At 46.0% G+C, this 57,671-nt stretch carries 55 protein-coding genes, 1 tRNA gene and 2 pseudogenes (1 of these 58 only partly in view); 29 read left to right on the top strand and 29 right to left on the bottom strand.

The window, feature by feature from the left end:
• The first annotated feature begins 7 nt into the window (after positions 1-7).
• Positions 8-466: a divergent PAP2 family protein gene (locus QUA25_RS04935; protein WP_333036048.1), complete on the top strand. Its 459-nt coding sequence runs from the start codon at positions 8-10 to the stop codon at positions 464-466.
• Positions 467-519: 53 nt separating this feature from the next.
• Here the strand turns inward: QUA25_RS04935 and QUA25_RS04940 are convergent, their stop codons facing one another.
• The 4 genes from QUA25_RS04940 to QUA25_RS04955 form a co-directional block, all read right to left on the bottom strand.
• A complete protein-coding gene (locus tag QUA25_RS04940; RefSeq protein ID WP_333036050.1) occupies positions 520-1,023 on the bottom strand; it encodes a YbjN domain-containing protein in 504 nt (167 codons plus the stop codon).
• Positions 1,024-1,199: 176 nt separating this feature from the next.
• Positions 1,200-2,105 (bottom strand): ferritin-like domain-containing protein, encoded by a 906-nt coding sequence (locus QUA25_RS04945; RefSeq protein ID WP_333036051.1) that lies wholly within the window; start codon positions 2,103-2,105, stop codon positions 1,200-1,202.
• 303 nt (positions 2,106-2,408) lie between these two features.
• Positions 2,409-2,642 carry a hypothetical protein gene (locus QUA25_RS04950; protein ID WP_333036053.1) on the bottom strand — a complete coding sequence of 78 codons (234 nt, stop codon included), beginning with the start codon at positions 2,640-2,642 and terminating at the stop codon, positions 2,409-2,411.
• Positions 2,639-2,920 carry a hypothetical protein gene (locus tag QUA25_RS04955; RefSeq protein ID WP_333036055.1) on the bottom strand — a complete coding sequence of 94 codons (282 nt, stop codon included), beginning with the start codon at positions 2,918-2,920 and terminating at the stop codon, positions 2,639-2,641. Before QUA25_RS04955 ends, QUA25_RS04950 begins: the two co-directional genes overlap by 4 nt.
• A 106-nt stretch (positions 2,921-3,026) precedes the next feature.
• Between QUA25_RS04955 and QUA25_RS04960 the strand changes: the two genes are divergently transcribed.
• Entirely contained in the window at positions 3,027-3,482 is a 456-nt protein-coding gene (locus QUA25_RS04960) for a hypothetical protein (RefSeq protein ID WP_333036057.1), read from the top strand.
• Positions 3,483-3,591: 109 nt separating this feature from the next.
• On the opposite strand, the gene glnA is transcribed toward QUA25_RS04960, so the two are convergent.
• On the bottom strand, positions 3,592-5,013 hold the full coding sequence (gene glnA, locus QUA25_RS04965; protein ID WP_333036059.1) for a type I glutamate--ammonia ligase: 1,422 nt from the start codon (positions 5,011-5,013) through the stop codon (positions 3,592-3,594).
• A 340-nt stretch (positions 5,014-5,353) separates the two neighbouring features.
• Here glnA and apcB point away from each other — a divergent pair, with 340 nt between their 5' ends.
• Complete coding sequence (gene apcB / locus QUA25_RS04970) at positions 5,354-5,863, top strand: allophycocyanin subunit beta (RefSeq protein ID WP_333036060.1); 510 nt, start codon at positions 5,354-5,356, stop codon at positions 5,861-5,863.
• 374 nt (positions 5,864-6,237) lie between these two features.
• Here the strand turns inward: apcB and QUA25_RS04975 are convergent, their stop codons facing one another.
• A complete protein-coding gene (locus QUA25_RS04975; protein ID WP_333036061.1) occupies positions 6,238-6,435 on the bottom strand; it encodes a hypothetical protein in 198 nt (65 codons plus the stop codon).
• A gap of 263 nt (positions 6,436-6,698) precedes the next feature.
• Between QUA25_RS04975 and QUA25_RS04980 the strand changes: the two genes are divergently transcribed.
• The gene (locus QUA25_RS04980; protein WP_333036063.1) at positions 6,699-7,541 is read left to right on the top strand and encodes a TlyA family RNA methyltransferase; all 843 of its coding nucleotides are present in this window, start codon (positions 6,699-6,701) and stop codon (positions 7,539-7,541) included.
• A gap of 121 nt (positions 7,542-7,662) precedes the next feature.
• Complete coding sequence (locus tag QUA25_RS04985; protein WP_333036064.1) at positions 7,663-8,352, top strand: hypothetical protein; 690 nt, start codon at positions 7,663-7,665, stop codon at positions 8,350-8,352.
• A gap of 192 nt (positions 8,353-8,544) precedes the next feature.
• Here QUA25_RS04985 and QUA25_RS04990 read toward each other — a convergent pair whose 3' ends face one another.
• The 7 genes from QUA25_RS04990 to QUA25_RS05020 all read right to left on the bottom strand — a co-directional run bounded on the left by QUA25_RS04990 (position 8,545) and on the right by QUA25_RS05020 (position 15,031).
• Positions 8,545-10,035, bottom strand: a complete 1,491-nt coding sequence (locus tag QUA25_RS04990; RefSeq protein WP_333036066.1) for a DUF697 domain-containing protein — start codon at positions 10,033-10,035, stop codon at positions 8,545-8,547.
• 198 nt (positions 10,036-10,233) lie between these two features.
• On the bottom strand, positions 10,234-10,842 hold the full coding sequence (locus QUA25_RS04995; RefSeq protein WP_333036067.1) for a Uma2 family endonuclease: 609 nt from the start codon (positions 10,840-10,842) through the stop codon (positions 10,234-10,236).
• Positions 10,843-10,997: 155 nt separating this feature from the next.
• Entirely contained in the window at positions 10,998-12,446 is a 1,449-nt protein-coding gene (locus tag QUA25_RS05000; RefSeq protein ID WP_333036068.1) for a slr1306 family protein, read from the bottom strand.
• 31 nt (positions 12,447-12,477) lie between these two features.
• Positions 12,478-12,675 (bottom strand): hypothetical protein, encoded by a 198-nt coding sequence (locus QUA25_RS05005; protein ID WP_333036069.1) that lies wholly within the window; start codon positions 12,673-12,675, stop codon positions 12,478-12,480.
• A 21-nt stretch (positions 12,676-12,696) separates the two neighbouring features.
• Positions 12,697-13,119, bottom strand: a complete 423-nt coding sequence (locus QUA25_RS05010) for a thioesterase family protein (RefSeq protein WP_332953014.1) — start codon at positions 13,117-13,119, stop codon at positions 12,697-12,699.
• Positions 13,120-13,392: 273 nt separating this feature from the next.
• A complete protein-coding gene (locus tag QUA25_RS05015) occupies positions 13,393-14,475 on the bottom strand; it encodes an ATP-dependent 6-phosphofructokinase (RefSeq protein WP_333036070.1) in 1,083 nt (360 codons plus the stop codon).
• Between the two features lie 313 nt (positions 14,476-14,788).
• Positions 14,789-15,031, bottom strand: coding sequence for a hypothetical protein (locus QUA25_RS05020; RefSeq protein ID WP_333036071.1), 243 nt, complete (start codon positions 15,029-15,031; stop codon positions 14,789-14,791).
• Positions 15,032-15,168: 137 nt separating this feature from the next.
• Between QUA25_RS05020 and QUA25_RS05025 the strand changes: the two genes are divergently transcribed.
• Positions 15,169-15,675 carry a hypothetical protein gene (locus QUA25_RS05025; RefSeq protein ID WP_333036072.1) on the top strand — a complete coding sequence of 169 codons (507 nt, stop codon included), beginning with the start codon at positions 15,169-15,171 and terminating at the stop codon, positions 15,673-15,675.
• Between the two features lie 286 nt (positions 15,676-15,961).
• A complete protein-coding gene (locus QUA25_RS05030) occupies positions 15,962-16,780 on the top strand; it encodes an FkbM family methyltransferase (RefSeq protein ID WP_333036074.1) in 819 nt (272 codons plus the stop codon).
• A gap of 926 nt (positions 16,781-17,706) precedes the next feature.
• Here QUA25_RS05030 and xylB read toward each other — a convergent pair.
• From xylB to QUA25_RS05055, 6 genes and pseudogenes are all read right to left on the bottom strand, one after another.
• Positions 17,707-19,149: a xylulokinase gene (xylB, locus tag QUA25_RS05035; protein ID WP_333036075.1), complete on the bottom strand. Its 1,443-nt coding sequence runs from the start codon at positions 19,147-19,149 to the stop codon at positions 17,707-17,709.
• Between the two features lie 21 nt (positions 19,150-19,170).
• Entirely contained in the window at positions 19,171-24,327 is a 5,157-nt protein-coding gene (locus QUA25_RS05040; protein ID WP_445305258.1) for a PAS domain S-box protein, read from the bottom strand.
• Between the two features lie 235 nt (positions 24,328-24,562).
• Positions 24,563-24,967, bottom strand: a pseudogene (locus QUA25_RS29415) (mannitol dehydrogenase family protein); the annotation flags it as partial.
• A 263-nt stretch (positions 24,968-25,230) separates the two neighbouring features.
• On the bottom strand, positions 25,231-26,280 hold the full coding sequence (ygfZ, locus tag QUA25_RS05045) for a CAF17-like 4Fe-4S cluster assembly/insertion protein YgfZ (RefSeq protein ID WP_333036205.1): 1,050 nt from the start codon (positions 26,278-26,280) through the stop codon (positions 25,231-25,233).
• Between the two features lie 101 nt (positions 26,281-26,381).
• Positions 26,382-26,765 carry a hypothetical protein gene (locus tag QUA25_RS05050; protein ID WP_333036076.1) on the bottom strand — a complete coding sequence of 128 codons (384 nt, stop codon included), beginning with the start codon at positions 26,763-26,765 and terminating at the stop codon, positions 26,382-26,384.
• Between the two features lie 192 nt (positions 26,766-26,957).
• Positions 26,958-27,029 (bottom strand) — tRNA-Val (locus QUA25_RS05055).
• Positions 27,030-27,101: 72 nt separating this feature from the next.
• Here QUA25_RS05055 and QUA25_RS05060 point away from each other — a divergent pair.
• Together QUA25_RS05060 and mazG are read left to right on the top strand one after the other, a co-directional pair.
• Entirely contained in the window at positions 27,102-27,692 is a 591-nt protein-coding gene (locus QUA25_RS05060) for a metal-binding protein (protein ID WP_333036078.1), read from the top strand.
• 6 nt (positions 27,693-27,698) lie between these two features.
• On the top strand, positions 27,699-28,526 hold the full coding sequence (gene mazG, locus QUA25_RS05065; protein WP_333036080.1) for a nucleoside triphosphate pyrophosphohydrolase: 828 nt from the start codon (positions 27,699-27,701) through the stop codon (positions 28,524-28,526).
• Between the two features lie 127 nt (positions 28,527-28,653).
• Here mazG and QUA25_RS05070 read toward each other — a convergent pair whose 3' ends face one another.
• Entirely contained in the window at positions 28,654-29,055 is a 402-nt protein-coding gene (locus QUA25_RS05070; protein ID WP_006634106.1) for a helix-turn-helix transcriptional regulator, read from the bottom strand.
• Between the two features lie 188 nt (positions 29,056-29,243).
• Between QUA25_RS05070 and QUA25_RS05075 the strand changes: the two genes are divergently transcribed.
• Complete coding sequence (locus QUA25_RS05075; protein ID WP_333036081.1) at positions 29,244-29,627, top strand: hypothetical protein; 384 nt, start codon at positions 29,244-29,246, stop codon at positions 29,625-29,627.
• A gap of 127 nt (positions 29,628-29,754) precedes the next feature.
• Here QUA25_RS05075 and QUA25_RS05080 read toward each other — a convergent pair whose 3' ends face one another.
• Positions 29,755-30,240 carry an allophycocyanin subunit alpha-B gene (locus QUA25_RS05080; protein WP_190746013.1) on the bottom strand — a complete coding sequence of 162 codons (486 nt, stop codon included), beginning with the start codon at positions 30,238-30,240 and terminating at the stop codon, positions 29,755-29,757.
• A 205-nt stretch (positions 30,241-30,445) separates the two neighbouring features.
• Between QUA25_RS05080 and QUA25_RS05085 the strand changes: the two genes are divergently transcribed.
• From QUA25_RS05085 to QUA25_RS05110, 6 genes are all read left to right on the top strand, one after another.
• The gene (locus QUA25_RS05085) at positions 30,446-30,571 is read left to right on the top strand and encodes a hypothetical protein (protein WP_333036082.1); all 126 of its coding nucleotides are present in this window, start codon (positions 30,446-30,448) and stop codon (positions 30,569-30,571) included.
• Between the two features lie 138 nt (positions 30,572-30,709).
• A complete protein-coding gene (gene rlmD, locus QUA25_RS05090) occupies positions 30,710-32,122 on the top strand; it encodes a 23S rRNA (uracil(1939)-C(5))-methyltransferase RlmD (protein WP_333036084.1) in 1,413 nt (470 codons plus the stop codon).
• Positions 32,123-32,254: 132 nt separating this feature from the next.
• Complete coding sequence (locus QUA25_RS05095) at positions 32,255-32,980, top strand: DUF6884 domain-containing protein (protein WP_333036086.1); 726 nt, start codon at positions 32,255-32,257, stop codon at positions 32,978-32,980.
• A 32-nt stretch (positions 32,981-33,012) separates the two neighbouring features.
• Positions 33,013-34,533 carry a helicase HerA domain-containing protein gene (locus QUA25_RS05100; RefSeq protein WP_333036088.1) on the top strand — a complete coding sequence of 507 codons (1,521 nt, stop codon included), beginning with the start codon at positions 33,013-33,015 and terminating at the stop codon, positions 34,531-34,533.
• Positions 34,534-34,550: 17 nt separating this feature from the next.
• Positions 34,551-36,179 (top strand): hypothetical protein, encoded by a 1,629-nt coding sequence (locus tag QUA25_RS05105; RefSeq protein WP_333036091.1) that lies wholly within the window; start codon positions 34,551-34,553, stop codon positions 36,177-36,179.
• Positions 36,180-36,326: 147 nt separating this feature from the next.
• Positions 36,327-37,235 carry a hypothetical protein gene (locus QUA25_RS05110; protein WP_333036092.1) on the top strand — a complete coding sequence of 303 codons (909 nt, stop codon included), beginning with the start codon at positions 36,327-36,329 and terminating at the stop codon, positions 37,233-37,235.
• A gap of 423 nt (positions 37,236-37,658) precedes the next feature.
• Here the strand turns inward: QUA25_RS05110 and QUA25_RS05115 are convergent, their stop codons facing one another.
• Positions 37,659-38,012, bottom strand: coding sequence for a DUF433 domain-containing protein (locus QUA25_RS05115; RefSeq protein ID WP_333036093.1), 354 nt, complete (start codon positions 38,010-38,012; stop codon positions 37,659-37,661).
• 318 nt (positions 38,013-38,330) lie between these two features.
• Here QUA25_RS05115 and QUA25_RS05120 point away from each other — a divergent pair, with 318 nt between their 5' ends.
• The 4 genes from QUA25_RS05120 to QUA25_RS05135 all read left to right on the top strand — a co-directional run bounded on the left by QUA25_RS05120 (position 38,331) and on the right by QUA25_RS05135 (position 42,157).
• Entirely contained in the window at positions 38,331-39,446 is a 1,116-nt protein-coding gene (locus QUA25_RS05120) for an SPFH domain-containing protein (RefSeq protein WP_333036094.1), read from the top strand.
• Between the two features lie 248 nt (positions 39,447-39,694).
• Positions 39,695-40,012, top strand: a complete 318-nt coding sequence (locus QUA25_RS05125) for a YkvA family protein (protein WP_333036095.1) — start codon at positions 39,695-39,697, stop codon at positions 40,010-40,012.
• A gap of 143 nt (positions 40,013-40,155) precedes the next feature.
• A complete protein-coding gene (gene lpxD / locus QUA25_RS05130; protein WP_333036097.1) occupies positions 40,156-41,196 on the top strand; it encodes a UDP-3-O-(3-hydroxymyristoyl)glucosamine N-acyltransferase in 1,041 nt (346 codons plus the stop codon).
• Between the two features lie 94 nt (positions 41,197-41,290).
• Positions 41,291-42,157: a type II CAAX endopeptidase family protein gene (locus tag QUA25_RS05135; RefSeq protein ID WP_333036100.1), complete on the top strand. Its 867-nt coding sequence runs from the start codon at positions 41,291-41,293 to the stop codon at positions 42,155-42,157.
• Positions 42,158-42,331: 174 nt separating this feature from the next.
• Here QUA25_RS05135 and cbiE read toward each other — a convergent pair whose 3' ends face one another.
• From cbiE to QUA25_RS05150, 3 genes are read right to left on the bottom strand one after another with little or no spacing between them, the layout of a single operon-like run.
• Positions 42,332-43,636, bottom strand: coding sequence for a precorrin-6y C5,15-methyltransferase (decarboxylating) subunit CbiE (gene cbiE, locus QUA25_RS05140; protein ID WP_333036102.1), 1,305 nt, complete (start codon positions 43,634-43,636; stop codon positions 42,332-42,334).
• Entirely contained in the window at positions 43,633-43,941 is a 309-nt protein-coding gene (locus tag QUA25_RS05145; RefSeq protein WP_333036103.1) for a hypothetical protein, read from the bottom strand. The genes cbiE and QUA25_RS05145 overlap by 4 nt, the downstream gene beginning before the upstream one ends.
• Positions 43,931-44,671 carry a DUF1868 domain-containing protein gene (locus QUA25_RS05150; RefSeq protein WP_333036207.1) on the bottom strand — a complete coding sequence of 247 codons (741 nt, stop codon included), beginning with the start codon at positions 44,669-44,671 and terminating at the stop codon, positions 43,931-43,933. The genes QUA25_RS05145 and QUA25_RS05150 overlap by 11 nt, the downstream gene beginning before the upstream one ends.
• Positions 44,672-44,847: 176 nt before the next feature.
• Between QUA25_RS05150 and holA the strand changes: the two genes are divergently transcribed.
• The 3 genes and pseudogenes from holA to QUA25_RS05165 all read left to right on the top strand — a co-directional run.
• Positions 44,848-45,825, top strand: coding sequence for a DNA polymerase III subunit delta (holA, locus tag QUA25_RS05155; protein ID WP_333036104.1), 978 nt, complete (start codon positions 44,848-44,850; stop codon positions 45,823-45,825).
• Positions 45,826-46,054: 229 nt separating this feature from the next.
• Positions 46,055-47,044, top strand: a complete 990-nt coding sequence (locus tag QUA25_RS05160) for a hypothetical protein (protein ID WP_333036105.1) — start codon at positions 46,055-46,057, stop codon at positions 47,042-47,044.
• A 787-nt stretch (positions 47,045-47,831) separates the two neighbouring features.
• Positions 47,832-48,188, top strand: a pseudogene (locus QUA25_RS05165) (IS701-like element ISPlag1 family transposase); the annotation flags it as partial.
• A 229-nt stretch (positions 48,189-48,417) separates the two neighbouring features.
• On the opposite strand, the gene QUA25_RS05170 reads toward QUA25_RS05165, so the two are convergent.
• Positions 48,418-49,002, bottom strand: a complete 585-nt coding sequence (locus QUA25_RS05170; protein ID WP_333036106.1) for an endonuclease dU — start codon at positions 49,000-49,002, stop codon at positions 48,418-48,420.
• 98 nt (positions 49,003-49,100) lie between these two features.
• Here QUA25_RS05170 and glpK point away from each other — a divergent pair, with 98 nt between their 5' ends.
• From glpK to QUA25_RS05190, 4 genes are all read left to right on the top strand, one after another.
• Positions 49,101-50,588: a glycerol kinase GlpK gene (gene glpK, locus QUA25_RS05175; protein ID WP_333036107.1), complete on the top strand. Its 1,488-nt coding sequence runs from the start codon at positions 49,101-49,103 to the stop codon at positions 50,586-50,588.
• Between the two features lie 74 nt (positions 50,589-50,662).
• Complete coding sequence (locus tag QUA25_RS05180) at positions 50,663-51,034, top strand: c-type cytochrome (protein WP_333036108.1); 372 nt, start codon at positions 50,663-50,665, stop codon at positions 51,032-51,034.
• A gap of 181 nt (positions 51,035-51,215) precedes the next feature.
• The gene (locus QUA25_RS05185) at positions 51,216-51,716 is read left to right on the top strand and encodes a DUF3122 domain-containing protein (RefSeq protein ID WP_333036109.1); all 501 of its coding nucleotides are present in this window, start codon (positions 51,216-51,218) and stop codon (positions 51,714-51,716) included.
• A 473-nt stretch (positions 51,717-52,189) separates the two neighbouring features.
• A complete protein-coding gene (locus tag QUA25_RS05190) occupies positions 52,190-52,405 on the top strand; it encodes a hypothetical protein (protein WP_015176895.1) in 216 nt (71 codons plus the stop codon).
• Positions 52,406-52,575: 170 nt separating this feature from the next.
• Here QUA25_RS05190 and QUA25_RS05195 read toward each other — a convergent pair whose 3' ends face one another.
• On the bottom strand, positions 52,576-55,671 hold the full coding sequence (locus QUA25_RS05195) for a pentapeptide repeat-containing protein (protein WP_333036110.1): 3,096 nt from the start codon (positions 55,669-55,671) through the stop codon (positions 52,576-52,578).
• 297 nt (positions 55,672-55,968) lie between these two features.
• On the opposite strand from QUA25_RS05195, the gene rplU reads away from it, so the two are divergent.
• Together rplU and rpmA are read left to right on the top strand one after the other, a co-directional pair.
• The gene (rplU, locus tag QUA25_RS05200) at positions 55,969-56,361 is read left to right on the top strand and encodes a 50S ribosomal protein L21 (RefSeq protein ID WP_333036112.1); all 393 of its coding nucleotides are present in this window, start codon (positions 55,969-55,971) and stop codon (positions 56,359-56,361) included.
• Positions 56,362-56,388: 27 nt separating this feature from the next.
• A complete protein-coding gene (gene rpmA, locus QUA25_RS05205; RefSeq protein ID WP_190738131.1) occupies positions 56,389-56,688 on the top strand; it encodes a 50S ribosomal protein L27 in 300 nt (99 codons plus the stop codon).
• 301 nt (positions 56,689-56,989) lie between these two features.
• Here the strand turns inward: rpmA and thiS are convergent, their stop codons facing one another.
• The gene (thiS, locus tag QUA25_RS05210; protein WP_190738130.1) at positions 56,990-57,202 is read right to left on the bottom strand and encodes a sulfur carrier protein ThiS; all 213 of its coding nucleotides are present in this window, start codon (positions 57,200-57,202) and stop codon (positions 56,990-56,992) included.
• A gap of 97 nt (positions 57,203-57,299) precedes the next feature.
• On the bottom strand, positions 57,300-57,671 hold the 3' end of the coding sequence (locus QUA25_RS05215; RefSeq protein ID WP_333036114.1) for a thiamine phosphate synthase. It continues 711 nt past the right edge of the window; 372 of the gene's 1,083 nt are visible here — the last part of the coding sequence; its start codon lies off the right edge, out of view; it ends in the stop codon at positions 57,300-57,302.

Here is a 57,671-nt window from a genome sequence, read left to right on the forward strand (position 1 = left end):
AAACACTATGCAGGAAATTTGCAGCGGCATATTAAACAATCATGTACTCGTGGTTGCTTTGCTCGCTTGTCTGGCGGCTCAGATCCTGAAGCTGCCGATCGAGTTGGTCAAAAATCGCAAGTTTAATCTTCGGTATTTGGTAACAACGGGGGGAATGCCCAGCGCTCACTCGTCTTTTGTGGGCGCTTTGGCTGCTGGAGTGGGACAAACGATGGGATGGGAAAGTCCGGATTTTGCGATCGCTGCGATCTTTGCAATTATTGTGATGTACGACGCAGCAGGCGTCCGCCAAGCAGCAGGCAAGCAAGCTCGCATCCTCAACCAAATTATTGACGAGTTTTTTGAGGAAGATCACAACCTTAATGAGGCTCGCCTGAAAGAGTTGCTGGGACACACTCCTTTTCAAGTGCTTGTCGGTTTGGGGCTGGGAATCACTATTGCTTGGATCGCAGGGCCTGCATATTAGTTAACTGTTAACTGTTAACTGTTAGTTGTTGACTGTTAACTGTTAACTAATGACTACTGACCGAATTCTGCTTGCAGCAGGTCGTCGTTGTCATCGGCGATCGTGGCGACAATAGTAATAACCCGAGAAATTTCCCCGGTCGAGATTTCCGCCATCGTCCGAGTCGATACTACGGCAACTTGATTGTCAACAATGGCAAAATGAGATTCTAAAGTAGACAGCCAATTCATTTCTAGAATTTTCCGCATTAATTGAGCTTCATTCTTCGCTGGCAACTGCAGTACAAAAGCCCAAACAGTCAAAGTATCATCTTCGGTTTCGCCGGTGAGTTGCACGAACACTTCAACACTGCCGTACTTAAACTTCCAAAGATGTCCGCCAGCTTCACTTTGACCGACCATCACTTTTTGGTCTACAGCCATGCTGGCGATGACAGTTTCAATTTCTTCTGCATAGGTGACGGCTGTGGCTTTTTCGACCTGCTCGGAGGCGATCGCACTTTCACTTGAGAGGCTTTCTGCGGAAGCTGTTTGTATGTTCGGCTCGCTGGTAGTCATAATTATATTTAGATGGAAAACTATTCCAATAATCAGTTTACTTGCTAAAGCTTAAAATTATGATTTTAAATAACTGGTTCCGAGGCTATGCCAAGGAACCAGTATATCTCGCTTGTTTGCGGAGGCAGACGCAAGTTTGACTTGCAAAGCGGTTTCAACCAGGTTCGCGATCGTTTTTAAGCCTTGGGCTTAGCCGTCGCCGGCTTCTTCTCAATGGTATTCAAGCCGTTGAGGAACATGGGAACCAATTTCTCCACAAATGCCTGCGGGTCGCGGTTCCAGGCCCGCTGAGCTACATCGACTCTAGTCATTTGCAGATCCGGGGCCAGCAGGGTTCTGGGTAAGCGTTCCATCAGGTATTGCGGGCGTTCCCACATCGGCATGGTGTTGGCAATATCCACGAGGCGGGTGACGCGGCGGAGTTCTGCCCCCAGCATGATATCCATTCCTGATTCAAAAGCTGCTTGTTCGATCGCCATATACTTGCGCTTTGCCTGTTCCACCTTTTGGCGGTGTTCCGGGCTTTTGTCGGCGATTTGGGCCAGCCAGCGATTGCCCCAGCGGACGTGACCAGCTTCTTCTGGAAAAATCTTTTCGATTGTTTCGCGGATTTTGATGTTTTCTGCGGTTTGGGGAGCCTGTTTGAGGGCGTGGATGTGCGCGCCGAAATACTCGCATCCTCGCTTCTCGGTGACGTTAATCGCGGCGAGGGAAGAAATTACAAAGTCTTCGCGGTTTTTGGTAGGGTCTTGTTGTTCGCTGTCATACAACCTTTCAAATTCGTCAATGTAGGAGACTCCTGGCGGCGTTCCCACATTTTGGCCGAGGTCTACCAGCAAGTCGGTGAGCCACATGGCGTGCCGCGCTTCGTCGGAAATGTGCCGAGAAAGGTCGCGCACGAGTTCGGCTGGTTCCCCGTTTAGCTGTTCGATCACGTCGGTGAGGTCTTTGCAACTGCGCTGTTCGCTAAATCGGTAGCGGTTGAGGGTGATCAGGTGAATTTCGCGATCGCGCACTACATTAGCTAAAATTTCGCGCGCTCCCATTGCGTTGCGAAGCTTGCGGGGATAGGCAACAGTCATGCTTTTGTGTTGTTTTGTAAAGATACTTATATAAGTGTAACGCACTTTTTTCGACAACCAATTACCTCGCAAGGCAGAAAGTTATTGTTTAGCACGGAGATTCAATTTTATACAGATAATTTTTTTACTAGCTCAACAAATGACAATAGTTTTGAGTTGCGAGCCATACCATTTTAGATTTTAGATTTTAGATTAAAAATGACTGATGACTATCAGGGTTTGGAGCTTTTCTACAGTTACGTTATTTTTTTAAACTGCTATAACGCAAGGCTTGCGGGGCTCACAGACAGCAACCTCATACACTCAAAACTTTTCAGTTTCCGTCGAGTCTGAAGCCTCAACACTAGCAGACTCTTGTTGATATTTTCGCGCCTCTTCTACTTCTAACCTAGCCAGAGTTGTCGCCACATCGGCTAACTGTAAAGCCAGATTCATCCGACAAACCGGGTTTTTTTCCCTCCAGAGGTCTTTTGCCAAGAAATGTACTCGATAGCGAAACATTTTAATTGAATTTGGCGGAGTAACTTTCACAGTCATAGTCTTTCTTCGGTTGAAGTTTGAATGCGGAGCAGCACCCGTTCTAGCTCCAAGTAAACAAATGTCAGCATAATTACTTTATCTTCATGGGTGATTGTAACACTACAGGTTGCCGATCGAGGTTCAACGCCTTCGTGCCTGACAACTACAGTATATTTTCCCTGCTTCAGGTTATCAAAATTCACATCTGCCTCAAACAGGTCAACTGTCTCCTCAGCCAGCAGTCGTCCTTCTTGAGTCAGTAATGTGACAAAGGCAATGCCGTTAACTGAAGTCATAGCATTATTACTCTGATTGCGGATCATCACAAAAATATCGGACATCGTTTAGTCATTGTTAATTGCTAATTGCTAATTTAGAATGAGTGCAGCACCTCACAAAAAAATGAGCATAAATACAGTGAATCATTTCAAGCTTTTGCTAATTTTGACGGCTTTTGCAGCGGTTCTCGGTTTGGAAAGAAGTGGGGCGCTAGCTGCTGTCTCAAATATCTCTGAGACTGACCCTGGTTTGCAGCTTCACGGCGTGCGGGTTGCTCAAAGGGACGATCGCAATTTAAGCAACTCAAAAGGTACATTAAAAGAAGGCAGTGCCATCTCTATCGATCCTGATGAAGTTACGGGCATACCAAAAGCTGAGGCGCGACAGCGTTTCATTTTGAATAAGATATATCGGGTTCAGGAAGGCACTACCTCTGACGATTTGTTTATTGTTGATGAGAAAGCAACTAAATGGGCTGTAGAGGATGTCTCTGAGGCTACAATGGGTGCTACTACTAACAGCGTTGCCCAGATAGTGTCGGGTAACGGGAGAGTGTGGGCGTTGATCCAGAAGTTCTAAACTCGAAAAAAACGCCGCTTTTAAGGGCGGCGTTCTTATTAATTAAAAATCACAGGTTAAAAATGGTATAATTACCAGTTTTAACTTTTAATTTTTAATTATTAATTTTCTAACAGTCGTAGTAGAGAGCAAACTCGTAGGGGTGAGGACGCAACCGCATCGGGTTGACTTCATTGTCGAGTTTGTAGGAAATCCAGGTTTGGATGAAGTCTTCGGTAAATACGCCGGTTTCAGTTAAGAAACTGTGGTCTTTTTCTAAAGCTTCTAAAGCGCCTTCCAAGGAACCGGGAGTCGAAGGAATCTTGCTCAATTCTTCAGGGGAAAGGTCGTAGATATCTACGTCCAAAGGTTCGCCCGGATCGATTTGATTCTTGATGCCGTCAATGCCGGCGCACAGCATGGCTGCAAATGCTAAATAGGGGTTGGATGTGGCATCGGGACAGCGGAATTCTAACCGCTTAGCTTTGGGGTTGGTTCCGGACAACGGAATCCGCACTGATGCCGATCGATTCCCTTGAGAGTAAGCTAAGTTTACAGGCGCTTCAAAGCCCGGAACTAAACGCTTGTAGGAATTGGTCGTGGGGTTGGTGATTGCCAAAAGTGCCGGTGCGTGCTTGAGAATGCCGCCGATGTAATGCAGTCCCATTTGACTGAAACCAGCATATTGATCGCCTGCAAATAGAGGTTGGCCGTCTTTCCAAATCGACTGGTGAACGTGCATCCCGGAACCGTTGTCGTTAAACAGCGGTTTGGGCATGAAGGTGATCGTTTTGCCGTATTTTTTGCCGACGTTTTTGATGACGTATTTGTAAGTCAGCAAGTAGTCGGCGGCTTGTACTAAAGTGGCAAAGCGGAAACCGAGTTCGCATTGACCGCCGGTGGCGACTTCGTGGTGGTGTTTTTCGATGGGTACGCCGCATTTTGCCATTGTCAGCAGCATTTCCGTTCTCATGTCTTGAGAGGTATCGGTTGGTGCTACTGGGAAATAACCTTCTTTGTAACGCGGTTTGTAACCGAGGTTGCCGCCTGCTTCTTCTTTGCCGGAATTCCAGCGACCTTCGATCGAATCTACGTAATAGTAGCCGGAATTTTGGGTTTGGTCGAAGCGAACGTCATCAAAAATAAAGAATTCTGCTTCCGGGCCAAAGAATGCTGTATCGCCGAGACCGGTCGAAAGCAAGTAGTCTATGGCTTTTTGGGCAATGGTGCGCGGACAGCGACTGTACGGTTCGCCGGTTCGAGGTTCTTTGATGCTGCAAATGAAGCTGATGGTCGGTTCTGCCATGAACGGGTCCATCCAAGCGGTGGTCGGATCGATGACCATCGTCATGTCTGATTCGTTGATGGCTTTCCAGCCCCGAATGCTGGAACCGTCGAAGGGTACGCCGTCTGTGAATGCGGTTTCGTCGATTTGGTCGTGGTACAGGGAAAGGTGTTGCCAGATCCCCGGCATATCGATGAACTTTAGGTCAACGATCTGGATTTGATTTTCTTTTATGTAGTTTAAGGCTTCTTGGGGTGTCTGGAACATGACTTACTCCTGATATTGGTTGTGTCTTGGCGATCGGCCGATTTCAGACTGTTTGGGCGATCGTAGGCCTTCAGTATCCACTATTTTGTATCTATGGCTACAAAATTTTGAAATAGCGGCCCACTGCGGTCGGGCAGTTTGAGATTCTTGCCCTGTGGATTATTTTTCGGCTGAAGATACCAGGCAAACGGCTAAATTTTACGACAGTTTGCCACGGATAGACTACCCTTCGTGAAAATCCTATCTCAAATCTTAATCAAACGCCGATTTGTAGTAGTCTACAATAGGCGGTCTGTCTCAGATAGCAAAGTATTGATAAAGATTTTTGGGAGAGAAACTTATGCGCGATGCAGTGACTAGCCTGATTGAAAACTATGATGTTGCTGGTAGGTATTTAGACCGAGATGGTATCGATCGGTTGAAATCTTATTTTGCAACCGGCACGGCACGGGTACAGGCGGCGGCTGCGATTAACAGCAATGCTGCGGCAATTGTCAAGCAAGCTGGTATCCAGCTATTTGCTGAACAGCCGGAACTGATCCGTCCGGGCGGAAATGCCTACACGACTCGCCGTTACGCGGCTTGTCTGCGGGATATGGACTACTACTTGCGCTATGCTACTTACGCCCTGGTGGCGGGAAGTACCGACGTGCTCGATGAGCGCGTGCTGCAAGGTTTGCGAGAAACTTACAATTCTCTAAGCGTTCCCATTGGCCCGACGGTGATGGGGATTAGCATTATGAAGGAGATGGTTAAGGCTCAGGTGCAAGCTGCTGGCTTGTCTGTGGGGCCTTTTTTGGATCAGCCTTTTGATTACATGATTCGCGAATTGAGCGAACAAGATATTTAAGTCAATTTGCTAGTTCTTTTAGCAGCAAATTGCATTTGTGGCTGGCACTTAGCAGCAGTTAGATCGATCGCTTTTTTTGGCATCACAGCCTCCAAGCGATCTTTTTTTATGGGTTATATAGCAGTTGACAGTTGACAGTTGACAGTTGACAGTTGACAGTTACATACTACGAGCATCAAACCGTTTATGCTAAAGGGTCATAGGATCTATTCATGACATTATTTATGTCCTAACCTGTGTGGCGGTTGCTATACAATTTTAGATTAAAGATTTCAGATTAAAAATAAGAGATTAAAAATTTGAATAATTGGGAATGACTTATGAATTAAGGGTTTGGAGCTTCCCTATAATTGCATTCTTGTTTGAAACTGGTACTAAAAATCGTCAACCCATCCCCAGACGAGGCATTTGTTCAGGGGATTTTTGGTTTGGCGCAGAGCGATTTGTGCGACGGTTGTTGCTTCTACTTCGCCATTGGGGTAAAGAATGTGGATGATATCACCGCTGACGAAGGCGAGGGGATTTTCTTGACAATTGCCAGGATTTCTGATAGGAAAGTTAATTGTTTTCATAGTCGATCGCCCTGATGGTATTTGTAGCGCTTTTAGCTGCATATAAATCATCCGCTAGTCACAAAAATTATTGTGTGATTCTATGAATGTTTATCTGTGATAAAACTACACACTCACAGCGATCTCAGTCACATCATGTGAGCTGGGGCGATCGCCCCGTGATGATCTCAAAACCAAAATAATCGGCAAAAATTAGCAGTGGGGCTTGTGCGTAAGTGCTAATCTGGTACTGTTCTTAACCCTATCCGTACAGATTAAAAACCTTGGCTAAACAGCGACTAGACACATTATTGGTCAGCCTAGATTTGTGCAGTTCCAGACAGCAAGCTCAGGCCTTGATTCGCACTGGGAAAGTCTCCATCAACCAACAGGTAGTTGACAAACCGGGCACTGAGGTCGATATTGCAGCAAAAATTCAGATTAAAGAGCGATCGCGCTATGTTTCCAGAGGCGGCGACAAATTAGCCAAAGCTTTAGAAGTTTTTGCGATTCCCGTTGCAGGCAGAATTTGTCTCGACGGCGGCATCTCCACAGGCGGTTTTACCGACTGTCTGCTGCAAGCCGGCGCCGCCCTAGTGTATGGCGTAGACGTTGGCTACGGTCAAGCAGATTGGGGCTTGCGTAACGATCCGAGAGTAATTTTGAAAGAACGCACCAATTTGCGGTACATGACTGCTGCTGAGCTTTACGGCGACTCTGAGCGAGCAGATTTGGCGGTAGTAGATGTGTCGTTTATTTCCCTGGATAAGATTTTACCGGCGCTGTGGGAATTGTTGGTACCACCGCGAGAAGCGGTGTTGCTGGTAAAGCCGCAGTTTGAGGTAGGGCGCGAGAGAGTCGGGAAAAAAGGCGTAGTGCGAGACTCAGCAACTCAAGCTGATGCGATTTTTCAAGTGTGGAAGGCAGCCACAGCTTTAGGATGGCAGGAACGTGGCTTAACGTGGTCGCCTTTACTTGGCCCGGCAGGTAATATCGAGTATCTTTTATGGTTGGGGATCGATCACGAACAAGAAACCGACCAGAGGGCGATCGAAGAGGATGTTGTGAAGGAACGAATTGCACAAGTCACCAAAGCGGCGGCGCGGGAACTTGTCGATCGATTGTAGATTGATTTCAAGATGTCAAGCTAATCTATTTTAAAAATCAAATTTGGAACTCCAGATTGCTCTAAATTTTAAAAAATTTTGTCAATCAGACTCCTAAACTTTCACAAGAGTGAATAATTCCATGCAATCATTCAAACAAGCCGGTTCGATTTTCCTGTACGTTCTAGGTGCCATCGGGTATGTGGCGATTGTAGCTACTATTGTAGGCGTTTCTATTCTCATCAAGTGGGCCGCTCTGCTACTAGCCGACAAATTATTATATACCATCCTGATTATCGGCGATTTGTTGAGGGGTATCGAAATTATTGAACTGTTAAATATATTGATATTTGCATTTATCGGTATGGGAGTGGGTGTGGCGACAAGACTTCTACACCCTCAATACGGTCGCAAAATTAGTGCGGCTTTGTTGATAGTTATAGTGCCCTTAGTTTTCATGATTACGCCAGCCATTCGATATAATGCTTGGCTGGAAAAAGTGGAAGAATCGGATAAATTATCGCCTTCGCAAACTGCAACCTTAACTAACTCATTTTTGAATAGAAAAGTTGGATTACCAGGTTTTATCGGTTATTACGTATATACTGGTCAGTTTCCGGTTATTCCGACGAAACAATCGGAGATGAAAGACCTTGACAGTTTTGAAAAAAGAGTTAATTCCAGATTTGTACAGTTCACAGGTATTGCTCCGACTATTGTTTCTTGGTCAATGCGGGTTTGTTTTTGGTTGATTAGAATATTTTACTTTTCTATAGCGGTAATTGCGACAATCGCCCACTTTAGGGAAGGTGTTAGAATTGCCAGACGGTAATACGATTTTCGATTTTCGATTAAAGAATTGGAAATTACTTATGAAGATGGTGGTGTGGAGCTTAGCTACAGTTGCATTCTTTTTTGACAATTGTATAAGAATAAAAGCAGTAGGGTGCGTCAGATCCTAGCTCTTCGATTATTCGCAAATAACCATCTGCTGACGTACCTTACTCAACTACTAGGGCAATTTTTAATTGCCAATTTTAAACTCTTGCTGCAAGCGATCGATAATTGTATTACGCTCGATGGTGGCGAGAATGTCTTGAATTACCGTATCTTGCCCCAGGGGGCCCCAGGTGCAGCCTTTTTCTAAATAAACTTGGGCGGCGCGACCGACAGCGTAGGTTCCATAAGCTGCTAAACTAGCTTGAGTGACAGCAACTCCGGCAAAAGTAGAAAAGCCGATGTGCGGGGCCGCAGCCGCCGCACTTTTGCCAAATCCCAACAGAAAACTGCTACCCAATTCTCCCAAAAGTACGCCGCCAGCACTGGAGAAAATCGTCTGCCAAAGTTTCCCGGCCTCGTAACCAGTCATAGGTAAGCCGTAAAGTCTGGATAAAGAGCGAATTAAGGCTAAATCTGCGACACTTGCTCCCATTACATCCAAGAATGCCACTGGATTTAAACCGACAGCCAAAGCTTTATATTTTGCAAATTGCCAGATTAAATCTTCGGCTTCTGTTTGTCGCAATTTGAGAACGTGACGGGCAATGTGTGCTTCGGCATCTCTAGCTTCAACTAAAGCATTTAGAGCCAGGAGCGATCGACCTTCTCTGTTAAGAATGGTGAGAATTTTATTTTTTAGTTCGTCTATCTGCGCGGGCGGCGACTCCCATTCGTAAGTGACTCTTCCGTCGGACCATTCCACCCGCACTTGCACCGGCGCTGGTTCCGCAGCTACCATAACTATTTCTAAAGATTTGGAAGTTTTAGCGGGTGATTTTGCAGTAGATTTATCTGAGGAGTTGTTTGGGGGTTCGGACAAATTTTCGCTATCTGTTTCCTCTGTTACCGCAGCGGCTGCTAACTGTTCAGAATTTCCCAGCGCTTGCAAACTTTGGTAAATAGCTTTTCTGTCTAATTCTGGATAAAGGTCAATTTTATTAAAAACTAAAATTACCGGTTTTTGAGCTGTTTGCAATTCGCACAGTGCTTGATATTCAGTTCGGGTGATATCGCCTGCAACGACAAACAGAATTAAGTCAGCTTGGCGAGTTACTTGTTTCGCCATTTCGCCGCGCACTTCGCCGCCAACTTCATCAAGTCCGGGAGTATCAATTAATTCAACTTGCACCCCTCCTTTCCCCCCCTTGCCAAGGGGGGGTTGGGGGGATTCGTCGTTGTCAAGGAAGGATAGAGGCACACTCCAGCGCACGGAACGCGGCCACTGAGTCACGCCGTTGAGAGGGCCTGTTTGCAGAATTTTGTGACCTAAAAGCGCGTTTAATACGGCTGACTTGCCGCGGCTGACTAGGCCGAAAGTAGCAATGCGGATTATGTTGTGGTCTAGTTTTTCTGAGGTGGAAGTTAAGATATCTAACTGATATTGCAGCGCCGCTTCTAATTCTGTATTATTCGAGTTTTTTTTCCCTTGGCGCAGGTGGGAATAGCGCGCCAGGGCTTCGCGCAAACTGGCACGGGCAAGAGATAAGCGATTTTCTTGAAGGGAATTGTCAGCCATTGGCGATCGGCTTTGTTAAGCAGGTATAATTGATCGTCGAATTATAAATCCTATTTCTTATTTTAATACAATTTTTCATAAATTTATAATTTTTTTGTTGTGAGTTTTCCAAAAAATATTGAACGGGATATCCCGCCCGTTCCACAATAACAAAAAATTTTTGTTGGACAGGTATCTTGCCTGTTCTTTTCCCTAACACTAGGCGCCGCCTCGGAAAATTTGATCGACGTTCAGCTCCATATTGGGAAATGTAGGTGAAATAATGCGATCGCTCCCTCTGAACTGTGTAATTCTATACTCTCCGTCCACAAGCTGGCAAACCGAAAGCGTGGGTTCTTTGGGGTCGCCAATATGACGTATTCCGCCGAATGCAGCATAATCCGCAATCCAATATTCGAGGATGCCCATCATTTCGTAATCTGCCAACTTTTTGAGATAATCGTCGCGCCAGTTGGTACTGACAACTTCAACAAGTAGCGGGATAGATGTTCCTTGGGTGATTGTTGCTGACTTCAACCATAAGGGTTCCGACGCTAAAGCCTGACGGTTTAATAGCAAAACATCAGGAATATATCCTGTATCTTTAGCTGGGGGCTTAACTAGCGCTTTCGAGGGAATGCGGTATGGAAGTTGCAGTTGGGTGTAGAGCAGCGTAAATTCTTGAACAAGGTATGCTGTGATATCTTCGTGTTCTCCTGTTGGCTGCATTTCAACCATTACCCCGTCGTGGAGTTCGTAGCATCTGTTCTCGGCTTTGTCTTCTAGAAATTCTTCAAAGCTTAGTATTTTTGGTTGAGTTTGTATCATCGTGCAAACTTTATTTGATTGTATAACAGAAGGCAGAAGGAAAAAGGAAAATATTAACTGGTTGCCTGGTTCTGCCGGGGAACAAGCAAGATGCCTGTCCCACAACAGAAAAACTGTCTTGTGGAACAGGCATCTTGCCTGTTCCTTTATTTTACTTAATTGGCCGCCGACTTAACGGTTTCGGGCCCAGATACCTGAGATGAAAGGCGACTCGCCACTTGGTTGACGAAAGATTGCAAGAAGGAAACTTGCTGATTTTGCGTAAATACTGCTTGCAAAGTTTTAGTCAACTGGTCGAGATTGAAAATGCCTTTGGGAGCATTTTCCAGTTCTTGACTTTGGAAATATTCAATTAAACTCAGTCCTGCTATTCTGGTAAAATATGCTGCACTAATTCCCTGCACCGCGCCTCCTGCTACATAGGTGACGGCATTGCTTTTCAGCAGTCCAGTAATAGTTTGGGTAGACAGTTCTACTAATCCCAATTTGAACATTTGATTAGCTAAAGTACCCGCTACTGTCTTAGCTTGGTCTAAGGAAAACTGTTGCTGGTAGATGGCACCGAGGTCGATGACGAGTTGGGTGCTGATGGCGGTTGTTGCTAGCAAGTCTAAAGCCGGAACCGGGTTAGTAAAGACGGCGGCGGCGGCGATGTACTGATATTGTTCGATAATGGGAATTGCCCGATCGCGCCTGACTGCATTTAATAAGGTTTTTGCCTCTAACTTGATACTTGCAGCCTCGCGCACTGCACTCGCCCAGACCAACTGTTGCCGTTCTTCAGTTAAGATTTTAGTCAATCTTTCCGTCAGCGGGTCAAGTTGAGATACTTGCTTTTCGATGCGTTCTTGAACTGTGCCGTCCGCTTGGTGTCGGCGCACTTTAATAGAATTGGGAGAAGCTGCGATCGCAATTATATCTTCGGTTCCCAATATTCCTTGCATTTTCTGCTGCAAAGAGTGCAAAACCTGCGACTGCTGTTCTGGCAAATATTGGTCTAGTTTGTTCCACACTAGCAGCACGCGCTGACCTGCTGCTGCTAGCTGAGATAATGTTTGAAATTCGGAATCTGTGATGTCGCCCGCTGTCACAAACAGCGCTAAATCACCATTGATTTTGGCATCTGCATTTGTATTAGCAAACAGCGGTGCCGTTTCTTGTAAACTAAGCTTTTGCGGATGTTGAGATGCCCAATTAGAATTTAAAACTTGAATTAAGGCTGTTTTGCCGACAGCTTTACCGCCAGTTACGGTAATCCGCAAATCTTGTCTGTCTAATTCGCTTCTGAGCCGATCGAGCTTTGCTGTTAGATTAGCAGGATCGGCGGAGTTTTGAGCTTCTGAAGCCAGCAATTTAATGGCTGCTTCGGAGGTTGCGATCGCTTTTTCGGCTGCTTCCCGGTTCGCCAGGGGTTCCGGGAGTGCGAGTTCCAGTTTGGGGGATTGTTGCTTCCACCACCAATACCCCGCACCGGCAGCAGCCAAGCCGATGAGTGCCGTTTCGCCCATTTCTGAACCCGAATGCTGTAGAGTTTCCAGCAGCCACAGCGCTGCTGAAAGTCCTATTCCGCCTATTAAAATCGGTCGCCGCAAGTTAAGTGTCATTTTTTCCTTCCTGTGGGTATTGTCACCAAGCTTAACCTTCGCGGGCTTGGCCTCCCTCCCTATATTCCATCGTACCTCTGTGACATCCAAACTGGCAGGCGGGCAATCCGACTTTTTGCCATCGGGATTTGCGGCCCGCTGCACAATCAACTTTTTGCACTTCTACAAACGGGAAATAGAGGACGGAAGTCCTCTCTACAAACCAAGAGATTTTTACAGGATTTTGCAAATATAATAGTTGATTTTTTCTCTATGTTGGTAATGCTTGAGATTGTGATTCAAAAATATCAATTATTTGTTTGGGAATTGCTCGCGGTCGCATGGTGGTAACTTCAACCCAAACCCAAAGCGCCTCGGCTTTTAACAATATTTCGTCACTTCCAAGTAAGCGAATTTCGTAGCGGCGGACGGCGCGCGGGCCGCGCAGTTGTTCGATCCAAGTTGATATCTCCAGTCGATCGCCCGCAGCGGCAGATCGCAAATAGTCAATCTCTATCCGCCGCATTACAAAGACGCCCCCCAGTTCCCGGTAGCGATCGAGTGTAAATCCCAAGTGTTCTAAATGTTCGATCGCAGCGTGTTCTAAATAATGCTGGTAGACAGCATTATTGACATGACCGAGGGCGTCCATTTCGTAATGGCGCACTCTAATTTGTGCAGTAAATGGTGTCAATTTCTCACCTTTCTACTTGTTGCGGTATTTTGTAGTTCCGAGCGCGATCGCGCTCGATGTCGATACTCGCTCGGAACTAATTGCAAGGTACACTAATCATAGTTGAAACGCCACTACTTCCAGGTTAATATTAGTCGTGGAAGCACCGCCGGTGAGCACCTTGGTTTTTTAAGCACAATACACTGGCTTAAAACCCTCAGTCTCGGTTAACCCAGTTTCGTGGTTCTGAGTGCGTCCCCGACTTAAACTTTGAGAAATCGGACGGGTAATTGTTTAGTCTCCCAGACAAATCCCTAAACCGCGGGCCGTTTTAACCAGAGTACCATTGAACTCTACAGGTCTGTATTTGGCGATCGCATCTTCCAGAGGAACGCTCACAACTTCCCGCTTTTGCCAAGATACCATGCAGTCGTATTTCTCTTCGGCAACTAAATCAACTGCTGCCACGCCAAAAGCAGAAGCAATTAATCTTTCTAGCGGTGAAGGAGTTCCCCCGCGTTGAGTATGTCCCAAAACAGTGACGCGAGTTTCTGCACCGCTACAGTCAGAAATTGTATCAGCTAAATACTGACCAATTCCGCCTAATCGACTTTGACCTAAGCGATTTGTGTGCATTACTAACTCGCCTGCTTCTGTGCGAACTGCCTCCGCTACTATAATTAAACAGTAGTTTTTTCCCCGGTCTTGGCGATCTTGAATTTGGGCACAGATTTGGGAAATTTTGTAAGGGATTTCCGGAATCAGAATTATATCAGCTCCCCCAGAAATTCCGGCACTGATCGCAATATGTCCGGCATCGCGTCCCATGACTTCAACAATCATAACGCGACTGTGACTGGCTGCAGTAAAATGCAAGCGATCTAGTGCTTCAGTAGCAATATTGACAGCCGTATCAAAACCGATGGAACGCTCGGTAATTCCGACATCATTATCAATAGTTTTAGGAATAGCAACTAAATTCAAATTACCTTGTTGAGCAATCTTCCTGAGAATGGCAAGACTGCCATCGCCACCAATGCCAATTAAGGCATCCAAACCTAATTGATGATAGCCTTCGATAATATCCTCAGCACGATCGCGTAGACTTCCATCAGACATCGGGAAGGCAAAAGGATTGCCCTCATTAGTCGTGCCTAGCATCGTACCGCCAATGGTGAGCCACGAGTCTACTTTCTCAATATCCAAGGGAATTGCTTGAGGGGGACGACTCATCAATCCCTTGGTGGCTTGACGAATGCCCATCACTTTCCAATTGTAAGTTCCCGTTGCGCGGTGGACAACGGCTCGGATAACTGCGTTTAAGCCTGCACAGTCACCCCCGCTAGTGAGGATACCGATACATTTTTGTTCTCCCATAATTAATGCCCGACTTTTGTTACTCAGAACATGACTTGATTTTTTTAGATCCCGATCGCCCAATCCTGATTTTCGACGTAAATAGGTAAGCAAAAATAAACTTTACTCTGTAACAGAATGTAAAGCTATCATAACTTTTGTGATTGCTTTCATAAGATATCGCTCATTCAGGGAGCTTTTCACTCACTTTTGACTACTTATGTATTTTCAAGCTTCATCGACCTAATGGAGTGCCTCATCTCTGACGCATCCCACAAGTTCGATCGCCAACTAAGTAGCATCGCCAATCACCGTCTCCAACAAAACATCAATTTTACTTGGGATTGAGGCGTTTAGAAACTTGGTTAATTATACCGCTGAGAATAGCACCGCCCATAAGAATTCCTAGGGCGGGATTAAATACGGGCTGCCAGAGACTGTACCACAAATCAAAACCGAGATTCACCCCAGTCGATCGACCTGCTACTGCGATCACAAACCACCCAAAAATGGCAAAGACGAAAAACACATCAGCTACTAAAATCAAGTTAAGCAAGTTAAGAAATTTATCTTTCATTGTCGAGGGTTCCTTTTGAGTGTATATGTGTCCAGTTTTGGCAAGCGGTTGGTAATGGAGCAGATTGATAGCTGCAACTGGCGATCGAATAAAGATAAAATATCATTCAATTGTTTTCGCGCACAGGCTGTCAAAATATGGTTCGCTATACACTTCCTCAAAGCCCCGAAATTATTTTAACTGTCAAGGGGAAAGATTCAGCCAAAGCCCGGGAAGAAGCGATGGATCGGCTGATGGATCTCATGGATGAGGGCAAGCTGCCTACGGAACTCGTGGAGGGATTTGGGCCCAAGCAGTTTGTTGAAGTTAAGGATATCGAAGATGCTGCGTCTGACGGCGAGGACGCGATTACTGAAGCAGTCCAGATTTTGAGCAATTTGGCAAGTCTCAAATTGAAAGTCATGGAATCCCGGGAAGAAGCACTCAAAATCCGGGCGGCGATCGACATTTTATTTACAGATGAGGCTGTGACGGCCGAGGAAATTGGTCGTTTGAAAGATGGTTTCAAGGTTCTCAAAAATTTTGCTCAAGCTAACGTCCGCTATCGAGAAGCTAGAAGTAAAGCCGAAGAAGCGCGGGCTATTCTCGACGAAGCTTTGCAATCTGTCGAACCGGAAAACAAGGCGCAGAAATCCCCAAAATAGTAGGAGGTTGCATTGAAACTCACATCTTGCACCATTCTCAAAAACAGGCATCTTGCCTGTTCCACAATAAAATTTAATGTATATTGCGGAACAGGCATTTTGCCTGTTCATAAAAAGCTTATTGACAATGGTGCAACATCTGAGTTTAAACCTATTTCTGTCATTGCGAGCCGAAACGAAGCAATCGCCGAGGTTTGCGATTGCTTCGTTTCTTTATTCGGACATACAATAACTCTGCTGCAAGACATAATATTAAGTTTGTCCACATTGAAATCAGGAAAAAATTGTGAGCCAACAACAAACAGGAATTCTCAGAAACTCGATGTCAGGCAGCTTGCTGCTGGCTAAACAGTTAGGTTTTGAACCCAAAACTGTGATTGATGTCGGCGCGGCATTGGGAACTTTTAACCTTTACGAAACTTTTCCCAATTCGCGACATTTGCTAATTGAGCCGATCGCCGAAAATGAACCTTACCTCGCCAAAATTTGCCGCAAGCTCAAAAGTGCAGAATACATTATTGCAGCCGCGAGCAAAGAATCGGGAGTTTTCACCCTCAACGTCAGTCCCGGTATGGTGCATTCTTCACTTTCTGAAAATCGCGTTACTGACAGCAGCGATCCTTATTTGAGAAAAATACCAGCAATTACCCTGGATGGAATATGCAGGGAAAGAAACTTGTCAGGCCCGTATTTAATTAAAGTTGATGTAGACGGACAGGAATTAGATGTTTTAGCAGGCGCAACTGAGATTTTGCAGCAGACTGAATATGTAATTGTAGAAGTTACTTTGTTCGGTCAGATGTATGATGTAATGAGTTTTATGAAGTCCCAAGGATTCGCAGCTTACGATATTGTTGATTTGTCATATCGCCCGATTGATAAGGCTCTGTGGCAAGTTGACATGGCTTTTGTTAAGGAATCCGGTCACTTCAGAAGAGAGAGGGGTTTCGCAACAGGAGAGCAGGATATCGAAGCACTTAACTCGCATCTCAAAGCTTATCGGGAAAGTTTCATGAAATACATTGACACTCATTACAGCGACCCAGTAGAGCCGGAACCGCAGGTTAATCAAGCTATTTTGGGCGAAGATTATGTTATTATTTAACTCAACTTTCTTCCATCTGATAAGTAGGTAAGCAGGAGTAAACAGAGCTATTTGACAGTATATAAACCGCCGTAAATTAGACAAATTTATGGTCTTTGGATACTTGATAATTGTTTAATAATTGTTTTTGCATCGCCTCCAAACTTACTAAATTCTGGTCGCACTTCGCACTTAATTTAATTAACCCTCAATATCTAAGAAATTGGTTTTCTAAATGCTGATATTGCGGTTTATAAGCTTGCAATCTGCTGTAAGTTGGCTTTCATTAGATATTAAAAAGTGGTAATGCCCTAATGTCTGCCTCACCAGGATAGAAACATCAATGCAGCTAAAAACATTACAGATCAAGGTTTACGAATTTGAGACGTAGGGCATACCTCCGTAGCTTCTGGAGCTAGAGTAAGACTAAGTAAAGGCACTGCTTTTACTTGGCATCAAGCTGTGAAGGAAGAATTCCCCGTCAAGCTACGCTGTGACGGGGGAGCGTCAACTACCCCAATTAATTCCAAGGCGTTTTTGTTGTGAATCGTTGAGTTGCTGGCGGTCGAAGCTGTCAGCCCTCAACCTATGGACGCTTTCAATGGTAGTTCTTGATTGCAAGGTATTGCTGCCAAAATATAGTAGATGTCATATTCTTTGAAGCACTTTTATATTCTCTACTTACGGATGACTATTCAATACTACTTTCAGCAGCAAATTTAAACCATCGAGTCAAAAGGTTAATACCAGCTAATCTGTCTTATAGATCATTTTAATTATTATAATTTTTAGTAAAGTTTAAACGGTTTAATTCCCCGACTTAGAGGTGATAGTTTTTAAGAAAATTTTAGTTTTTTATCTAGGCTTACAAAGTTTTGGCAACCCTTTCTACTTGATGAGAATTAAATTTTGATAAAGACTCAATTATTACTTTTATAAAATGCTGATCAGATATTTTTAAGTCGTGGATAAAGGGATTGATATCGCATCCAAGCCTCTTCTAGGGTTGGATCAACTGATTGCGGACTTGCAGCAAGCGTTGGTGCGGCTACCATTTTGATGGTGTCATTAGCATCTGCGTATACACCAATTCCGATACCCGCCAGTAGAGCAGCACCACGCGCGGAAGCAGCAGCAACTGTAGTTGTATAGAGGGGTATTCTCAATACATCAGTCAGTAATTGTTGCCAAGGCATTTCTGCCGTTCCACCGCCTGCTAAACGCACTTCTGTGGCTTTAAAACCTGTTGCCTCAAGTGCCTCAAAACCTTGTCGCAAGGCAAAAGCAACTCCCTCTAAAGCTGCCCGCATCAAGTGCCCCTGTGTGTGATGAAGTCCCAGCTCCACCCATGCGCCGCGTATATAAGGGTCAAGGTGTGGAGTTCGCTCACCCGTGAGGTATGGCAAAAATGTCAATCCTTCACATCCTGGGGAAACAGAAAACGCTTTAGTATAAACTTGCTGCCAGCTCAAGCCGAGGATACCTCGCACCCACTCAAGCGCTAACCCCGCATTTTGCATGGCTGCAAGGCTGTACCACTGGTTCGGTACGGCGGCTCGATAGAGATGTGTACGACCATGACGATCGATAATTGGTTGCGATCGAGGTGTAATAATTTGAGCGCCTGTGCCGATCGTTAGTTGAACCAAACCAGCCTCTAGTAGTCCGTTACCAAGTGCCGCCGCTGCGGTATCCGCAGCACCAGCGATAACCGGTAAGCCAACAGGTAAGCCGAGATGCTCTGAAGCAATAGTTGTTAAGTAGCCGGAGATCGCACTAGAGGGAATAATTTTTGGTAACCAATCACCACGTAGATTCAAGGCTGAGATGGCTTCCGTTGCCCATTTGTCCGACACAACATCGTAAAGCAAAGTACCACTAGCATCAGATGGTTCGGTTGCGACTTCTCCAGTCATCCGTAACCGCAGCCAATCTTTTGGCTGAAGTGCCCAACGCGCTTCGGTGTAGACAGTAGCCTCGTGTTCTCGTAGCCACAACAAAGTTGGACCCGCCATTCCAGCCGTAATCGGGTTGCCCAATCGCTCTAGAATAGTGGCATCGAGCGAATGATAAGTGTTCAGCGAGGCACTAGAGCGAGTATCTGCCCAGAGGATAGCAGGACGCAGGGGCTGACCAGACTCCGAAGCTAGGACAACGCCGTGCATTTGTCCTGAAAGTGCGATCGCCTGTACTTGGTCAGCGTGATTTTCCACTGCCTTCCTAACAGCCGAGGCAACAGCTAACCACCAATCTTCTGGTTCCGACTCAGCCCATCCAGGGTGGGGTGCATGAACAGGATAAGAGCTTGATGCTTCACCTATAGTGGTTCCGTCTGTCGCTAGAAGCAATGCCTTAGCAGAGCCTGTTCCTAAATCTATGCCAAGCAGCATGATAGCTAATCCTCAAATCATTCAGTGTCTTAGCAAACGGGCGATCGCTTTTACCAATTCCTCATGTTCAAAAGGCTTCGAGATATGCACCTGAAATCCGGCAGCTAAGGCTTGCTGCTGATTGATTTCTCCAGCATAGGCAGTAAGTGCGATCGCAGGAACCGTGCCTCCCTGTTGGGGCGACCACTTTCTAATTTGTCGAATCAGGGCATAACCATCCATCTCTGGCATTCCAATGTCACATAAGAGCAGATCGGGGACAGATTGATTCAGAAGGGTCAACGCCTGTACCCCCGAAGCGGCTGTCGTAACTTGTGCGCCAGATTGCATCAGGGTGAATGCTGCCAACTCCCGCATATCGGCATCGTCGTCCACAACCAAGACCCGAACACCTGCTAAGTCGTCTGCCGCACTTTCTGCGTGCCTGTCATCAGAAGAGGGTTCCGGCTCTACGATGTTTAACGGTAGCCGGATGGTAAATGTAGCCCCTAAGTTCTGTCCTAAGCTGTCTGCTTGAACGGTTCCTCCATGCAGTTCGGTAAAATGACGGACGATCGCTAGTCCCAATCCCAATCCGCCGAATTGTCGGGTTGTTGTACCATCTTCTTGACGGAAGTAGTCAAACACATGGGGTAAAAAGTCTCGTCTGATGCCTTTTCCAGTATCTTTGACTTGAATCTGAGCATACATACCAACCTGTTCTAGTTGCACCTCGACTCGTCCTCCGGTTGGGGTGAACTTCACAGCATTGGAGAGCAGGTTCCAGACTACTTGTTGGAGGCGATTGGTATCGCCTGAAACCGTTCCTGAAATAGGATTAAATGTGGTCTGGATTTGAATGTGTTTGGCTTCGGCTGCCAGTCGTACCGTTTCCCGTGCAGCCTCAATCATTGCCGCTAGATTCACAGGAGCGACGTTAAACGTCATTTTTCCTTGCAGAATGCGCGAGACATCCAATAAGTCCTCAATTAATTGAGCTTGCAGCTTGGCATTGCGTTCGATCGTTTCCAGGGCTTGCTGGGTTTTTGTGGTATCTAGTCGCCCAGTTCGCAGCAATTTTGTCCAGCCCAGAATTGGATTGAGAGGCGATCGCAACTCGTGGGACAATACCGCTAAGAATTCGTCTTTAATCCGGTTAGCGGCTTCTGCTTTTGTGCGATCGCGTTGAGCTACCCGGTACAACTGAGCGTTGTCGATCGCCAAGGAAGCACGACGCGCCAATTCCTCTGCCAGTTGCAAATCTGCTGAGGTATACCGTCGTCCAGATTCGGCTGAGATAAAGGAAATGACCCCTAGAATTCGTGCCTGAGTTCGTAGTGGCACCGTCATTACGGATTTGAATCCAACCTGCAGCAGAATCTCTAAATGCTCTGAATCACGCGCTGCCTGTACCAGCAGTTCATCGGGAATCTCCGGCAGCAAGTCAGATTGCCCAGTTCGCAGCGTCAATGCAGCACCGCGAGGGTCATCGGGGTTCAGAGGATACTTGTCTCTCATCTGATATGCCCATTCCAGTTTGGCAGGGTCGATGTGAGCAACCGCAATCTGCTCGATCGCACCATCCTCTTCTATGATGTGAACCGTACACCAGTCGGCTAATTCCGGTACTGTAAGCTGCGCGACTCGCTCTAGAGTCGTTTGATAATCGAGTGAGGATGCAAGCACTGCACTCGCCTCAGAGAGAAAGCGTTGGGCACGTTCTAAATGCACCCGTTCCGTCACATCTACCACATAAACTAGAACGCCTTCTACCTGGCTAGTTGAGTTAACCGTTGGGAGATAGTAAACATTGTAGTAACCGGGACGGCGATCGCTGCGTGCGGGAACATTCACCGCAAAGTTCGGTGAGATGAAAGGATTCCCTGTTGTGTAAATCCGATCGAAGACTTCGAGTAATTTGGGATCGAACTGACCAAAAAGTTCTCGAATTGAAGAGCCTAAGTGCTGCTCGCGGGTTAATCCATTAATTTCTGCTAATGCTTCGTTGATGGCAATAAATCGCTGCTTTTCATCTAACAGAGCAAGTCCAATGGGTGATGTTTCAAAGATGGTTTCCAGTTGGCGCTGTGCGGCTTCTGCTTCGGAGCGTGCAAGGCGCTCGCGTTCTAACAGTTGTTCCCGTTCTTGTTCTGCTTGCTTGCGCTCCGTCACATCCAGCACCAGCGATAATACCGAAATCATCCGTCCCGATTCGTCCCTGAGACTGGAGTTATACCACTCGCAATGCACAATGTTGCGATCTTCGGTGTAATTGCGGTTGTATGAAAAAATATGGGGTTCTTCGCCATAGACCAGCCGTTGGCAGACTTGAGCAACTGCTTCCAGGTCTTCCTCAAAGACAAAAGGTATCTCTGTTAAAGATCTGCCCAGCATTTCTTCGGCTTTCCAGCCCAAAATGCGCTCTGCACCAGCAGACCACCGAATGAGTCGAAAGTCTCGATCCCATTCAACCACTGCCATTGGAGAGTTTTCAACATGGAAGTTGAGCTTTTGTAGGGCTTGACGCAACGCCTCTTCTGCTTGCTTGCGTTGTGTGATATCGATGACGACGCCGATCGAGTGCTTGGGATTTCCCTGAACATCATAAGTAAACTTTCCTCTCGCTTCCACCCAGTGAACCGAGCCATCTGACCAACAGAGGCGATATTCATGGTGATACTCTTTCTTTTCAGCTATGGCTTGCTGAAATTTCGCCTCAGCTTGTGCTAGGTCATCGGGATGAACCCGACTTGCCCAAACCTTATAGCCCGGTTCGCACTCATTCGGTTTTAGCCCTAGTATCGTGAAGTGACCTTCTGACCAAAGCAAGGCATTGGTCTGTATGTCCCAGTCCCAGGTTCCCATGCGTCCAACCTTCAGAGCGAGTTGCAGGTGAGCTTCACTTTCTCGCAATTCCGCTTCTGCCCGCGATCGCTCCACGGCTAGCCAGGTTTTTTCGGCAATGCGCTCCATCAGCACCACATCTTCCTCGGTCCATTGGCGAACAGAGACATGGTGCAACACCAACAATGCAACAAATCGCCCTTCTTTCACCAATGGAACACATAGGAGAGATTGGGTTTGAATTGCGTCAAAGGTAGCAGCCGCCGATCCGGCAGTCCTAGGATCGCGAGCGACATCATCTACGACAATAGTTTTGCCCTGCTTTAATTCAGCAATAAGTTCAGGGCCAAACGAATCCATGTGATGTCTACCCACCACGCTGATGACACCATTGCAATAGTCGCGATCGACGATGACATATTCCTGAGTACAATCAATTTCGCCGTAGGTACAGCGAGTGACATTGAGGTGCTCTCCTGCGGAGCTAACCACCCGCCACATAATTTCCTTCGAGTCTTGAATGACACGAATCGCGTCATTCAGTTCAATCAAAAACTGTTGCTGCCGTTCTTTTTCCTGTAGCTCTGCCAGCAGTGACTCAATCTGTCGCCGAGCCTGAACTTCGGCTGTCACGTCAATGTTATAAATCAACACACCCTGAATGGTTCCCTCAGCATCCCGCCAAGGCGCAAAGATGTAGTTGAAGAATCCCTCTTGCAACACACCATCACTGTTTCGAGCCCAGTAAGCAGGCGACTCATTTCCAATGAACGGTTCTCCCGTCCGGTAAACCCGATCGAGCGCTTCAAAGTAAATTTGTCCCTCTAGCTCGGGGAAAACGTCCCGCATTGATTTCCCGATAATGTCTGAAGTGCACCCAGCCACTTGCAGATAGCTTGGATTGGCAAATTCATACACGAGATCGGAACCTTTAACAATGCCAATCATGGCGGGGAACTGGATCAGGATGTCATACAACCGCTTGCGTTCGCTTTCTGCTTCGAGTCGGGCAGTTTGTTCTCGTTTTAAAAGGCGATCGCGCTCCGCTTCCATTTGTTTGCGCTCTGTGATATCAACCGAAACGCCAATCATGCGAACTCCCCGTCCGCTTTCATCCAGATAAACTTGTCCCTGACTATTGATCCAGCGCACAACGCAGTCCGGACAAATTACCCGATACTCCTGCATGTAGGAATGTTCTCCAGCACTTGCCCGTTGGGTCGCTTGGATCACCCGTTGTCGATCATCTGGATGAATGAGCGCAAAAAAGTCTTCTCCTGTGCCTTCCTGAAGACCCCAAACCTCTAGAGCATTACCAGAACACACCACCTCATTGGTCTGCAAATCCATATCCCAGACAAATATCTGAGCTGCCGTCAGTGCCAATTGCAGGCGTTCTTCGCTCTCTCGTAAAGCCTGTTCAACCTGTTTGTAATCCGTCACATCACGAGCAATACTCAGCACTGATACAACAGAATCATCACTGGCAAATTCGGGGACAATACGTGCCTGATACCATCGAATACTATTTAGAGTCGGAAACTTAAATTCAATCGTCTGTTCCTGCCCTGTTGCAAAGACTTGCCGTAAACTATCATGCCAAAAACGATTGAGGTGTTCTGGCATTCCTAGCTCAACATTGGTCTTGCCAACAAATTGCCCTGATGGAATACCTGTTACCAGTTCTACAGAAGGGCTAACATAAATATGGCGAAACTCTGTATCAATTCGGCTAATAATGTCTGGGGCATTTTCAGCCACCATCTTGAACTGTTGTTCTCGCTGCCGCATTTCGGATTCCAAGCGTTTGCGCTTTGTCACATCCCGAAAATAAACTGCCACACCTTCGGCAGATGGGTAGGCATTTGCCTCTATCCAAGACTCGACAGATTCGCCGAATTCTTCCCAGGAAACAGGGACTTGTTCCGCCACTGCCCGATGTAGTTCTCGATAGGGAATTGCACCGACTAGCTCAGGAAAAACATCATTCCAAACGTGCTTTCCCAGTAGCTCTTGTGGCGTTTTGTGCAGGATTTTAGCCGCCGCCCGATTCACATAGGTGTAGCGCCAATCGCGATCGAAGGCGACAAAAGCATCCGTAATGCTTTCAAGAATCGTTGCCACCTTGCGCTCAGTTTCTTGGGCAGGGAACAACTGTTCGCATTCAAGAGTGCGGGCAAAGTTTTCAATGACTTCAGAGCGAGAAATTCCTCGCCTGTGAGCCTCTTTATCTAGCGATCGCCATGCTGTATTAGTCAGAGATACGCTCACTCGTTGTTTCGTCTCCGATTTCCAATTGCTAACAAACTTGCCTCTGGCGTCGCGCTTCATGAATATCCATCCGTATGCATACACGGTCTTCTCTATTCAACCTGAGTTACTTCCTCTGGAGAATCCGCCTTAAGATAGATGCTTTGGCAAGAGAGAAGATCGGAAAGAATGACCTCAATAAATATTGCGCTGTACGGGCTGCTGAATTTCCCTTTGCACTCGTAGACATAGACCTGGGCTAGACGGGAGAATCTTACGGGTTTAACGTAGTGCAGCCGTGGCAGTGTCAAATAAGTTTCCTCACGGAGGCGGATGGTGCCTAGGACAATCGGGCTAGCGTTGCTTTAGCACCGAACTCATGAAAACTACGAAACTGGTCAGCAACAGTCTCGACGAAGCGTGGTGAGTGTACTAAATCTCCAAAAATTTCCGGTAGCTTGAGTAATAGTCTGGGATCTAATTCAATCAAACTGGCGCGTTGAGTGAGGATGTCTGCTAATGGGTCATCAAGGGGAATATGTTGCCATTGTCGATCGTGACTATTGATGTATCTACCCCAAGCAGCAATCGTCTAACTTAAGTAATCGATCGCACCTTCAAGTTGTAATTTATCGCGGAGCGAGCCCAAAACAAACTTAGGAATTTTATCCGATCCATTCAGGCTAAAGCGCGGAAGCCTATCGCGAATTTTTGGACGGGAAAACCGTTCAATTAAACTTTTTTTATAATCGTATAAAAATCTGCACTATTCCTACAGCAAAGATTATTCCTACTCGCAGGCAAATTGTAATTAAGCGGGATGTAAACTTTTTCACTGAAAAACTCTTTTTTTTCTGTGACGAGTGTAATGCCGAATTATTGCTGTTGTTTGTTTGGGAATCTATATAAAGATAGGATTCGTGTCAATTTATTACGTTAAAATTCACCTAAATCAACCTCAACAAAAAAGTTTTGGGCGCTGCGGCGCCAACAGGAGATCGAGCGCAACTAGGAACTCAAGAAAGGTAGATTTACTACTTCCCCTGATACCGCTCCGACTTGCACTTTCAGTCCTTCGCCGCCCGCTTTTGTGCGGATGTAAGCAAGACCAAAAAAGCCGGATTCAGTTTCCGTAAAACTGGTGAGTTTGCCGACTTTTTCCTCTCCGATTGTGACAGTTGTTCCGGGTTCAACCGCACCGCTCAACTGCACGCCCCAAAGCTGCTGTTTGACTCCTTTGTAGGTATTCAACCGGGCAATTGTTTCTTGACCGATGTAGCAGCCTTTGTCATAGGTAATAGTGTGTAAAAGGCGGGCTTCTAAGGGGTTGTAATCATCTGTGAGTTCAAAATCGGGTGCGGGGCGTCCTTGTTCGATTCGCAGTTGTTCCCAAACTCGATCGCCCATCGGTACGGCCCCAGCTTTGACTAATTCATGCCACAACTTGGCTGCATCGCTTGCTGGCGCAATTAACGTGTATCCGGGAGTTGCTAAACCGCTACCAACCGCCACTCGGACTTCCATACCTGCAAAATTTATCAATTTGTGAGTAGCGTAAGGTCGATTTTCTAGTTCGGTAACTCCGATTTTTTCTAGTAGTTGAGTGCTTTCGGGCCCGATGAAACTGAAAGCAATACTTGTATCAGTTAAATCTGTTAACTCAACGCGATCCATTGGGAAAATATAGCGATCGAGCAATTCCAGCAGTTGGTGGCGGCGGTTGGCTGATACTAGCAGCAGTACGGCATCTTCTGTAGCGTAAGCGGTGGCGAGGTCGATCGTCCGGGCGGTGGATGTGACGAAAACGGTATCGCAACCTTGACCGGGTTTGAGTATATTGAAGTTATTGGTACTTTGATTGTGCAAGAACCGCAGTCGATCGCTGTCTGAGATTTGAATGCGTCCCCAGTGAGTGCGATCGTACAAAGCCACACCTTTTTTAGTTGCTGCGATCGCTTCTGCGTCGTTACCAAAACTCACTGGCACAATTTCTTTGGTTGTTAACTCTGCAAAAGTAGCACCAGCCGCTGCTTGAATGTCGTGCAATTCTTGAATCAGCATAAAATTTTGTTGAGTGTAGACTGTTGACTATTGACTGATGACCGTTGACTGTTAACTGTTAACTACTGCTTCCCTGTCAACTGACAACTGACAACTGACTATTTGCCCAAATTGGCAAATATTTCTTGTATTAATTGACTGGCTTTGGCATCAAGACGATTCCAATCTACATCGCCAGTGTCATCGTCAATCAAGCTAGTGTCAATTACGACTTCCTGGCTTTGCAGTTGAGAGTGAGCGGGCTGGTAGTTGACAAAGCAGACTCGATAGCAAAGTTCCCAAATATCGACGCATCTTTGCTCGCCTTGAAGCTCTAAAATTAGTTGATAGCCCGGAATTGGAATCTGCACTTCTTGATAAGTGCCCGTCCAGACAGACTCCTCTAATTGTTTGCGGATGTTGTCGAGCACTCGGATCATGGCTGGCTGCATGAGCAGTTCAGCTTGCTGCCACGCGATCGGGCTGGTTATTTTAGGCTTCATATACACGGTTCTAAAAAAGAAAATCAATAAATTAATTTTCTAGCATTGGGTGCCAACTTTTGAGACATCCGCCACAGAATGTTAAATTTAGTCGTCACCAAATTCAAAAGTCAGCCGTCAACAGCAAAAGTTAAAGCCGTTCTCGGCTTGACGGCTAAAAACGGCTGAAACTGTTGATATTGAGTTATCGGATGGGTAATGTAGGATTTGAACCTACGGCATCCTGCGTGTAAAGCAGGCGCTCTACCACTGAGCTAATCACCCAATTGCACTCACCGGGATTTATCATATCACAGTAACTCAGAAAGATCAAGTAAAAAAAATCCTAAACTTTAAATGCCCTCTGGCCGCACCCACGATCAAATAACCATGTGGAGTTTGCCCTTGGTGGCAGCCCTCACCTTTGGCCAGACTCAGAGCAGCAACCTGACTTTGCTCGTTTCCGGCAGCTTCTTATTCGGCGGGCTGATGTTTGGCCCCGACTTGGATATCTACTCTTGCCAGTATCAGCGCTGGGGATGGTTCAAACCGATTTGGCTCCCGTACCAAAAAAGCCTGCGCCACCGCTCTTTTTTGTCCCACGGCCCTCTGATCGGCACTGCTTTGCGAATCTTGTACCTCGCTATCTGGATTGCGGTTCTCGGAATGTTGGGATTGGCAATTGCCGAAAAAGTCGGGAACTTAGGCGGGAATTGGCAGGATGTGGTTTTGAGTTACGGGCGATCGATCTGGGAACACCACATCGAAATTTTAGCCGTTTACATCGGTCTAGAATTGGGCGCGATGAGCCACTATCTGAGCGATTGGGGCGGCTCGGCTTACAAAAGATTGAAAAAAAAAGGATTGAGCGGGTTGCGCCCTCCTGGCACAATTAAGAGGCGCAAACGCCAACCAACCCGTCGCACTTCCAGCAAATCTAAAAGGTAAATTCCGATGTCTAATTCCCACAGTCGATCGCTCACAGCACTCAAAGAACTTATAGAAGTTGTGGCTAAATTGCGATCGCCAGACGGCGGATGTCCTTGGGATTTAGCCCAAACTCCCCAAACTCTCATTCCTCACATCATCGAAGAAGCTTATGAAACCGCCGACGCGATTCGCAAAGGAGATAAAAATGCGATCGTCGAAGAATTGGGCGACTTACTGTTACAGGTAATTCTGCAAGCTCAAATTGCCAGCGAATCCAATCAGTTTACCTTCGCCGAAATCGCTGCGGGCATTACAGAAAAACTAATTCGGCGACATCCCCACGTCTTCGGCGATGTCGAACTCAACAGCGTGGATGAAGTCAACGAAAACTGGGAAAAAATCAAAGCAGCAGAAAAAGGCACAACTTCGGAAAAGCCGCCAACTTTAGCCTCGAAAATGAGCCGTTATGCCAGCACTTTACCGCCGATAACCGCCGGGATGAAAATCTCTCAAAAAGCTGCGGAAGTGAGTTTTGATTGGGACAGTGTAGACGGCGTTTGGGAGAAATTTCACGAAGAAATGGCAGAATTTGAACACGCTCTCAAACACGAGGATAAGGCAGCGCAGCAGTCGGAATTAGGAGATATTATGTTTGTGTTGATTCAATTAGCTCGCTGGTACGATTTAGATCCGTCGGCTGCTTTGCAAGGAACAAACGATCGCTTTGTGCAGCGGTTTGCGAAGGTAGAGGCTGCGTGCGATCGACCTTTATCAGATTATGCCCCAGAAGAGTTAGAATCTCTGTGGCAGCAAGCTAAAGCTTTAATTGCTAAACAAAAGGGCGATCGGTAATCAATCACCGCAGATCAAGACAGATAAAATGACATCAGCGTTCATCAGCGTTCATCAGCTAATATCTGCGGTTCAAAACTCCCCATCTCAAGAATTTAGTTGCATCAGTTCAGATGTCAGCAACCAACTACTCGTAAAGCTTCGCGTCATTGTACGGCGGATGTTCGCAAGCGATATAAAGCGCATTTGTCGGTTCCAGGGCTTCCCCAGTCACCGGATCGATCGGCTTGAGCACAAAGCATAACAGAGAGAGCGATCGCCAATCCAAACTTTCTAACTTCCCGCGTTCGTAGCGACTAACAGTAGCATTACTAATACCGACATCTTTTGGTACAGGATCTCCGGCTGTCCGAAACAGAGCGGCCTCGTATTCTTTTGTGACCATTTCTGTTTCAATAATTGACCAGCCCCGAATCTCTCTAGCTGCTTTCAGAAGTTTGCCCAATCTACCGCGTCCCGTATCCGTAAATCGCACAGGGCGCAGTTTTTCCTGATCGACGACAGCCTTAAAGTCAAGAAATCCCGGCATTTTACAGATCCAATTTAACTCTTAAGCTAGCTGTACTTTTGCCTTGCTCAAGGCAGCACACAGGGTTTGAGCATTACACATTTAGAAACATTACTGCAACTTTTCTGCATTCGTGTAGAATGATATGATATAGTAAGATCCAAAGACGAACACAAACTAACTCACCCAAGTTCAGGAGTGACTCAGCTATGACAGCACTGTTTCGCCGCATCCAACCCTCCAAAAAGCTCCGCATCACCGTCAGGTCGATCGCCCAACTGCTCAAAATCAGCCAAAATCAAATTAAGCGAGTCGAATCCTGGGCTTTCGTGGTGTTTGTGCATCGTCGGGACAGAGGCGGACAATTTCTCAGCTACCGGAAGCTGGAAGAATGGCAAAATGCGATCGCGCATCATATCCAAACCTGCCCCACTCTTAGAGAACTCTCGCAGCTCAAAACATCCATTCACTACGACAGCCGGAAATTCCAAAAACAATGTCTCCCAAAAACCCTTGACTTTTTAAATCAAATGTGTATTGAAAGACAAGACGAACTCAACATTTGGGAAAGCTTAAACAGCATTGCTTCCTAGCAGAAATTAGGCAGATTTCCTTGCCCAAAACAGAAGCGAAACATTTGCGAGCAATTGCGAGATAAAATCACCCCAAAAATCACCCGCGAATGCTCCGCCACATCCGTGAAAGCAATCACGAAAGCAATTAAGACATTGCCTGAGCGATATAATCAAAATAAGGAGCTGCTTCCTTAGCATCATCCTGATTGAGCAAAGCCAAAGAAGCTTCCTTCAAACAGCGGATAGCTTCGACCATGCCAGGAACAGGAACGCCGAGAGAATTATACATTTCCCGAACGCCAATCAAACCGATGCTTTCGATCGGCTCCTTGTCACCCGCCAAGATACCGTAGGTAATCAGGCGCAAGTACCAGCCGTAGTCGCGCAGACACAAAGCCCGTTCGCGTTGGCCGTAAGCATTGCCCCCAGGAGAGATAAAATCAGGTCGTTTTTTCCAGAGTTTTTTGCTAGCTTCTTCAACAATTTTTTTCTCACTGTCAGACAGCGCAGTAGCAATACGCACCCGCTGTTCTCCGGTTTTAAAAAAATCTTTGATGCTTTGAAGTTCGCCGGTACTGGGATAGCGAAGTTCGTCGTCGGCTTGGAGAATTAATTGGCTAACTACGCTCATTGTTATTCAAATTTGAGGATAACATTAATAAACATTCCCATCTGTTGGCGACGGGATTCTTGGTTCGCAGACTCGCCTTGCTCCTAACATTTATCAATCCTAGAAGTAGAGGGTAAATCTCCCCAAGCGTTATGCTTGATGTTCAAGCCAGTTTCCTTGTGTTCCAAGGTACTGCGGGAAAAACTCAAAAACTGCGAGTGAAAGTTTGGATGTCGGCAGACACTTTGACTGTTTAACGAGTTTTTGCTACATCGCCCCAACAGCCGATCGCACCGACGGGATCGAGGCAACTCGCGACAAGCTCGACTCCCCGGTTGAAGCTTGGCTTTAGCAGCAAGACGTTCAGCAGCAGGAAGACCGCCTGCAATTGAGCTTGAGTGCGATGGCTTACGCCCCGCTTCGCTACGACTTATCTCAGGAAAGAGAGAGCGATATTGCATTACCATATTAAATCCTACCATGACTACTTGTGACCAAATCTAAATTCCCCACCCCAAACTCGACGAAATTGGCAAACCCTTGCCAGCAAGGTCAACTGATTGAGATAGAGATTACCGACTTGACAGACACCGGCGATGGAGTTGGTCGTTTTGGTGAGTTAGTAGTGTTTGTGCCCGATACAGTGACGGGCGATCGAGTCCTTGTCCGCCTCGTGCAAGTCAAATCCACCTATGCTACAGGCAAGCTGGACACACTTCTGGAAGCCTCCGAACACCGCATTCGAGCTAACTGCATTGTCGCCGACAAGTGCGGCGGCTGTCAGTGGCAGCACGTAGATTATCCATATCAGCTTGCAGCCAAGCAAAATCAAATCATTCAAGCCTTAGAAAGGATTGGCGGATTTAGCAATCTGCAAGTTGATGAAATTTTAACGGGAAAAATCGAGGGATTTCCTCAATTTTTGGGATACCGCAACAAAGCGACTTATCCCGTCGCAATATCTGCAACAGGTCAAGTCCAAGCAGGTTACTATCAAAAAAGCACCCACAAATTAGTCAATCTCAATCAGTGTCCGGTGCAAGACCCGCGCCTCAATCCTTTGTTAAAAGAAGTCAAAGAAGACATCCACTGGCGGGATTGGCAAGTCTACGACGAAAAGAAACATACAGGAGAAGTGCGTCACTTGTCCTTGCGGATCGGACGGCGCACGGGCGAGATGCTGCTAACTTTAATAGTTCGCACTGGAGAGTTGCCGGGACTCGAAGAGCAAGCATCAGAGTGGCTGAAACAATATCCTCAACTGGCAGGGGTTTGTTTGAATATAAATCCCGCTCAAACTAATGTGATTTTTGGTTCCGAAACTCGCTGCATTGCGGGTCGTTCTTATCTGCGAGAAAGTTTTGCTGGTTTGAAATTTCAGCTAAGGGCTGATACTTTTTTCCAGGTAAATACAGAGGCGGCTGAAGCTTTGTTAGAGGTGATAGTAGGGGAATTGAATTTGCAGGGAAATGAGATTTTGGTTGACGCTTTCTGCGGAATTGGTACTTTTACTTTACCCCTGGCAAAACAAGTAAAAATAGCTATAGGTTTAGAAGTGCAACCGGCGGCGATCGAACAAGCTAAATTAAATGCTGAGTTAAATGACGTGAGAAATGTCGAGTTTCAGGCGGGAACTGTAGAGAGTTTGCTGCCTTCCTTGGGATTGACACCGGATATTTTGCTGCTAGATCCCCCGAGGAAAGGGTGCGATCGCGCGGTTTTGGAAGCTATCAAGGAAATCAAACCAAATCGCATTGTTTATGTTAGCTGCAAGCCTGCTACCTTGGCTCGCGACCTGAAGATTTTGTGCGAAAATGGGGATTATAAGTTAGCGCGAGTGCAGCCGGCGGATTTCTTTCCTCAGACTTCTCATGTTGAATGTGCCGCTTTTTTGGTGCGGTAAATCAAAAGGGCGATCGCTTTTGGGAATGAAAGGGCGATCGCATCTGCTACCTCTACTTCATCAGGCTAGTTGTAAAGCAAGAAAGAGAATAATGTGGTAAATAACATGAATAATATATAGTGAGTTCTGAATTTGCGACATCTGCTAATTTTGGCTTGCTCGCAGCGTAAACGTTCGGATGCTGATTCGCTGCCTGCTATTGAGCGCTATGATGGTCCAACATTCCGTTTGCTGCGTCGTTTTCTGCGGAAACAACCATCAGCACCGTTAGAGATATATATTTTGTCAGCTAAGTTTGGCTTGATACCGAGTGACTATCTGATTCCAAATTATGACCAACGAATGACAAAAATGCGATCGCGCCAACTGCAACCAGAGGTCATTGCTAAATTTGAAGATATCCTCAGCGCAAAGTCATACCACAAACTTTGCATTTGTCTGGGTCGAGATTATTTCCTTGCACTGGATAAATACGATATGCTAATCAAATCAGGATTAGCTGTGCGAATTGCTACAGGCTCCTTGGGTAAAAAGCTGGCAACCTTGCATGATTGGCTGTACGGGAAGCCCCCGGAACTAGCTAGTGGAGAGGCTGTTGTCCCCCAAGGGAAAGCGAGTCTTAAAGGGATTGAGGTTGTTTTGACACCAGGAGAAGTGCTTGATTTAGCGCGTCAAGGGTTGGTGGAAGGCAAGGGCAACCCTGGTTGTTACCAGTCGTGGTATGTGTTAGTTGGCGATCGACGAGTATCGCCGAAGTGGTTGGTAAGTCTGTTGACAGGATTGCCTGTCAGCGATTTCCATTCAATTGCGGCTAGGCGAATGCTGCAACAACTTGGTGTAGAAATTTATAGAGAATAATCAAATCTTAATCTGAATAGAGGTGTTTAAAAATGAGCGTCAAGACTCTCCCTATCGGCACAGTTATTTCTGATCGCGATACCCCAACTTTTGAAACTGTGCGAATCAAATTGAAAGCAGGACAAGATGTTAAGCCTGGTATGCTTGTTCGGATTCCTGTATCAAGAACAGAAAAGACCATGCTTTATGGTCGAATTCGTAGTGCTTATGAAAGCAACTCTAATGAAAGCGCAGAAAGCATCAACGTTACTGAGAGCATGGGGCTGCCGCGAAATTATCCTAAAGAGGAAGATAGCACAAGGATATTTCGCCTTGCCGAAGCTGACTTGATTGAGGAGATTATAGAGACAGAGATCAGAGCGCCACAGAATTTACCAAATTCGGGGGCAGAAGTCTTTATTGCTGATAGTGATGAAACCGTCCGTGTTTTGGGTATGGAGACAGATCCATCTAAAGGTTTGTACATTGGTGAAACAGTAAGTGGCACAAAAACAGCAGTTATTCTAAAGCGTGAGGCGATTCAGCGGCATTTTTTTATAGGTGGAACTACAGGCAGTGGTAAGAGTTATGCAATGGGTGTAATTGCAGAAGAAATCATCAATATGAATTTACCAATTGTTTTTATAGATACACAGGATGAATATTCGGCTTTGGTAGAAAAATTGGGTGGCAAAGTTGTTGAGCCAGGAAAAGATTTTAGCATTCGCATCTCATCACTTACTGAATCAGAATTGATAGATTTACTTCCTGAAGCGATGAAACAGAGTTCAGTTCAATGTGATGTAGTGACAAAGGCTTTTGGTGAATTACAAACTCGTCTAGTCAATGGAGATATTAAAAAATTTACGTTGGATGAGGTTTTAGCAAGAATACCAGATTCAGCAACAGCACTATCAGCTAAATCTGGTGATGTGCCACGATTAGTGGATACAGTCACACGCAGGTTAAAAACTCTAAATAATTACAAAATATTTGGCGAGGGGGTAGCTGACTGGCGAAAACTTATGTATCCTTGTCTGGCAATAAATTGTAAAAAATTAACATCTATACAGCTTCAATCTATAGCAACAGCAGTCTTGAGGGAACTTCAGAACTTACGCATCCGAGGTCATATTCCACCTTATGTGGCGGTTGTGGATGAAGCTCATTTGTTTGTACCACAAGGTGAGGGTAGCCCTTGCAAACAAATAATACGGGAAGGTGTACGAATTGGAAGACATCACGGCATTTGTATGGTATTAATGACACAAAGCCCTATTGATATTGATAGAAGCATTATTCGTCAGTGTAATACAAGACTGGTGTTTGCCTTGGAACCAGATCAGCTTGATGCCATTCGGGGGGTAAAGTCAGATGCCTCTGAAGAAATGTTACGCGCCTTACCCAAAATGCCACGCGGTACTTGTTTGCTTTCAGGTACTTATGAAAGTGTCAAGCACACGATTCCGGTACGCATTAGGGAGCGTAAAACTGAAAATTCTGAAGGTGGTAAAACTCCTGATATTTTCAAAGAGATGAAAGATAAGTGGATATCTGAAATTAATAAATTATAACAAAAGGAGCAATAAAAATGCCCAGAAAACGCAAATCTCAATCTAACTCTCCCGATCCTGAGCGATATAGGCAGTTATCCATATTCGACATCCTCAACTCGGATACCTATGAGGTACTGAGCCGTGATGCAGTTGCAGATTATAATCCTGTTGCCAGAACGGCTGATTATATGCGACAAATAGTTGAATCTGAAAGAGCTTGGAAAACCACAATTAAAACTGCTCGGGAACATTTACTGGAAAAAGATCCTAGAGAACTCTACCTTGAATTTTTCACTGACCTTAAGTGTCAAATAGAGCAAGACTCATCTAAATCAGCACGACTAGCAGGCCTGTTAGAGCAGGTTGCTATTCGTGGATTTGGAATGACTAAGGAACAAGTGCGAATTGAGAAACCAGTAAGAGGTAGTAGTCGATGGAGAGTAAATCTGGATGTTGCATCAATTCAACAACACCTTCAAAGCCATATTGTAGGAGAACACTTCCTTAACCCGATTACTTCTGATGATGTTTGGGGAAACCGTGACTTTCTCATTGGGTCTTCTGATGTGAGCCAGCATCGCAGTTCTGTACCTATTCCCGCACGGTTTTTTACACGCAGTGTACCCTTTTTACTTAACAACGCTGCTGGTAGGGTACTTAGGGTTGAACAAGGTCAAGTGAGTTACGATCCGCCTCTAGTCAATCCGCACCCTAATGAAGAATTACTCAAGTGGATGTTAATTGACCCCTCCTACCAAGACGAGCTAGAACCTGAAGATTATCAACGTTGTCTTGCTTCAGCAATGGACGTTGGTCAGTACAAGTTTGACCATGAATATTTGTTGAATGCAGACCGAAATCGTCCAGATATTATCCTCAGAGACGGTAGCCTATTTCCGCAGGATGCTTACTTTGACAACTTTTTAATTAAAAACAGGCGTGGTGACTTCACCCGCCAAGCAATACGAAACCTGCGTGATTGTCTAAATTGTGCTAGAGACTACAACATTATTTACTGTGGAGTAGCAAAAAATGTACGTTTAAAAGTTTATAGTGCCGTTTTGGGTTGGTATATAGCTAAGGAGATAGATCGGAATTGGGAAATGGGCAACTATACTCTTAATGATGGACAAATGATGACATTGTTGTTGTCAGATCCTTCGTTTAGTGTTGATGATCTAAAACAAACGATAGCTACCTGTCTGATACGTCGTTCTTTCACTACAAGAGCTACTTTGAATGAAAAAGCTAATCTTACCGACTTAGAAAGCTCTTACTTTGAACGTTATGATAAAAAACATAATTTTCACATTGATTCTTATAAACAATTGTGTAAAATATTTCATACATATATGTTTTTTATCGGTCACTCCAACGACCCTAATCAGCAGTTACCTCGGTATGAATTTTTTCACCATGATTCTCTTGGCTCAGTATCATCAATAGCACAAAAAATTCTAACTGCTTTACGATATTCTAATATAGATATTGACCAAGATCATTCATTTATGGCTGAGGAGCCAATTACCTATATAATACCAACAGTTACTCAGCAAGCACATATTTTATCAAAGGATGTGGGTAAGTACATAACTGATGCCACTGGAGAATTGCTTATGTCCCGATATAAAGCTCTAGTATCAGAAATGGTTAAGGATCTCTGAATCGTGCAAATCGTCGCTGGCATCAGTTTAAAGGGAATAAAACCGCGTGTATGGGATAGAACCTCAGAGTATTACCTTCCCCAACTACACGCGGTAATGATTTCCTACGCGGATTTTCACAAAATGCCTAAACGCAGGCGTGAGGCAATGGAAAAGGGACTGCACGAATCTCTGGGTATTCCTACTCAGGTTCAAATTTATCTTGATAACGGTGCTTTTTACTTTATAAAACGTGATGGTGAAACGCCAAGAAAAGAGTATGAAGAGTTTGTAGAAAAAGCTAAACCAGACTGGTATCCAATTCCTCAAGACTTTATTCCTACTCCGAAAATGACATTTAAGGAGCAGAAACAATGTTTTAAGCGGACAATGGAAATGAATCTGGCTTATAAAGACCATCCATCATACATACCTGTTATTCACATTAGCGAATTGCTTGAAGATTATGTAAATGAAATAAAAGCACATAAGGAATTCTTAGCAAAACCATATATTGCTTTGGGTGGCATTGTACCAAATTTACTACGCGCTCCTAAAGCAATACCTTATCAGAAAATTCTATCTAGCATTCAACATATACGCGAAGAATTTAAAAATACAAAACTTCATGTTTTTGGCATTGGTGGCACAGCAACTATACATTTAGCTGCTTTATTGAGCATTAACTCAGTAGACTCAAGCGGTTGGCGCAGTCGGGCGGCGCGGGGGATGATACAATTGCCTGGAACCGGAGAGCGAATTGTGGCTCCTTTAGGTAACTGGAGGGGTCGTCTAGTCAGTCCAGAAGAAGAAAAAAAACTAGAGGAATGTCTCTGTCCAGCTTGTCGTCTGTATAAATTAAATGGACTTAAAATAAGTGGTATGGAAGGTTTTTGTAATCGAGCTACTCATAACTTGTGGATACTACTGGAAGAGGCTCGACTGATTGAAGAACATCTATATAATAGTGGGAATTATAAGGAGTGGTACCAGGAACACTTAGATAACACCATTTATCGTCCACTGATTGCTCAAATAGTGGAAAATTTGGAAGGCAGAGAAGTTAATGAAAACTAAAGCGAAGCGCACTGAAATTAATAACTTTGATGAACAAATTGAACTAAGTCGCTAGAATGAAGAGCTGATGGCATTTCTCAACGAGCGCGGACAACAAACAAAAACCTTTTCAGCAGTAGAAGTACGAACTAGGCTGGCGTTAACAAGCAGTAAGCAAATCGAGATGCGATCGCCCCTCTCCCCTCCTCAATCTTAAAGTGCGATCGCCCTTATTTTCCGAAAGTGCGATCGCCTTACAATCATGTCAAATATATTCAATCCTTCCGATCATTTCTTCAGGTGTATAGACTTCATAAATTAAAATCAAACTGCTGTTCGCAAATAAATGCCCGGTGTGACTCATCGCTTTTAGTACGCAACCCCGCATCAACTGTTGTCGTCACATCTATCCCCTAACGACGCAAACCGCGCGCAATGTTAGAGTCAATATGTTCGTCTAAATGAAAACGAATTTGCTCGCTCACCTCTAATTGCCATCAATTTTTCTTGTAACGGAGATGGTGGACTGTTGCGCTTTAATTTTTCCACAATAGCTCGACTTTCAGCCGTGCGACGATCGATTTCTTCTCTACGATCGTAATAATAGGTCATTGCTGCATGAACCGAGGCCAGTGGCAAATCGTACTTTCCCGCGATTTCTTCTATAGACATCCCCATTTTCAGATACATTTCGGCGATGTGTGCTACAGCAATTCGATGACCGGCAATGCACGGTTTACCACCAAGCACCCCTGATGTAATTTCGATATGTTCTGTGATGATTGATTCCTTAGACATTTTAGTTAAAGGCTATTAATTGGTAATTTTTAATTTCTTTAAAATAACCACAAATAGTCACACTTACAGCAAATTGTAGGGTGCGTCAGACATGAATTATTTCGATTTCAAAAGGTTTGAAGGATCGGACGCACCCCACGGACAGTATTTCCATCGCCCCCACCACCAACTAGATGCAAGCTAGATCCAGTCCGGCCTGAATCGGGGGGAGTCCAGAAGTATAGAATAGAGGTTGCGGAACCGGCACACCGCCCGATCGCTCGTCCCCAGCAATTTGTTACCCTAAAAATAGAATCTTCCCTCCCTCAACTCCCTCCCATGAACAACGCTTCTCCCCTAATTCAAACGATAACTCCAGAACGCTGGGCCGGGTTTAGTATGGACTTTATAGGGGCGGGTTACACGGGTGTGCTGGTCAAAAACGGCCGCGCCGTGCGTACCCTAAAATCCGGGCGACATTTCAGCTTTGCCCTTCCCCTGCTGGAACAGTCTCAAATTGTCCTCATAGACACCAAACTCCGCAATTTGGAGGTGCAGTCGCACGGAGATTTTTTGTCTAAGGATCGATTTTTAATTGATGCCACTCTGACCGTTATTTATCAAGTTATAGATCCGAAACGAGTAGCTTTGGAATTGTCCGATCCTATAGGTGCTTTAGCAAGTGCAGTTAAGGATTGTATGGGATTAGCGATCGGGCAAATACCCCTACAACAGCTTATCAGTCAAGGACGGCTGTTGCTGCGGCAAAATTTGCTCGATCGCGTCCAAGATTTTTATACCCTAGGTTTTAACTTAGAAGACGTGCGAATTGGCGATGTCAGCTTTCCCGAAACCAACGGAGTTATTCGCCAAGTTGAGGGAATGAGTGCCCGACAAGAAGCAGAAAATGCCGCCGCCCTGCAAATGAGAATTGCCGAAGCAGGCCGGCCGATTGTTCCTCAATCTCCCGTACAGCAGTTAAACTTAATTTCAGGTAATTCTCCTGCGAGTCTTCCAGCTTCAGACACAGCAGCAGGGTTCGATCGCGATTTACAACAACTAACACAACAACTTGCTCAAAACAGCCTCCCTCCTGGGAGAAATCCTCCCCAACTTGCACCAACGGTACTCGCAAGCAGCGATCACAAAACAACCGCATATTTAATCTACAAACTTTCTGGAGAAGCGATCGCCCTCACAGCCAATCCTTTTACAATTGGACGCGAACCAACCAACACTCTAGTATTACAAGATCCGCAAAGTTCGCGCTATCACGCTCAAATCCGCCGCGCCACTGACGAACTTGGCAAACAGCGGTATCAGCTTGTCGATAGCGGCAGTTCCAACGGCACTTTTGTGGGCGGGCAGAGGCTGGCTGCTAACGAGCCTTTTTGGCTACCAAATGGCTGCGAAATTGCGATCGGCGACCAAAAATGGATCTTTCAAAATTCGTGAGTGAGAGATATGAATATTATTTAAAACAGCAGATAAACACATATTAATTCTATCGGCTTTCTTCTGTCAGGTTTCGGTAGGGGCGTTGCCAAGAGTCCCCGCGCTTTCAACACAGCTTGACAACTTCTCCCTCCCCAATTCCCTATACTCCCAGGTAGAAGTCTCTTGCCAACCCTAGGGGGGATATCTCCACAAGCATTTCGAGCGACAATTTGTCAAGATTGAAAATATAAGTAGAGGACAACCCCATGAACTTTTCTATACAATCTGTTTACAACTGGTACCGCGACACCCTCCGCAACCCCAAATACCGCTGGTGGATTATTCTGGGAACGCTGGCATATTTGGTAAGCCCGATCGACATTGCCCCAGACTTTCTCCCCGTCATCGGACAAATTGACGATGTGGCGATCGCAGTCTTGCTGATTTCCGAAGTTTCACAAATGGCGATCGACTACTTTAAATCTCGTCAAACAGAGACAGCTTCAGCATCCGAAGCCACCGGTGCCAATTATTCTGAAGCCAACGGCAGCACCGTTGACGTAGATGCAGTTTCTGTAAAATAATTGCCAAAAATAATCGAGCGCTACAACCCCGACTTCTTCAAGAAACCGGGGTTTTTGTTTTTTAAATGGCAACTGCTGAGATCGTGCTCCAAACCTGGTATTTTTAACTATGATCGATCTGTGCTAACAACAAATTTTTATAGATGAAGTTTAGCGAAATAGTACAAAAACTTAACTTAGCCACCAGTCGCACCCTCACAGCGTCGGTTGCTACCGATCCAGAAATTACAGGCGCGGCCCCTGTTGATGAAGCTGCATCGGGCACAATCAGTTACATAGAAGGTGCTAAATTTGCCGCTCATACAGCCACTACAAATGCTTCGGCTTTAATTTTACCCTTAGATGAAAGTCTTCAAGCTCAATGTGACGATCGCAACATTGCTTGGATTGCCGCAGCAGATCCGCGATTGCTGTTTGCTGAAACGATCGCCATTTTCTATCAACCGTTTCGCCCAGCATCCGAAATTCATCCCTCAGCCGTCGTTCACCCCTCAGCAGAAATTGGTGAAAATGTCTATATCGGCCCCCACGTCGTTATTCAAGCAAAAGTCAAAATTGGCAGCAACGTTTGCATTCATCCAAATGTCGTAATTTACCCAGATGGGGAAATAGGCGAAGGCACAGTTTTACACGCTAACTGTGTCATTCACGAACGTACTCGCATCGGGGCAAATTGCGTGATTCACAGCGGTGCGGCGATCGGCAGCGAAGGTTTTGGGTTCGTGCCTACAGCCACAGGATGGGTGAAAATGGAGCAGTCTGGCTGCACTGTATTAGAAGAGGGCGTTGAGGTTGGCTGCAACAGCACGATCGACAGGCCCGCTGTCGGAGAAACCCGCATCGGCCAAAATACAAAAATCGACAACTTAGTACACGTAGGTCACGGCTGTCAAGTCGGGAAAAATTGTGCGTTTGCCGCTCACGTTGGCATGGCCGGCGGGGTAAAAATTGGCAACAATGTAATTTTGGCAGGTCAAGTGGGAATTGCCAATCAAGCCAAAATCGGAGATGGGGCGATCGCCACTGCTAAAGCCGGAATTCACAGCGACGTGCCCGCAGGGGCGATCGTGACGGGCATTCCGGCAATTCCCCACAAACTATTTCTCAAAGCCACAGCAATCTACAACCGCTTGCCCGAAATGTACCAGTCTCTGAGGCAAATTCAGCGCAAGCTCGATCGGTAGTCATTAGTTATTAGTCATTCGTCATTAGTTAACCATTAACAGTCAACAGCAAACAGCCAACAGTCAACAGTATTATAGTTGCAACCCCTTAAATGTGAATAGCATAAACAACCTGCGACTGCTGTCGCCGTCAATACCAGCAATTGTCAAAATAATCTTGTTTTTCTCAACTTGGATTGTTGTGTGGCTTCCCGCAGCGATTGTGCTGGCGATCGCCCTCAAATGGCATCCGCCCCAACCCCTGGGAAACAAAAAACTACCTTTACTAGCTTCCCTCTACGTAATTGTTCCCTTCATTTTATGGGCGACAAGTTGGATCGAAAACACATCTTTTGCCAACTGGGGTTGGGATTGGCAACCCGCAGTTTTGATTTCATTACTGCGGGGATTGGGATTAGGAATAATTAGCTTAGTAATTTTATTCGGTCTGCAATTAAGCGCAGGCTGGATCGAGCTACAAATCGGGGAAATATCCACCGAAACAGGCAAAAAAAAAATTAATCCTTGGGCTTTAATTTTTAACCCTGCTAGTGTGCTGACTCTGTTATTAGGACTGTGGATTAGCGCCACAGAAGAGTTAATCTTTCGCGGCTGCTTGCAAACAATCCTCCAGCAAGATTACTCAGTGCTAATCGCAGCAGCGCTCGCCAGTTTCATTTTCGCGATCGCCCACCTAATTTGGGCCGCCAAAGAAACTCTACCGCAACTGCCTGGATTGTGGCTGATGGGGATGGTTTTAATATTAGCCCGCATCGCCGACAATGGCAGTTTAGGATTGGCGATCGGCATTCACGCAGCTTGGATTTGGGGTATAACTACCGTAGATACAGAAGGCGCAATTAATCCAACAGGCCGCGCACCGGAATGGATTACAGGAATAGCAGCAAAACCCCTAGCGGGTGCAGCCGGAATTCTGTTATTGCTAGCAACAGCAGCCGTAGTTTTTTTAATTAAAAATTAAAACCTAATACCCCCAACCCATTTAAAATTACCTCTTCTCTTCCTCTCTTCCTCTCTTCCTCTGCGCCCTCTGCGGTAAAAAAAGATTAGATTCAATCAAGCGAGAACTAAAACCCCAAAAAACACAGATAACACAGCCATTAATCTGCGTTAATCTGCAGTTAAAAATCAGACATTAATTCAAGTGTCGATCGATCGTCACAATCGAAACCGGATTCAGCGCGTCAAAACGAGTTGAATTTCCTCCAGCCACAGAACGCGACAATTGCACTTGCACGATTCGGTAACTCCAGTGCGGTTCCCGGCGCACCCGATCGCCCATCCAGCTCAAAACAGTAGCAATATCCTCAAAAGCATCCAACGCAAGCACGATCGAGCCTCCAGGAAGCAGACGCAGCGCGCAAACGCCCAAAATTTTAGTCAACCCTCCGCCACTACCGCCAATAAAAATCCGGTGCGGAGGACGCAAGCGGTGCAAGATTTCCGGGGCGGTTCCGTGAATCGAGAACACATTTTGCAGCCCAAAACGGCCGTAGTTGAACTCGATCGCAGAAGTGCCAAAAACCGTTTTTTCGATCGCGTACACCTCAGACTGCGGGAATAAACGAGCAATTTCGATCGACACAGAACCGTTACCAGCACCCACATCCCAGACAACTTGGCCTGGTTGCAAAGCCAATTGTGCCAGCACCAACACCCGCACTTCCCGTTCAACCGTCAAACCAGGCTTGTCGCCACAACCGATAAAAGCTGCATCCGGTATTCCCAACAAAGGCAACTTTTCCAAATCCAAAGGTTCTGCCCTTGGCGGGGGTTCCCGCAGCATCACAACCACGCTCAGCGGTGCAAAAGACTCTCCCAGCAAAGCTGACAGAGAACGGAGGCCCACCCGCTCGTCAGCAGAACCCAAATTTTCGCAAACCCAAAACTCGTAGCGTGTAGGCAAATCAAGAGCTTTCACCAAATTTGCCAGGGCAGCCGGAGTATGAGTTTCGTCCGCGAGCACCGCAATTTTCTCGACACCGAGTTTGAGTTTTGCCGTCAGTTCCTCAAAATAACGTCCTTGAGAGCCAACAAAATGAGCATCTTGCCAAGGGATTTGCAAGCGGTTAAAAGCCAACTGCACAGAACTGACGTGGGGGTGAAAAGTCAATTCTTCTGCCGGCAATTGGGCAATTAACAACTTTCCCCAGCCGTAGAACAGCGGGTCACCGGCCACTAAAATTACGATCGGTCGATCGCGGGGTTCCAGCGTCCCCGCAGAAGGCTCTAATTCGGGTTCACTCGCCCACCAGCGCCGAATTTCCAGAATTGCTTCGGTCAAATCTTCCAACGCCCAGCGCTCTCCGTCGTGCTGGGGAAAATAGCTCAAATGGCGCTCGCTCCCTATTAGCAGAGCGGCCATTTCTACAACCTGCCGCGCCGATTCGCTCAGCCCAGCAGATCCATCTAAACCGATACCAACAACGTGTACTGTCACTTTTTAAGCAAAAAGTAAAAAACCAGAATTACTGATTTTTCCTGGTTTTTCATAAATTTTTTCCTTGACTTTACTGTCAAACAAAAATAATTAAAGCATTTAATAGCCAATATCCTGACTATTGTCACAAGCGAGAGGGGGAGAGGGGGAGAGGGGGCGAGAGAGTGGGAGAGTGGGAGAGTGGGAGATGGGGAGAGTGGGAGATGGGAAAAAATCTTCCTTCTTCCTTCTTCCTTCTTCCCTCTTCCCTCTTCCTTCTTCCTTCTTCCTTCTTCCCTCTTCCTTCTTCCTTCGTTAAAACTCAAAAACCGGCCATTCCGGTTGCCGGAGGTAGGTGGCCATGTCCTCAAACTTCCGCAGTTCCACTCGGTTTACGGACAGTTCTTGCGGCGTGTCCAGCCATTGCTCGTTTAACTCTGACAGCAAAGCGCACAAGCGATCGCGGTCAAGGTTCGGCCCGACATCCCCAAAATAAGCCAGAGTAATGTGGGCCGTAAAATGATATTGCTGTTCGATTCCCAAAGCCATTAAATCGGGATTTTGATAGATCGAGCGGCGAAACTCCAGAATTTGCTTGTAAGAGTTTTCGTCCGTCGGTGCCAAACAAACACCCACAGCTCTAGTCATCACCATCAACCCCAGCACTATCCAGCGAATGGGAGCGCCGCCCGCCAAGGGTTTGCAGGCGGCAAAACGATCGGCCATGCGCGAGCGCAGTTGCTCCTCAAATTCTGGATTTTTATCAGAGGCATCTCGAAAAGCGCTGTTCCAAATCAAATCGGCTACGGTTAAATGGAAGCTATCAGGAGGCAGTGCCACGAGCGCACCCTCCGCTATTTCCTGCAATAGCCGTTGTTGGCTCGACTGCAAATTACTATAAAATGCAGCATTTTCTGCATCTTCCCCCGCAGGCGGCGTAATCACTGAATAACCTGGAAAAGGTACAGGATCTCTCCGGCCTGCTTCGTCGGGCTTAAATTTTGGAGATTCCTGAATGTGTTCCACCTGGGACTTGTAGGAGTCCAACAGGGTCATTCGCGCCACCCGATTTACGTAAGCTTGATAAGTATCATCCAATCTTGATTTCCTCGCGGTGACAAACTCCCACACCAAATTTTATATTATGGTGCGGGCATCCAACAGTCCAATTCAGGATATGTTGGACTTGCGGAACCTGCAACTCTGATTTTTGGGGCTACTGAGCGTTTTTCATGCAAATTTACCTGTTTTGGGGGGAAGACGACTTTGCGATCGCGCAGGCTGTGACAAGTTTGCGCCAAACAGTCCTCGACCCCAACTGGGCTAGTTTTAACTATGACAAGATTATTGCCGATCGAGCCGACGCTGTGGTCGAAGGGCTCGATCGAGCCTTAACGCCGCCCTTCGGTACCGGCAGCCGTTTTGTCTGGCTGGCAAATACGACTGTAACGCAGCAGTGTTCTCCAGAACTGTTGGCCCAATTTGAACGGACGCTGCCAGTGATTCCCCCTACCACCGTGCTGCTGCTGACATCCGTCAAAAAACCCGACAGTCGGCTCAAGTCTACCAAGTTAATTTCCCAGTCCGCCCAAGTGCGGGAATTTTCACCGATTCCGCCTTGGAATGACAAAGAATTAGCCCAGCGGGTGCGCCAAGTCGCCGGCGAAATGAATGTAAAATTGACAGCCACAGCGATCGAACTTTTGGCCCAGTCCATTGGCAGCGATACCCGCCAGCTATACAGCGAACTCGAAAAATTGCTGCTGTTTGCGGGCAACCGCAGCCAACCTCTGAACCCGGAGGAAGTTGCAGCACTGGTGCACTGTCACGCCCAGAATACCTTCCAACTAGCCGATGCAATTCGCGAGGGCAATACCTCCGCGGCTTTAGATTTATTGGCCGGGTTAACTGGCCGCAGCGAGCCTGGTTTGAGGATTGTGGCTGGCTTGACTGGTAAATTTCGGATTTGGCTGTGGGTAAAGGCGATGATCCAAGCGGGCGATCGCGATGATAAAATTGCTCAAGCTCTAGATCTCGGCAATCCGAAACGGGTATACTATTTTCGTCAAGAAGTCAAGAACGCCAGCCTAGAAAAACTGCAAAAAAGTTTGCCTTTGCTGCTAGAGTTAGAAGCTTCTTTAAAGCGGGGGCGAGAAGAAATCTCAACCCTGCAAACCAAAGTTATAGAACTTTCTAGCTTGTTCCGCTGATGCGCGACAGGGCACAGGATGGGCCCCTTACTGTAAATTTTTACAACAAATTTCGATAGCGGGTATGTGCTTGATACCGGCTCACGGGCCAAAAGGTCAATAGATACTAGAAATACTCTCACAATGGCAAAGTAGAAGTTAATGTGGTAAATAAATATTGTCCGCCGAATGCCGATCGGTTAATATTATTTGCCGGCTCTCCACCCCCCCCAAAAAAAGAGCGCTACCCATGACACAACAGAACCCGCGGGAACTGCTCAAGCAAGGCGATCCAAAAGCGATCGCATCTAGCATCAACCGTACACTCAAACCCAAAGGCATCAACGCCGATGTGACGCGGGACAACGGCTGCCTCCACATAATTCTGGAGGCAGACAAAGTACCGGATCAAATGGTATTGGTCGATTTCATCCGCACCGGCATGACGAAGCTGGGACTCGAATCAATTCACACTGTAAAGGTTTACGGGCGTCGAACAGGTGAGGGATCGCCTACGTGGGAAGATGAAATTGATCTGATGCCTGCGGATTCAATGCCTTACCCCTTGGATAGTGGAATGCCTGACGACTCTGTAGGTTTAGATGATGTCGAGCCCGAAGGCGAAGACTATTATCAAGAAGGAGAATTCGATCGAGATGACGACGAGGAAGACGAAGACGAAGACGAAGATCAAGCCCCGCCTCCGAAAAAACAATTTCCCAAATGGGTAATACCTGTGGGTATCTTAGTACCTCTGGCGGCGATCGCAGGGCTTTTCTTTACTAAAACTTTCCCCTTCGGCGACTCGAACCCAGAACCCATCGCCCCCGAAGCTGCTTCCCCTTCCCCGAAACCCGCATCTCCCGCGTCTAAAGCCGCTGCATCCTCTCCAGCCGCATCTCCGGGCACCCCACAGGCAGCCTCCCCTGCACCAAAACCCGCTCCCACTGCTGCTGCGCCAGCAAGCCCAGCTCCAGCCTCTCCTGCACTAAAAGCCGCCGCGCCTAAGCCTGACTCTTGGAGAGAAGCCGTTAACACAGCTCAGAAAGCAGCAATTTCGGCCCAGAAGGCTCAGTCTCAAAATGAGTGGATCGCAGTAGCAAGCGAGTGGCAGCAAGCGGTTAAGCTCATGAGAGCCGTACCGTCAACCAGCCCGAACTATCAAAAGGCTCAGCAAAAAGCGGCAGAGTATCAGGCTAATCTGATTGTTGCCAACCGCAGGGCGGCAGCAGCGCCTTAAGAGTTTTGAGTTTTGAGTTTTGAGTTGAATACTCGATGTGCTAAAAGTCAAAAGTCAAAAGCCAAAAGTAAAAACAAGTTTTTTTACTTTTGGCTTTCTTACTTTTGACTTTTTTCAATTTTATTTAAATTTCATTTAACTTTACCTATTGCTTTAACTCCAAAAGCTGTAATTCTTTTTCATTCAATCCTTTTTAAACCCATTCTAGTTTCATGTTTATCTCAAATCCCGTAGCATCGTCGGCCGTAAAATTCAGTCAACAATCACGCTGCAGCCGGAATTGATATAACTCATCTGCGTTAATCTGTGTTGATCTGCTGGTATCTGCGGTAAAAAAAAGATAATTTCAGCAAGCGGAGATAACAATGAATTGACGCTGATTCACGCAGAGGTCGAGAATAGAGAGCTGAATGATACCGAGGCTAACAGATTTGATATGACACCAGTATTTAAGCCGATCTTTTGCTAGCTTTGGGGTAGTCTACTCTAACAAGCCAGCTACTTTTCGGTTACTAAAACGTCTTGATACTTTTAATGTAGCTTTCAGCCGAGAGCCTAATGCTGGTGTAATATTTGATAGTTGAGGGATATTTGATAGTTCTCTTAAGTCAATAGTCCGGACAGTTTTTATATGGCCCAATGGCTTATTCTCGCTTGACTTCGCAGCCCCTGTGGATAATTAAATCAATGTCACCTCCACCCCTGATGCGGCATTTAATTCGACTTTATTTATGATCCTTGCACTGTAAAGCTTGTAGTCTCGTTCCCCAAACAGTCGTGAGTATTGAAATTCAAGAAAGTGAAATTATTCCGAGTAATTGTTTCCACCAACAAGACGGAATATGTCGCGACTAAGGACTTAACTCAGTCAGACACAAATGACGTACAAAAAGTGTGTGCTATTCGTTGGAAAATTGTAGAAGGCAACCAAGAAATCAAGCAATTAACAGGAATATAGTCTTGTCAGTGTCGGAAAGCTCGGATTCAAAGAAATCATATTGCTTACACTTTACTTGTATGGTTAAGGCTTAAAAGTTTAGCTGCTCGGACAGGTCGAACAATATATCAAATCAAAAATTGGCTGTTATCAAATTATTTAATTGAACAACTGAAACGCCCCCAGATTCCGATATTTATTGTCTAAAAAATATGACAATAAACTGAGAGAAGTTTTGATTCAAAAAGCTGACACCCGATCTCGTACGGTTGGTTGATGAGTGCCCTACCGAGGGACGGCACTCATCAACTAACCAAGGGCAAAGTTTGGAACTTTTGGAAAGGCTATCGAAGCATTTGTGACAGTTGCGTAAGTCCTGCCCATAAGAAAATTTACTCTTTGTGGAACGCGCATCTTGCCCGTTCTTAACAATAATTCAAGCAGAACTGCTGCTAACTCCATTAATTACCGCCGCACCAATCAAATGAGCCAAACGCAAAGCTTCAGGAACTTTACCAGTGTCTGTCAAACGCTGGAGCACCAGCGCAATTAGTTCTGGTTTTTCGCCGCAAACTTGAAAAAAGAAAGGTTCAAAAACGTGAATTTTTCCGGCGCGGCGCAACAATTCTAAACGGTATTCCGAGTCTGGTAAATGGCGGAGGGCTTTTTCAACAGCATCTAAATCTGGTTGGCGGCGCATGACAGCAACGCAAGGAATTTGCAGGCGCGATGCTAACTCCGGAAGGTCAATAATATTGAAGCCGCCGAAAGCAATTCCGTCTAGCAAAACGAGATGCAATTGCGGCAGAAATTTGCCTCCGAGAAGTAGACCAGAAATAGCATCCGTGGCATCTAATCCGTCTGGGAGGACTTGTCCCCACACCATTCCTTCAAATCGAGTTCCCCCGCAGACTATGCCCGCGATCGACACCAGACTGCCGCTTGTCCGAGAAAACGGAGCGTCGTCAAAGCCAATAACCTTAATTGTGCGATCGAGCCTGAGCAAATCTGCCAGTTTCAACTTGTGGAGTTCCCTAAACTAAAGTTTTTGAGATTAGCTTGTGTTTTACATAGTATCATATACGTTAAATAGCTCATTACTAAAAAGGTTTTAGACAATTGGCAAAAAAATACGTAGCAGCGATCGACCAAGGAACCACCAGCACCAGATTTATCATATTCGATCGCCAGGGACAGATAATTTGCAGCAACCAACAAGAACACCAGCAAATTTATCCGCAACCCGGATGGGTTGAACACAATCCCGATGAAATTTGGCAGCGCACCCAAAGCGTGATTAAAAAGGCCCTTGAAATCGGCAATATCGACCCCAAAGATATTGCAGCACTCGGTATTACCAACCAGCGCGAAACTACAATTGTTTGGAACAGAAAAACGGGCAAATCTTATGGAAATGCGATTGTTTGGCAAGATACTCGCACTCACCAAATTTGCGAAAAATTAGCGGAGTTTGAGGGCAAAAATCGATTTCAAAAACGATGCGGTTTGCCGCTGGCAACTTATTTCAGCGGGCCGAAAATTAAGTGGATGCTGGACAATATTCCAGGATTGCGCGAAGCGGCAAATCGAGGCGATGCGATTTTTGGCAATGTCGATACTTTTCTGATTTGGCACCTGACTGGCGGCGTGCACATTACCGATTTTACCAACGCCAGCCGCACGATGCTGATGGATTTGCAAACCCTCGATTGGGATGCGGAAACTTTGGAAATAATGGCAATTCCCCGCCAGATGCTGCCAGAAATTCGCCCTTCGAGTCAAGTTTTTGGAACTGCAAAAGGATTGCTTGCAGGTGTTCCGATTGCTGCTGCTTTGGGCGATCAGCAGGCCGCCCTCGTCGGGCAAACTTGTTTCAGTCTGGGGGAGGCGAAAAATACTTACGGTACGGGCTGTTTTATGCTGCTGAATACTGGTGAGACGATCGTCCCTTCAAAGCAAGGATTACTAACAACAGTCGCCTACAAGATGGGGGAATCGCCCGCTGTGTATGCTTTGGAAGGCAGTATTGCGATCGCCGGAGCTCTAGTGCAGTGGCTGCGGGACAATTTGGGCATCATCAACACATCTGCGGAAGTAGAAACATTAGCAAATACAGTCGAAGATAGTGGCGGAGTTTACGTTGTCCCGGCATTTTCGGGACTCTACGCACCCTATTGGAAAGACAGCGCCCGGGGAGTAATTGCAGGTTTAACTCGCTACGTGACTAAGGCACACATTGCCCGCGCAGTATTGGAAGCGACAGCGTGGCAAACGCGGGAAATATTGGACGCTATGAATCAGGATTCAGCAGTGCAGCTTTTGTCTTTAAAAGTAGACGGAGGAATGGTGGTAAATCACACGCTGATGCAGTTTCAAAGCGATGTTTTGGGAGTGCCTGTGGTGCGGCCTGTGGTAGCAGAAACTACTGCACTCGGTGCGGCTTATGCGGCGGGTTTGGCGGTGGGTTTTTGGAGTCAGCTAGCCGAATTGCGCGACAATTGGGCGGTGGATTGTACTTGGGAGCCGAAAATGCCGATCGCACTTCGCGAGCAAAAATATCGCTTTTGGAAAAAAGCAGTTTCCCGCACATTCGATTGGGAAGAATAAATCGCTGAGTTAACCCCAAAATCCGTATTTAGTGATATCCTTAAATCCAGCACATTTTTTCAAATTGCAAATAAATGATTTCGCTAAAGAACTTAAAAAAAATTCTCACCGCCTTTGTATTGATACTGACACTGGCTTTTATAGAAATCGCCACTAATTCCCAAATGGCGATCGCAGATACAACTACAAATCCCACAACTGCAGCCGAAGTCTTCAGCGCCAACTGTGCAGGCTGTCACATCAACGGCAGCAACATTATCAGGCGCGGCAAAAACTTGAAACAAAAAGCTTTAAAAAAATACGGCATGGATTCCATCGCCAACATTTCCAACTTAGTAACCAACGGCAAAGGTATTATGCCCGCTTACAAAGATCGTTTGTCGGAACAACAAATTATCGATGTTTCAGCTTATGTGCTATCCCAAGCTGAAACTGATTGGAAATAAAGCCGATTAGGGAGATTGTCTGAGCAGGTTTAGCGCTTAAATTGGTCATCCATGAATAATATTTATACAAAACCTGCCTGCTTTTTCTCTTCTATTGTTCATCCCTTAATAATCTCAACACAAAACTTGTCATTTTTTCTTATTTTTATAAAAAAGTGTAAATTATCGGAGGTATTGCCAGGTGAAAAAACATTATTGTTGGCGTAGAACTTTAACTATTATTAGCTTTTGCTTGTATCTGATATTAGCTAGCAGCCCGCCCGCTTTCGCCTCGATTCACAAATATCCAGAAACTGCAGAGACAGTAATGTTCCGATCCGTACAAAGCCTGCGTGATACAGATGATAAAGCATGGCAAGTTGTTTTGTACAAGCGAGTCAAGTCGGGAGTAGTAAAGTCTTTAAATCTGAGATTAGTAGGATTTCCCGGAACAGAATTGCAGCACCCGGTTCCGCTGAAAGTTGCTGCGGGCAAGCGCGAAATTGGCAATGCTAATGATATTTGGAACGAGTCTGGTTTGCCAATTAATGTCGGAGAATACGATTTCAAATCAATAATTACACAAGTGGAAAGTAATCGACCTTTGCGGTTGAATTTACCCGTAAAAAATCAAAAAGAAACAGAATTGCTGGTTCCTCCTTTTGCTGTCAGAGAATGGCGGCTGTTGTTAGACAGAAACTAAATATATAGCGGTTCTCAAGCGTGGTGAGGTATGCCCTATACTTCGACTTCGCTTAGCACAAGTGCCCGTCAGCCCTATACATCGACTTCGCTCAGCACAAGAGCCCGTCAGCCCTATGCACGTCGGGTACCTCGTTTTACTGAGAAAGGCTATACAAATTTAATCGCACTCTACAGTTAAAATCGAGGCAATTTCCCATGTCACAAATCGCTATGTTTAAATATGCCTTAAGGTAGATTTAACGTATTTGAAGAATAATGTTATCGGACAAAAACTAAAGATACCAATTTAATCGCACTCTACATTTAAAATCGCTACAGTTTCATCGATGTATCAAAAATAACTTTATTTACATAGATCTTAAGGTAGATTTAACCAATTTGAAGGGTAATTATGAAACAAACTAAAAGCTGAGTTAGTCGGTTGACAAAACTTCAGTGTTTTAACGTAGGTGTATTCAGGGTGAAGCTACTATGACTTTAATCAGTAAAATTGTCCGAAAAGCTTTGGCAACAGGTTACTTAACGGTTGAGGCCGAAGAACAGTTGCGACAGCAGTTGCAGATGACTAAGTACGGCTTAGAAGATTTTGAGGCTTTTATTAATTTGCAAAAAGAGGTGATGGAGGGTAGGGTGAAACAGCAAGCTTTGGAATTGTTACGATCGCGCAAATGTTCTGCAACGGCTTAAATCCAGTCCGATCGACCTTTTGGATAAAATAAGGTCGATCGACCTTCGTATGTAGATCGGCCTTTCGGGCGCGGACTAGGAGGGCCCACCCCACAAGAAAATTCACTTTTTGTGGAACAGGCCGGAAAGCCTGTTCATAAAAATGATACGCCAAGCCTGGAAAAATGTTTCTACTGCATTCCTAGCTGTTGCCTTAACGCTTCTGGAACATTAACGGCTGTATCCAAACCTAGAACATTCTCCCACTTTGTATTTTCATCCCATTCGATATCTCCAAAAGTGCCATCGCTGAGGTTTGCGTCGCTGAGGTTTGCGCCACTGAGCATTGCGCCGCTGAGGTTTGCGCCACTGAGCTTTGCACGGCTGAGCTTTGCGCCGCCTAGGTTTGCGCCGCTGAGGTTTGCGCCGCTGAGGTTAACACGGCTAAGCTTTGCGCCTATAAGCTTTGCGGCAATAAGGTTTGCGCCACTGAGGTTTACGCGGCTGAAGTATGCGTCGATGAGATTTGCGGCAATAAGGTTTGCGCCACTAAGATTTGCACCGCTGAGGCTTACGCGGCTGAGCTTTGCGCCAATGAGGTTTGCGCCACTAAGGTTTGCGCCGCTGAGGTTTGCGCGACTGAGATTTGCGTCACTGAGGTTTGCGTCACTGAGGTTTGCGCGACAGAGGTCTGCGCCGCTGAGGTTTGCGCCACTGAGGTTTGCGTCACTGAGGTTTGCGCCGATGAGGTTTGCGCCGATGAGGTTTGCGTCGCTGAGGTTTGCGCCGCTGAGGTTTGCGCCTCTGAGGTTTGCCCCGCGAAGGTTTGCGCCGCTGAGGTTTGCACCACTGAGGAATCTCCCAACAGTTTGGAGAAAGCCAAAATCCCCAACACAACAGCTATAACGGATGAGACGCAACAACCGACTTGCATCCTCAACTTTACCTTCAGCATTAGGTTCCCCATAAGGATAAAACATTATTTTGTCTTTTAATTCATCTCTCTGCTGACCGTAACGGTGCAACTCCAACAACAAAATCATCACATTCAAACCAGCATAAACATCTATTTGTCGCTGTCCCCATTTTTGGGTTTTCAATTGATCTCGCAGTAGGCGCATTTTCTTCTGAGGCAAATTTTCCGGCGGCGCATCAATAAATTCCCCCTCGCACCACCGCACATAAAAATTTTCCAAACGCTGGAATAACTCCACAGGGCGAAACTGATTTTCCTCGCCTGGATCAGCCGGAGTTGTTAACAACCCCATCAAATATTCCACAATTTCTTCCGTCAGCGGCCCATAACCCAACAAATCATAAATTTCCCCGTCCATCTGAGAGTCTTGAGTATTAAATTTAATACGTTTCTTTCCCGGTTCCGTCCAGTCTTCCAGACTTTGTTTCAATCGTTCCGCACACAGAAATTCACCAAAACTCTTGTGTACAAACTCCACAGAACCTTCTTTACTGCCTTGCTGAAGATAAAAAACCGCCAAAGCATTTCTCAGAGGATTGTCGCCAATCGGTATTTGTGCTTTTTCAAGTAAGTCTTTAACCGAGTTGTCTTCTCTCAATCGTTTCTCAATCATCGCTACAGGAGCGCATTCCCCTCCCGACTGCACCACGCACAACCCTGCTTCTGTCAGGATGCGTCGCAAATCTTCTGTCTCCAGTTCGGTCAAATTGCGATTGAGCAATTTAGACCGCTGTTCAGTGAGTACCCACTTCACAGCTTGGTTGTAAATCAAAATTTTTGCTTGAGTGCTGTTAGTTCCTTGAAAATGCTCAACTTTCAACGTTTCGTCCCGGTGCATTGCCGCTAACAGATAAAGTAAGAGCGGTTCTCGCGACAGTTCTAGTTTTACATTCTCTGGACAGCATTCATCTTGCAAAAACTGCTGAAAAGCTGAGGTTTTTTCTGCCCCTAACTGGGCTTCCCACTTGCTCAACCACTGCTGCTGTAGTCCGTCATCCATTATCTGAATTTCGACTCGCTCCAAGTTATCTGGCATTTGCCTTTCAATCCCTTGCAAAGCTAAAGTTCTGCCAGTAATCAAAACCCGGTGTCTCATTTCCGAACTCTGCTGACAATCCCGCTGAAATTGCCCTACTTGCTTGAGAAATTGCTCTAAACCGCCGCTACTCCTCCCCTGCATCAGCAACTCATCAAAACCATCCAAGAAAAACAAATATCGTGTGTTTCGAGCCGTCAACCAGCCGTCATCGCTATGAAAACCCGCACTAACTGCATATTTTAGCGTCTCTCTAAAATTATTTTGCAATTTAGGAATATATCGCAGTCGAATTAACACGGGCGTCCAAACTGGATGCAAATGTTGCCGCACCCAGTCAGCAAACATCCGACAAAAAACGCTCTTGCCGCGTCCGGGCCCAGCTTCGACGAACATCACCAGATTTTGTTTGTTTTCATCTGTAAGCAAGTTTTTTGCCCAACTTTCTAAATCAAATGCTGTTACACGCTTATTAACAGCGCCATTCTTATCAATTGGCCTTGCCTTCAGAGGCACGTAGATATCCTTGAATGAGAAATTTTCTGCAAATACGGGTTGTAGCGGTAGAGAGGCAATTTGTTCTTGCAGGTAGTTGTCAATGCTGTGATATTTCTTCTGTTCCTCCCGCCATTCGCTGATAGAAGGCTGTCCAAGATGTTTAATTGCATCGCCGGAAACTGCCCAAGCTTCGATCAAATAGCGGTGAGTATTAGCAGCAACTCTCTTTGTCAAAATTTGAGCTTCATCGGCATTGAGTCCGGCTTGTTCCAGCCGTTCTGATAGCACTAGGTTAAATTCCGTGGCTAACGTCGAATCGCGGAAGCAAATAACAGTGTCTTTGGCTGCTTTATCGCTCAATTCTAAATCCGCCAAATTTTTAAGCAACTGCTTGACTTTATCGGAAACCGGAGTTTGCCCGATGCGATTTAACAGACTCTCGTCTTGTCCAAGAACATCTTTAAAACTTTCCAGATAAGCCTCCTGACTGACCAGGAAAATGCACTCAGCTAAAGTCGGCTGCTGTTGAGTTTTTTCGATAAAAAACGCCAGCATTTTCGCCGAAATCCCGACAAATGGCAATGCAGTTCCCGCAACTTGAGCTAAGGGAGAGTTCAAAACCTCTAGTAGCAAGTTGCTATTGTCGAAGCCTTGTTCTTTGAACATTTTTGCCACTTCGGCGGCTGTTTTCCCAGCTTCTCCGATTCCCTCCGCTGCTTCGGCGGAACACAGTTCTTTGATATCAGTATTTAAGAATTTCCAGATGCGATTTGCCATTTTTACCTGCCGCCTTTCAGAAGAGAGAATCAGAGAAAATCTACATTTAACTCTGTAAGGATTCCGTAGTTCGTCGCCACAAATCAGTTCTCAAACTAACACTTAGAAAAGATTAACTACCTTTTACCTTGACAAAACTCCAACAATCCGCAATAATAGTAGATTGTCTGTCTAAATCCGGCTCGGATCAGGTTAAGACATTCCAAAAGCTGGAGAGCAGTCAGCAGTCAAAAGTCCACAACGACCAATGACCAATGACTCATCAGCTACCTGTACGGCAATCTCAACAACCATCCCATGACTTACGCAATCATTGAAACCGGCGGCAAACAATTTCGGGTAGAACCAGGCCGCTTCTACGACATCGAACTGCTTCACGTTGAAGCTGAATCCAAAGTCACCATTGACAAAGTATTTCTGATCCAGCACGAAGGCGAGGTTCATATCGGCCAGCCTCTACTAGAAAATGCCACTGTAGAAGGAACGGTTCTACGGCATTTCCGGGGCCGCAAAGTCCTCGTCTACAAGATGAAGCCGAAAAAGAAAACTCGGAAGAAAAAAGGGCACCGTCAAGAAACAACTCGCTTTATGATTGACTCGATTAGCGTCAACGGTACAGTCTTAGCCGCCAGAGACTTAACTCAAGCAGTTGTGGAAACTCCCCAAACCGCCGAAACTGATTCAGAATAAAACATAGTAAATACAGTTGAGGATATTATGGCCCACAAGAAAGGTACAGGCAGTACACGTAACGGACGCGACTCTAATTCTCAGCGTCTGGGTGTCAAAAAGTACGGCGGTCAAGTTGTCAAAGCTGGCAACATTTTGATCCGCCAACGCGGCACTAAAGTTCACCCCGGTAATAATGTTGGTATCGGCAGAGATGATACTCTGTTTGCCATGATTGACGGTGTAGTGACTTTTGAAAGAAAAGGCAAAACTCGCAAGAAAGTCAGCATTTATCCTGTTGTAGCAGCACCTGTGGCTGAACCAGTGGCTGAAGCTGTCGCAGTTTAATTGCGATATTTTGCGGCGTTCTTTAAGTCTCTTTTGTTTGTCTCAAAGTCTCGATCCCCCCTAGCCCCCCTTAATAAGGGGGGGACAAGATTTTTCTCACAGTCCCTGTTAATTAACGGGGATTTAGGGCAAGATTTTTCTCACAGTCCCTGTTAATTAACGGGATTTAGGGAGACAAGATTCTCCTCAAAGTCCCCCTTCTTAAGGGGGATTTAGGGGGATCTAGACTTGACGGCAAGCGACATTCCTAGGTTCTGCCAATTGGTGAAAATTTAAGGCTTAATTTGTCACCAATTTGTGGCTAGCCTCCCCCGACAATTGTGACAACTTCTAGGATGTCGCCCTCTTGCATCTGTGTAGTTTCCCAAAATTGTTTGTGCAGAATTTCCCCGTTGTACTCTACAGCCACCAAGCGCGGGTTTAATCCCAATTGTTTTAGTAATTCTGGTAACGGTGTGTCGATCGCACAATTGCGGGTTTCTCCGTTAACTTGCAGCGCAATTTGATTTATCATCAGTAAAATATCAGTTATCAGGGCGGGTTTTGTAACAAAATTATATTTTATGCACACATTTCCTGTGCTAAACCCGCCCTACAAATCCCCAATCAACCTAGCTTTTTCCGTGCAAAGCTTTCTGAGCTTTCAGATTCTGCATCCGAATCAACTGCGAGATGAAAAACTGCGTGACTAAAGTAGGCTGTTCTGCTTCCATAATCGCGCGTACTGCAGCAACCCTTTGAGCTCCGGCATTCAATACTTCATCGAGGTTGTTGATATCAATTCCGCCGATCGCAAACCACGGAATCGGCGACTTATCAGCAGCATACCGCACATAGTCCAAACCCGCCGCCTGTTTGTCAGGTTTAGTAGGAGTGTGGTAAACCGGCCCAACTCCAATGTAGTCGGCTCCCTCTTCAATGGCTCGCTGCATTTCCTCGCCATTCGTAGTAGAACGACCGATGATGCGTCCGGGGCCGAGCAA

It is taken from the genome of Microcoleus sp. Pol17C6 (assembly GCF_036701145.1).
GTDB lineage: Bacteria > Cyanobacteriota > Cyanobacteriia > Cyanobacteriales > Microcoleaceae > Microcoleus.

Bases quoted from the DNA above. Each gene is read 5' to 3' on its own strand.
- QUA25_RS04955 (WP_333036055.1), bottom strand. From the start codon at position 2,920: ATGACTTCAGTTAACGGCATTGCCTTTGTCACATTACTGACTCAAGAA.
- QUA25_RS05100 (WP_333036088.1), top strand. From the start codon at position 33,013: ATGAGCGTCAAGACTCTCCCTATCGGCACAGTTATTTCTGATCGCGAT.
- QUA25_RS05150 (WP_333036207.1), bottom strand. From the start codon at position 44,671: ATGACCCTGTTGGACTCCTACAAGTCCCAGGTGGAACACATTCAGGAA.
- QUA25_RS05025 (WP_333036072.1), top strand. From the start codon at position 15,169: ATGGTTCGCTATACACTTCCTCAAAGCCCCGAAATTATTTTAACTGTC.
- QUA25_RS05015 (WP_333036070.1), bottom strand. From the start codon at position 14,475: ATGGGAGAACAAAAATGTATCGGTATCCTCACTAGCGGGGGTGACTGT.
- QUA25_RS04940 (WP_333036050.1), bottom strand. From the start codon at position 1,023: ATGACTACCAGCGAGCCGAACATACAAACAGCTTCCGCAGAAAGCCTC.
- QUA25_RS04985 (WP_333036064.1), top strand. From the start codon at position 7,663: ATGCAATCATTCAAACAAGCCGGTTCGATTTTCCTGTACGTTCTAGGT.
- QUA25_RS04995 (WP_333036067.1), bottom strand. From the start codon at position 10,842: ATGATACAAACTCAACCAAAAATACTAAGCTTTGAAGAATTTCTAGAA.
- QUA25_RS05180 (WP_333036108.1), top strand. From the start codon at position 50,663: ATGATTTCGCTAAAGAACTTAAAAAAAATTCTCACCGCCTTTGTATTG.
- QUA25_RS05050 (WP_333036076.1), bottom strand. From the start codon at position 26,765: ATGAAGCCTAAAATAACCAGCCCGATCGCGTGGCAGCAAGCTGAACTG.
- QUA25_RS05105 (WP_333036091.1), top strand. From the start codon at position 34,551: ATGCCCAGAAAACGCAAATCTCAATCTAACTCTCCCGATCCTGAGCGA.
- QUA25_RS05125 (WP_333036095.1), top strand. From the start codon at position 39,695: ATGAACTTTTCTATACAATCTGTTTACAACTGGTACCGCGACACCCTC.
- glnA (WP_333036059.1), bottom strand. From the start codon at position 5,013: ATGTTCCAGACACCCCAAGAAGCCTTAAACTACATAAAAGAAAATCAA.
- QUA25_RS05000 (WP_333036068.1), bottom strand. From the start codon at position 12,446: ATGACACTTAACTTGCGGCGACCGATTTTAATAGGCGGAATAGGACTT.
- QUA25_RS05190 (WP_015176895.1), top strand. From the start codon at position 52,190: ATGACTTTAATCAGTAAAATTGTCCGAAAAGCTTTGGCAACAGGTTAC.
- rpmA (WP_190738131.1), top strand. From the start codon at position 56,389: ATGGCCCACAAGAAAGGTACAGGCAGTACACGTAACGGACGCGACTCT.
- lpxD (WP_333036097.1), top strand. From the start codon at position 40,156: ATGAAGTTTAGCGAAATAGTACAAAAACTTAACTTAGCCACCAGTCGC.
- QUA25_RS05160 (WP_333036105.1), top strand. From the start codon at position 46,055: ATGACACAACAGAACCCGCGGGAACTGCTCAAGCAAGGCGATCCAAAA.
- QUA25_RS05075 (WP_333036081.1), top strand. From the start codon at position 29,244: ATGACAGCACTGTTTCGCCGCATCCAACCCTCCAAAAAGCTCCGCATC.
- QUA25_RS04990 (WP_333036066.1), bottom strand. From the start codon at position 10,035: ATGGCTGACAATTCCCTTCAAGAAAATCGCTTATCTCTTGCCCGTGCC.
- QUA25_RS04935 (WP_333036048.1), top strand. From the start codon at position 8: ATGCAGGAAATTTGCAGCGGCATATTAAACAATCATGTACTCGTGGTT.
- xylB (WP_333036075.1), bottom strand. From the start codon at position 19,149: ATGCTGCTTGGCATAGATTTAGGAACAGGCTCTGCTAAGGCATTGCTT.
- QUA25_RS05080 (WP_190746013.1), bottom strand. From the start codon at position 30,240: ATGAGCGTAGTTAGCCAATTAATTCTCCAAGCCGACGACGAACTTCGC.
- QUA25_RS05110 (WP_333036092.1), top strand. From the start codon at position 36,327: ATGGAAAAGGGACTGCACGAATCTCTGGGTATTCCTACTCAGGTTCAA.
- apcB (WP_333036060.1), top strand. From the start codon at position 5,354: ATGCGCGATGCAGTGACTAGCCTGATTGAAAACTATGATGTTGCTGGT.
- thiS (WP_190738130.1), bottom strand. From the start codon at position 57,202: ATGATAAATCAAATTGCGCTGCAAGTTAACGGAGAAACCCGCAATTGT.
- QUA25_RS05060 (WP_333036078.1), top strand. From the start codon at position 27,102: ATGCCCTCTGGCCGCACCCACGATCAAATAACCATGTGGAGTTTGCCC.
- QUA25_RS05020 (WP_333036071.1), bottom strand. From the start codon at position 15,031: ATGAAAGATAAATTTCTTAACTTGCTTAACTTGATTTTAGTAGCTGAT.
- QUA25_RS04950 (WP_333036053.1), bottom strand. From the start codon at position 2,642: ATGACTGTGAAAGTTACTCCGCCAAATTCAATTAAAATGTTTCGCTAT.
- QUA25_RS05120 (WP_333036094.1), top strand. From the start codon at position 38,331: ATGAACAACGCTTCTCCCCTAATTCAAACGATAACTCCAGAACGCTGG.
- rplU (WP_333036112.1), top strand. From the start codon at position 55,969: ATGACTTACGCAATCATTGAAACCGGCGGCAAACAATTTCGGGTAGAA.
- QUA25_RS04975 (WP_333036061.1), bottom strand. From the start codon at position 6,435: ATGAAAACAATTAACTTTCCTATCAGAAATCCTGGCAATTGTCAAGAA.
- QUA25_RS04945 (WP_333036051.1), bottom strand. From the start codon at position 2,105: ATGACTGTTGCCTATCCCCGCAAGCTTCGCAACGCAATGGGAGCGCGC.
- QUA25_RS05070 (WP_006634106.1), bottom strand. From the start codon at position 29,055: ATGCCGGGATTTCTTGACTTTAAGGCTGTCGTCGATCAGGAAAAACTG.
- QUA25_RS05195 (WP_333036110.1), bottom strand. From the start codon at position 55,671: ATGGCAAATCGCATCTGGAAATTCTTAAATACTGATATCAAAGAACTG.
- holA (WP_333036104.1), top strand. From the start codon at position 44,848: ATGCAAATTTACCTGTTTTGGGGGGAAGACGACTTTGCGATCGCGCAG.
- QUA25_RS05115 (WP_333036093.1), bottom strand. From the start codon at position 38,012: ATGTCTAAGGAATCAATCATCACAGAACATATCGAAATTACATCAGGG.
- QUA25_RS04960 (WP_333036057.1), top strand. From the start codon at position 3,027: ATGAGCATAAATACAGTGAATCATTTCAAGCTTTTGCTAATTTTGACG.
- mazG (WP_333036080.1), top strand. From the start codon at position 27,699: ATGTCTAATTCCCACAGTCGATCGCTCACAGCACTCAAAGAACTTATA.